Here is a 57,671-nt window from a genome sequence, read left to right on the forward strand (position 1 = left end):
CGATGCATCCACCGGGCCGCTCCTCGCTGATTCGGATACGCGCGTCGCGACGCTCCTCGGCGGTGACTCGTGCGGGACCGCCGGGACGCTGCCTGGCGGTGCGTCACGGCCCGCCGACGAAAGCGTTCGTGATCCGCTCGCCGGGCGGGACGGGCCCCTGATCGCCATGGCCGGTGGCCCGGCCTTCACGTTCGGTTATGCCGAACATCGTGAGCTGCTGGTGGCGGCGGGAGCGCACGTGGCGGTGTTCGATCCGCTGCACGACGAATTGCCCACCGGCGCCGCCGGACTGGTGCTTCCGGGCGGTTTTCCCGAGGAGCACGCCGCGGAGCTGGCCGCGAACTCCGGTCTGCTGCGGGGGGTGGCCGACGCCGTCCGGCACGGCATGCCGGTGCACGCCGAATGCGCCGGACTGTTGTATCTGACCCGGTCGCTGGACGGGCACCCGATGGCCGGGGTGGTGGACGCCGACGCCGCGTTCGGGCCGCGCCTGACACTCGGTTACCGGGACGCCGTCGCGTTGGCCGACTCGCCGTTGTGGCGGGCAGGGGAACGCGTTCGTGGACATGAATTCCACCGCACGCGACTGGTCTCCGAGCCGCCACGGGATCCGGCGTGGGGCTGGCGCGGCGCGACGGGAGAGCCTGCGCGGGAAGGGGCGCTGGTCCGGAATGTGCACGCGTCATATCTGCATACGCACCCGGCCGGATATCCCGAAGCGGTAGCTCGATTCGTCACCGCCGCCGCGGAATTCGCGAGTTCTCGTGCTCTCGGCTGAGTTCGTCGTCGGCATCGGGTTGCGGCCGCGCACACCGGCCGGCACGATCCGTGCCGCATTGCGCGAGGCGGCGGGCGATCACCGGATCGCGTGTCTGGCCACGCTCGCTCAGCGCGGCGCCGAGCCCGGCTTGCGCGCGGTCGCCGCCGAGCTGGGGGTACCGCTGCGGTCTTATTCCGCCGCTGAACTGTCCGCGGTCGTCGTGCCCAATCCAGGAAGCCGGACGCGCTCGGCCGTGGGGACGGCGAGTGTCGCCGAAGCCGCTGCCCTGCTGGCTTCTGACGGTGGGCCGCTGGTGCTGCCCAAACGCGTTGTGCGGGGCGTGGTGCTGGCGGCGGCGCTGCACCACGGATAGATCTTACGATCGACCGGGAACAACCACCGAAGTCACAGCGCGGCGGACGCCGGTGGTTCAGGGTGCGACCGAGCCCCAGTCGGCGAAGCCGGTGGGGTCGTGGCGGCCGATGCTGGCGTGTTCGAACAGGCCCCAGCCCTCCGCGTCGCCGCAGCGGGCGTGGGCGACGTGGTCGATCACGCCGAAGGGGGTGCGGGCGGCCACCGCCGGGTCGGTGAGGTCGTAGCGGCTGGAGGAGGACCAGTCCCGGCCTTTCCACTGGCCGTGCTGCCAGTCGGGATCGCCGCCGTAGCCGCAGCCCACGTGCAGCGGGACGCCGGTGCCGGTGGTGATCTCGATCTCGATGGGCTTGCCGTCGGGCGTGGTCAGCTCCAATCGCGCACCGACGGGAATTCTTGTGCCCGGACGATAGTCGATCGAGATGCGGGGCCAGCCGAGCTGCTCGGTGCGTCCGTCGGGCCAGACCCGGGTCGCGTCGTTGAGTGTGCGCGTGCCGTCCGGCTCCTCCTGCACGATGACCACGACGGCGAAGTCCTCGAACCGCAGCGGCGCGTACAGCCACCAGAAGCCGCCCGCGGGTTCGGCGGCCGCGCGTCCGGGCGGCTCGGTCTCGCCGACCGGGCGGATGCCCCACGAACGGTCTCTCGTTCCGGTCCACACCGCCCGGTCGACCGGTATGTCGTCGCCGTCCACGTGCAGTGTGCCCGCCCAGGAGCCGACCTGCGCGAACCGGGACGCGTCGATGATCGGGCGGTTGCCGGAGAGGATCAGATGCGGTTGTTCCTGAACCGCGGGAAATGCGCCGGTCCAGGTGAGATCGAAGCCGAGATCGTCGTGGTCGCAGACCACGCGGATGCGCCGCAGCGGCTCGAGCACCTCGACGCGGTAGCCGCCGACGCGCTGGTCGAGGCTCCGGTCGCCGAGCGCGTCGGAGAACCGCACCGCCCGCAGCGCGTCACCGCGGCGGACGGCGGCGTAGGCGTCGGTCACGCCGAGGTTGGGATACACGCCGAAACCGGTGATCAGCAGGGTGCCGCCGGCACGGTCGTGGGCGTTGAAGTAGCTGCGGTCGTAGAAATTCCGATCGCTGGAGGCCACCCGCGCCAGCGAGAGCGGGGTCTGGTGGATGGGGTACTCGTCCAAAGGCACAGGCATGGTCAGTCCCATTCGTAGGTTCCGTCGAGCAACGCTTCCAGAGCGGCCCGGTGCATGACGTAGTCGTCGCGGTCGGGAGTGTCGCTGTCCTCGCCGAAGTGGATCATCCTGCGCTTCACCCGCGCCATCACGATCGCGTGCCGCAACGCGGCGTAGACGAGGTAGAAATCGAGATCACGCACCGTGTGCCCGGTCAACCCCTCGTATCTCGACACCACGTCGTCGCGGCGGAGGAAGTCGGGGAGCCCGGGCTGTCCGAAGCGGGTGGCCAGATCCTGGAAGAACCGGTGGATGAAGATCACCCAGCCCAGGTCCAGTTCGCGCGGCGCCAGCGCGGCCATCTCCCAGTCCAGCACCGCCACGGGCTCGAATTCGCGGTAGATGATGTTGCCCGGCCGGGCGTCGCCCCAGCTGAGCACGTCCGGGCCGGGGTCCGCGGGCCAGTGCTCGTCGAGCCAGGCGAAACTCCGCTCGATCAGCGGGATCGCGAATCCGTCGTCCGCGAGCCCCCACCGGTACCACGAGCGCTGCGCGGCGACATGCCTGCGCAGCGCGTCGCCCGGCCCGCTCAGCGCGGGGAACAGCGCCGCGGGATCGGGGATGGCGTGGATCTTGGCGATCACCTCGACCGTGTTGTGCGTGAGCCGGAGACGTTCGGCGGGAGTGGCGTCGAACAGCCAGCCGACGAAGACGTACGGCGGGTTGTCCGAGGGCACGCGTCCGTCGACCCGGCGCATCACGAAGAACGGAGCGCCGAGCGGTTCGTCGTCGTTCTCCAGCCAGCAGAGGCCGGGCACCGGCACGTCGGTCGCCGCGGCCACGCCCGCCATCACCTGGTACTGCGTGGGCAGGTCGTAGGTCTGGAACACCGGAAACGATCCCGCGTCGGGCGCCATACGCGCGACGAACGACCCACGCTCCGGCCGCGCCGCGGCGCTCCATTCGGCGTCGAACAGGATGGTCGTGCTGGACATGCCGCCGGACTGCGGACGTGACAACCCGGAGATGCGCGGCAGGTCGTCCGCGGAGACCTTCGTGTCCAGCCAGCGCGCCAAGTCGCCGGCCAGCGTGTCCAGGTCGCGTTCGCTGACGGTCAGTTGCTGTCGCTGCGCCGGGTCCGGATCGTCGGTCATGGTGTCCTCCTGACACGTGCGGCCCGGGTGCACCGTCCCGCGATGCGCCGGGATACGCGACTGTAACGCGTTCTAGTTATCGGCGGGGCGGAACCGGTGACGAATTCCGGTGCGGCATGGGCGCCGGGCGGTGGGGCAGGCACGTAGACCGAAAGACGTACCCGGAAATCCGGGGTTTTCCCTGAGGTCATCCCATGATCGGGTCGGATACGTTCGGCTCGCGGAAAGTGTTGTCGGCGAGGGGAGCGGTGTGAGTACGGTCGGAACGGATGTCGTCGAGGGCGGCAGTGGCGAGGCTCCGGCCGGCGACCAGCGGCGGCCCTGGAGCCTGCCGGCCCGGATCGCGTTCCGCTTCGTCTTCGCCTACTTCGGGCTGTTCTGTGTGGTGTTCGCGCAGATCTTGTTCGTGTTCACCGGAATCGTGAGCAAGTGGCTGCCGGATACCGCGATCATGTGGCAGATGCGCGCGACGGGCCCGCTGGTCGGTTGGGTCGGCGAGCACGTCTTCGGTGTCGAAGCCGTCCTGCGCGAGGACTCGGGCAGCGGCGACCAGGCCGGTATCTGGGTGCTGATCTTCTGCGAACTCGTCGCGGCGGTGGTGATCACTCTCGTCTGGTCGATCCTCGATCGACGCCGCCGGGACTACACGACGCTGCGCAACTGGTTCGTCCTGTTCGTCCGGCTGTGTCTGGGCGGCCAGATGCTCTTCTACGGTATGGCCAAAGCGGTTCCGTCGCAGATGCCCGCGCCGTCGCTGACCGCGCTGCTGCAACCGTACGGGACGATGAGCCCGGCCTCGGTGCTCTGGAACCAGGTCGGCGCCGCGCCCGCGTACGAAATCCTGCTCGGCACAGCCGAAGTGCTCGGCGGCCTGCTGCTGTTCGTGCCACGCACCGCGACGGTCGGCGCGCTGCTCAGCCTGGTGAGCATGGCGCAGGTCTTCGTGCTGAACATGACCTACGACGTGCCGGTGAAGATCCTGTCGTTCCACTTGCTGCTGCTGTCGGTGCTCGTGCTGGCGCCACAAGCCGGGCGACTGGCCGACGTGCTCGTGCTGTCCCGCCCGGCCGGGCCGGCCACGCAGCCGGCGTTGTTCGCTTCCCGCCGCGCGAATCGGATCGCGGCGGTGATGCAAGTGGCCCTCGGACTGTGGGTGCTGCTGGGCACCGTGTTCATCACCTGGGAGGCATGGCGCGAAGCGGGAGACGGCGCGCCGAAGCCCGCGCTGTACGGCATCTGGACCGTCGGCGAGTTCACCAGGGACGGGCATCCGGCGCCACCGCTGCTCACCGACGACAGCCGCTGGCGCCGGGTGATCTTCGACCGCCCGGGCACGACGGTGCAGAAGATGGACGACTCGTTCGTGCCCGTCGTCGCCGAGATCGACGAGGCCGCGCACACTCTCGTGCTGTCGGCGCCGCCACAGTCGCCGGACTCGCCGCCGTCCCGCTTGGGCGCCTTCACCTTCGCCCGGCCCACGGCGGACACGCTGGAGCTGACCGGAGACCTGAACGGAACGCCGGTGACGCTGTCGCTCGACCGGATGGACCTGAATTCCTTCCCGCTGCGCAGCCGCGGCTTCCACTTCGTCCAGGAATACCCGTACTTCCGCTGATCTCGGAGGTCCGCGGCCGTGAGTCCGGTACGGCGATCCCGCCGAAACCCCGTGCGCGCGCCGCACTTTTCGATACCTTCGGTCTGCATCAATTCGGACTGGAGGGACCGCCGTGACCGAAGCGATCCTCGAGCGGACCGACACCGGCACCGACGCGGAGGAGTCCGGTGCCCGGCCCTGGCGCGGCGCGACCCGAGTGGCGTTCCGCTTCGGTGTCCTGTACTTCGGGCTGTTCTGCCTGGTGTATCCAACGATCGTCCCCGAGTTCCTCGGACTGGCGCGCGAATGGCTGCCGGAGTGGGTGAACTACGGCGTCGCCCGTGCTCTGCGCCCGGTGGTCGAGTGGACCGGGGCCCAGGTGTTCGGCGCGTCCGTCACGGCGAACACGGCGTCCATCAGCGGCGACCAGGCCTACTTCTGGGTGCTGATATTCGTCGTCCTGGTGGTCGCGGTGCTCGCAACGGCGATCTGGAGCGTGCTGGACCGCGACCGCCCGCACTACCGGGCCGCGCAACCGTGGTTCCTGCTGTTCGTGCGCTTGTGCCTGGCCGGGCAGATGGTGGCCTACGGCATGGCGAAGGTCATCCCGACCCAGATGCCGCCCACACCATTGAGCCGGCTGCTCGAGCCGTACGGGAATTTCAGTCCGATGGCGGTGCTCTGGAACCAGATCGGTGTGTCGCCGCAGTACGAGATCCTGCTCGGCTGCGCGGAATTGCTCGGCGGCGTTCTGCTGTTCGTGCCGCGCACCGCCTTGCTGGGAGCGATGCTGAGCCTGGTGTGCACGACGCAGGTGTTCGTGCTCGACATGACCTACGACGTGCCCGCGAAGATCTTGGCGTTCCACCTGATGCTTTTGTGCCTGGTACTGCTGGCGCCGGAGGCCGGGCGCCTGGCGAACGTGCTGGTGCTGAACCGGCCCGCCGGACCGTCGGTCATCCCGCCGCTGCTGGGCACGCGACGAGCCAACCGGATCGCGGTCGCCGCGCAGATCGCGCTCGGGGTGTGGCTGCTGTTCTCGAACGCGTACAGCGGCTGGGAGAAGTGGACCGAACAGGGTGCTGGACGGCCGGAACCTCCGTTGTACGGCATCTGGGCGGTCACCGAATTCAGTGTGGACGGCAAGCCGCTTCCGCCGCTGACCACCGACGCACTGCGCTGGCAGCGCCTGGTGTTCGACCGGGACGTCGCCACGGTGCAGCGCATGGACGGCCAACTGATCCCGGTGCTCGCCATGGTCGATCCCGAGGCGCGCACCCTGGTCATGGTCGCACCGCCGACAGCCGCGGGCGCACCACCGGAACCCCTGGGCAGCTTCGGTTTCGATCGGCCGCAACCCGAGCGGCTGACCTTGACGGGCACGCTCGCCGGGCAGCCGGTCTCGGTCGCGCTGAGCTCGGTCGCGCTCGACGACTTCCCCTTGCGCAGCCGCGGATTCCATTGGGTGCAGGAATACCCGTACTTCCGCTGACTCGCCTGGCTCGGCCGACGGCCCCCGTCACGCCTCGAGATCGTCGGCCACGCCGATGTCCTCGTACCACAGCGCGGGATGCTCGGCGATGAATCGGGTCATCAGATCGATGCAGCGCCGGTCTTCCAGAACGGTGACGGCGACGCCGTGCCCGGCCAGCCACTCGTGCCCGCCCGAGAAGGTCCGCGACTCCCCGACCACCACCGACCCGATGCCGAACTGGCGGATCAGACCGCTGCAATACCAGCACGGCGAGAGCGTGGTGACCATGACGGTGGCGCGGTAGTCACGCCGCCGTCCCGCCGCGCGGAAGGCGTCGGTCTCGGCGTGCAGGCTGGGATCGCCGGACTGCACCCGGCGGTTGCGGCCGCGCCCGAGCAGCGTTCCGCCCGCGTCGAACAGGGCGGCGCCCACCGGGATCCCGCCTTCGGCGAGTCCACGCAGTGCCTCCTCGTAGGCGACGTCGAGCAGTCGTGCCGGTGTCACCTGTGTCATCGGTTCGCCTTTCCGATCGAGACGGCTCCACCGCAACCTACCGCCGACGGCTGCCGAATCGTTGGTTACCGCTGGTCACAGCGGTGTTCCGGGGCAGTGAGCACCGCCCGGCCAGCGGCACCACAGCGGGCACGAGCGTGCCCGCCCGCCCGTCTCGGATCCGCCGCCCACTGCCGGCCGCCCTCGTTCCGGATCGTGCGTCGATGGTGTTCCGACGGTCCGTTCCGGTGGCCGTTCGGCCGAGGGCGTCCGACGCCGCGACGCTGATCCTCGACGTCTCGCCCGCTCGCGCGTGGAGCTCGTCGACCAGGGAAGTTGTCCACTGATCGCTCGCAGTTCGCCGAAGGGGCGCCCATCGCCGGTCGCACCAGGACCGCCGTGATCGTGGCTTGCGCTCCAGGGAACCCGCGAAGGCGGGGTGCCGGTCGATTGCCGGTGCCGAACCGCCACGCCGTAGGCTCGAAACTTGTGCCGAACACGTCAGACGCAACGCAAGACCAGCCAACCGGCGACCCGAACTACCTGGTCGGGCTCGATCTGCACGGACGGCGCGTCGTCGTGGTCGGTGGCGGCACAGTGGCGCAGCGCCGACTGGGGTTGCTGATCGCCTCCGGCGCGGACGTCCACGTGGTGAGCCGTGCGGTCACGCCCGCTGTCGAGGGGATGGCGACCTCCGGGCAGATCACCGTCACCCTGCGCGAGTACGCCGACGGCGATCTCGACGGCGCCTGGTACGCGATCGCCTGCACCGACGAGCCCGAGACCAACGCGGCCGTGGTGGCCGAGGCTACCCGGCGGCGGATCTTCTGCGTGCGCGCCGACAACGCGCGGCTGGGCACCGCGGTCACCCCGGCCACCGCGCGCTACGACGGACTGACCCTCGGTGTGCTGGCCAGCGGGGAGCACCGGCGCTCGGCGGCCGTGCGCAACGCCTTGCTGGAGGCCCTGCAATCGGGTGTGGTGAGCGATGACTCGACACCGATCGCGCCCGGCGTCGCCCTGGTGGGCGGCGGCCCCGGCGATCCCGATCTGATCACCGTGCGCGGGCGGCGGCTGCTGGCCAGGGCGGACCTGGTGGTCGCCGACCGGCTCGCGCCGCCGGAACTGCTCGCTGAACTCGGGCCCGAGGTCGAGGTGGTCGACGCCGCGAAGATCCCGTACGGACGGGCGATGGCGCAGGAGGCGATCAACAACGCGCTGGTCGAAGGCGCGAAGGCGGGCAAATTCGTGGTGCGGCTCAAGGGCGGCGACCCGTATGTGTTCGGGCGCGGCTACGAGGAAGTGGAGGCCTGCGTCGCCGCCGGGGTGCCGGTCACGGTGGTGCCGGGCGTCACCAGTCCCATTTCGGTACCCGCCGCGGCGGGCATCCCGGTGACGCACCGGGGCGTCACCCACGAGTTCGTCGTGGTGAGCGGGCACGTCGGGCCCGACCATCCGGATTCGCTGGTGGACTGGCCCGCGCTCGGTCGTCTGCGCGGCACCCTGGTGCTGATGATGGCGGTCGAACGGATCGAACAGTTCGCCACGGCACTACTGGACGGCGGACGCCCCGCGGGCACACCCGCCACGGTCATCCAGGAAGGAACGCTGCGCACCCAGCGCGTGCTGCGCGCCGATCTCGGCACGGTGGCCGCCCGGGTACGTGAGGAAGGCATCCGTCCGCCCGCGATCGTGGTCATCGGCCCGACCGCCGGATTCTCCGCCGACACCATCGCCCCGCAAGTCGATTCCGCGGCGGGATAAGGCTCACCCCCCGTTCACGGTGTGAGCCCGATCTCCCGACGCTCTCATGCCTGGGCGCGACCGGTGGCCGCGAGCGCCCCGCCCAGGCCGGTCAGCGCGATCCCGGCAGTGGTATCGAGCGCCATACGTGGCCCGCGGCGACGCAACACTCGACGGAAACGAGCGGCGGTCAGGACGAACAGCAGCCACCAGAGGCACCCGATCGCGATGTCGACAGCGCCCAGCAGCAGGATCTGGGGTGCCGCCGCGGACGCGGGGGACACGAACTGCGGCAAGACCGCGACGAAGAACAGCGCGGCTTTCGCATTCAACACGTTGGCGGTGAATGCCTGCGCCCATATCCGCGTCGGCGCGGAATCCGCCGACGGCGATGAGGTCGTCGAAGAACTGTCGCCGAGGTCGTGGCAGCGCCACCCGTGATAGGCGTCGCGCAACGCCTGAAAACCCAGGAAGACCAGGTATGCGGCGCCGGCGAGTTTGACGATGGTGAACACCTCGGCGCTGGTCGACAAGATCGCTGACACACCGAGCGCGGCAGCGGTCATGTGCACGATCAACCCGGTCTGCACACCGACCGCCGCGCTGATGCCCGCGGTGGGTGACCGGGTGGCATGACGCAGCACCACAAACCAGTCCGGGCCTGGAATCACATAAGCCAGTAGCGCTGCGACCACGAAGCCCCACAGCAAGTGAGTAGCCACGTGCACCCTCCATTCTGTGTCCGGTCTCGCTTCGCCGAGTCTCGTAACCCGTTGACGGAAGCGAGCATTGGACGAACCTGTTTCCGATAGGGTTCGATTGTGGCGAAAAAACGAATCAACGCACCCATTCTGCTGGCAGCGTCCGCCGCGCTTGTGGCGTTCGGCCCGGTCCTCGCGCCGGCGAGCGCGCAAACACAGCTGCAGGCTCCCGAGGTCGGCTTCGCCGGCACCGCGCCGGGAGTCGTGACCGCGACCGTGCACAACCCCAACGGCACCGGCCGGTGCTGGGCCGAAGCCGGTGTCGGCCCCGAGAACAATCACCGCTTCTTCGGCAACGGCGGCCCGGAGTCGATGGCAGGTCCCGGCCAGACCGTGACCGCGACCCTGGAAGGCCTCGAATCGGGCACGACCATCACCGCCCGGGGCGGCTGTTTCGATGACACCCCCACCGGCGGGATGCCGTTCAGCGAGCTGGTGACGGTCACCGTCCCCTGATATGCACGCCGAGGCGACCGACACTGTCGCGGCACGGTTCGCCGGGCCGATACCGCGCGCGATGCGCGTCGACGGCGGCTCGCCGGATCGGCGAGAGCGCCGCTGGTCGCGGCTCCGGCCGGATCAGTGGGTGGGCGAAGGTGGTCGCGGCATCAATTACAGTGACTCACTGTGCTTCGGAACCCCGCTGCGACGATGCAGTATCCAGTGACGCAGCGGGCCTTCGGGCTCGCCATCCTAGTGCTGAGCGGATTGCAGCTCATGGTCGTGCTGGACGGCACGGTGGTGATCTTCGCGTTGCCGCGGCTGCAAGAGGAGATGGGGCTGTCCAGCGCGGGTAGCGCCTGGACGGTGACGTCCTACGGGCTCACCTTCGCGGGTTTGATGCTGCTCGGCGGCAGGCTCGGCGATGCTTTCGGCCGCAAGCGCATGCTGGTCGTGGGCGTGGCGCTATTCACCCTGGCCTCGCTGCTGTGCGGGCTCGCGCAGAACCAGGCCATGCTGCTCGCGGCGCGGGCCTTGCAGGGCGCGGGCGCGGCGATCGCGGCGCCGACCGCGTTCGCGCTCGTGGCGACGACCTTCGCGCCGGGCAAGGCGCGCAACCAGGCGATCGCGATCGTCGGCTCCATGGTCGGCATCGGTTCGGTCGGCGGGCTCGTGGTCGGCGGCGCGCTGACCCAGTTGTCCTGGCGGTGGATCTTCCTGATCAACGTCCCGATCGGCGCGCTGATCATCCTGGGCGCGGCCTACAAACTCGCCGACACCGAACACCACCGCTCGGCTCTCGACATCCCCGGCGCGTTCCTCGGCACCATCGCCTGCGCGTCCATCGTGTTCGGCGCCACCGAGGGACCGGAGATCGGGTGGGGACACCCGGCGATCATCGGTTCGCTGATCGCGGGTGTCGTGCTGCTGATCGTTTTCGTGGCGCTGGAACGGCGGGTGGACGACCCGCTGTTGCCTTGGTCGCTGTTCGACAGCCGCGACCGCATCGCCACCTTCCTGCTGATCTTCCTGGCCGGCGGCGTGCTCGGCGCGATGACCTTCTTCGTCGCCCAGTTCATGCAGAACGTCATCGGATACGGCCCGCTCAAGGCGGGCGTCGCGGCGATCCCGTTCACCGTCGGCATCGGCGTCGGCGGCGCGGTCGCCTCCAAGGCGGCGCTGTACATCGCGCCGCGCTGGCTGCTCGCGGGCGCGGCCGTGGTGCTCGGCGTCGGATTGCTGTTCGGCTCGACCCTCGACGGCGAGGTGCTGTACTTCGCGACGCTGCTGCCCCTGCTGGTGGTCATCGGCTTCGGCGTCGGCGTCGCCATGGTGCTCTCCCCGCTGTGCGTGCTGGTCGGCGTGCCCCCGGCCAATATCGGTCCGCTGGCCGCGGTCGGGCAGATGTTCATGAACCTGGCCACGCCGGTGGCCATCGGCCTGCTCACCCCGATCGCCGCCTCCCGCACGCTGTCGCTGGGCGGCCGCACCGAAAAGGTGACCGGGATGACGCCCGCCGAGATCTCCGCGCTGGGCGACGGTTACACGCTGGTGCTGTTCGTCTGCGCCCTCATCGCGTTCGCGACCGGATTGGTCGCTCTGACGCTGCGGTTCACCCCGCAGCAGCTGGCGATGGCCCAGCACGCTCAGGAGGAAGCGCAGCAAGTCTGAGTCAGAACCTGCCCGCCACTCGCCTCGGCGTCACGCGCACGATGACGCGCGGTCCGTCGGCGGAGGAGGCCGGATTGAAGTCGGCGTACTTGCGTCCGGTGTACTTCACCGACAGTTCGTCGGGCAGCGTCTTGTCCGGGTCGGGGGTGATCGTCGCGGTGCCCCGGATCTCCGCGTAGACGTACGGGTTGTCCGGCGGGTTGATCAGCACGGTGATCCGTGGGTCGCGGGCGAGGTTCTTGCCCTGCTGTCGATCGGTGGTGGTGGAGAAGAGCAGATCGTCGCCGTCGCGCTTCAGCCAGATCACGGTCAGGTGCGGCTGGCCGTTCGGGCCGTTCGTGGCCGCGGTGGCGAACACTCGCTCTTCGTCCAGGTACTTCTTCAGGTCATCGGAAAGCACTGCGGTACTGGTCACGTTCGGGGCGAACAATACAGTGCCGCATTGCATTCCCCGCCGCGGAAACGTCGAGTCACCGTCTGCTCGTTTCCGCGGGAACCCGAGGTAGCGGCGAGCCGGTCAAGTGATGATCACCATTTCGGTGGGCGAGGCGATCTCGGCGCGCAAACCGGCCTTGGCGGCCACCCGCGCGACGCCGCGGATGTCGGCCGGTTCGGCCCTGGTGAGCACCAGGGCGCGCGCGAGCAGGCCCTTGTGGTGCTTGTTGAAATGACTCACCACCGTGCGTGACCCGTCCGGATGCTCGGTGAGCACGTTCGCGGTGATCGCGCCGGGCACCCGGCCCAGTTGCTGATAGGTCCCCGAGCGCAGGTCGACGACGAGTTCGCCCGCGGCTTCGGCGAGCAGCGCGGCGGCCAGCTCGTCGCGCCAGACGGCCGAAAGGGACGGCAGCCCGGGCAGCTTGGAGCCGCCGGACAGCCGGTAGGCGGGGATCGGGTCACCCGCGCGGACCGCGCCGAACAGGGCGGAGCCGATGCCGAGCCGGGCATAGGCCTTCGCTCGTTGACTTTTGGTGAACGAGCGTGCGTCGAGCGCGTCGTAGAGGACGCCGGTATAGCGCTCCAACGCCGGCCGGGTCGGTGCGGTGCGCAGTGCGGCGTTGCGAGCGATCTCGCCGTCGGCGGCCTTGCCGAGCCCCAGGGCGGTCCGTGAGCCTTCCGGATCGGCCGCCAACCGCACCACTTCATCGATCAGTCTGGCGCGCACCGCCGTGAGCTGCGGCATCGCCAGCGAGTCCAGTGCGAGCGGCGCCCCGGCTCCGCCGTCGGACTTGGTTTCGGAAGGAGGCAGCAGCACCAGCACGAACGAATACGGTAATGCGCTGCGACCAGCGTCCGGCCAGCGACTACCCTGTGCTTCCGTGATCACCCGCCTCTCCCGCCTGTTCCTGCGAACCCTCCGTGACGATCCCGCCGACGCGGAGGTGGCCAGCCACAAACTCTTGGTCCGTGCCGGCTACGTGCGCCGCGTCGCCCCGGGTGTCTACTCGTGGCTGCCGCTGGGGTTGCGCGTGCTGCGCAAGGTCGAGGACGTGGTACGCGAGGAGATGGACGCGATCGGCGCTCAGGAGATCTCACTACCGGCGCTGCTGCCGCGCGAACCCTACGAGACGACCAACCGGTGGACCGAGTACGGCGACGGCCTGTTCCGGCTGCGCGACCGCAAGGGCGCGGACTACCTGCTCGGCCCGACCCACGAGGAACTCTTCGCGCTCACCGTGAAGGGCGAGTACAGCTCCTACAAAGACCTTCCGGTCACGCTGTACCAGATCCAGACCAAATACCGCGACGAGGAGCGTCCGCGCGCGGGCATCCTGCGCGGGCGGGAGTTCGTGATGAAGGACTCCTACTCCTTCGACCTGGACGAGGACGGGCTGAAGGCCAGCTACGCCGCGCACCGGCAGGCCTACCAGCGCATCTTCGACCGGCTGCGGGTCGAGTACGTCATCGTGGCGGCCACCTCGGGCGCGATGGGCGGCAGCGCGTCGGAGGAATTCCTCGCCGACAGCCCCGTCGGCGAGGACACCTACGTGCGCTGCCCGGAATCGGGCTACGCGGCCAATGTGGAGGCGGTGGTCACGCCCGCTCCCGAGCCGTTGCCGATCGAAGGGCAGCCCGAGGCCGTCGTGCACGACACCCCTGACACCCCGACCATCGCGACGCTGGTCGACTGGGCCAACGCCGCCGGGATCGCCGAGCGCTACGGTCGGCCCGTCACCGCGGCCGACACCCTGAAGAACGTCATGGTCAAGTTGCGCCATCCCGACGGCAAGACCGAGATCATCGGCATCGGCGTCCCCGGTGACCGCGAGGTGGACGACAAGCGCCTCGGCGCCTCGGTCGAACCGGCCGAAGTGGAGCTGCTCACCGAAGCGGACTTCGCCGAGAATCCGTTCCTCGTCAAGGGTTACATCGGCCCGAAGGCATTGCAGGCCAACGGTGTTCGCTACTTGGTCGATCCTCGCGTCGGCACCGGCACCAGCTGGATCACCGGCGCCGACGAACCGGGCAAGCACGTCGTCGGCTTGGTCGCGGGCCGCGACTTCACCCCCGACGGCACCATCGAGGCGGCCGAGGTCCGCGACGGTGATCCCTCGCCCGACGGGCGCGGCACGCTGGTGGCGGCCCGAGGCATCGAGATCGGCCACATCTTCCAGCTCGGCAACAAGTACACCGACGCGTTCGAGGTGGACGTGCTCGGTGAGAACGGCAAGCCGGTCCGGCTGACCATGGGTTCCTACGGCATCGGCGTCTCGCGGATGGTCGCGGTGATCGCCGAGCAGCAGCACGACGACAAGGGGCTGCGCTGGCCCGCGTCGGTAGCGCCCTACGACGTGCACGTCGTCATCGCGAACAAGGACGAGGCGGCCCGCGCGGGCGCCGAAGAGGTGGTCTCGGGGCTGCACGCCCAGGGCCTGGACGTGCTCTTCGACGATCGCACCGCTTCGCCCGGCGTGAAGTTCAAGGACGCCGAGCTGCTGGGCATGCCGTTGGTGCTGGTGATCGGCCGCGGCTGGGCCGAGGGCAAGGTGGAACTGCGTGACCGCTTCACCGGCGAGACCGAGGAAGTCCCTGCCGCGTCGGCGGTGGACGCGGTGGTGGCCGCAGTCCGGGGCTGAGGTGTCTGCGAACGGCTCTCGGCCGATCCCGCTGGGAGCCGTTCCGTAGGGCGGCCATCGGGTCTGCGCAAACCCGTGGAGCCGGATGCGCCACCTACGCCACCGTAACTGGAATTTGCTGGTCACGGATCCACAGACGCTGTCCACGCTGCCGTTACCCGCTGGTAAGTTAACCGGCATGACAAACACCGACGCGCGGCTGTTCAATCCCGCCACCTATGACCCGCAGCAGTTCGACGCCGAGACGCGGCGCCTGTTGCGCGCCACCATCGAGTGGTTCGAGGGCCGGGGCAAACAGCGTCTGCTCGCCGACGACGCGAACGCGGTGTGGACGGCGGACTTCCTCGACTTCGTGAAGAAGGAGAAGCTGTTCGCCACCTTCCTGACTCCCGCGGCCTACGCCGACGGCGACCCGAACCGCCGCTGGGACGCCGCGCGCAACGCGGCGCTGTCGGAGATCTTCGGCTTCTACGGCCTGGCGTACTGGTACGCCGAGCAGGTGACCATCCTCGGCCTCGGCCCGATCTGGCAGAGCGACAACGAGGCGGCCAAGAAGCGCGCGGCAGCCGATCTGTCCGACGGCGAGGTGATGGCATTCGGCCTGTCCGAGCAAACCCACGGCGCCGACATCTACAACACCGACCTGGTGCTCACTCCGACCGAACCAGGCAGCGCGGACGCCCAGGCCGGAATCCTGTTCCGCGCCAACGGCGAGAAGTACTACATCGGCAACGGCAACGTCGCCAGCATGGTGTCGGTGTTCTCCCGCCGCGCCGACCTCGAGGGCGCCGACGCGTACGTCTGGTTCGCCGCCGACTCCCGGCACGAGAACTATCGCCTGCTCGGCAACGTGGTGCACCAGCAGATGTACGTCAGCACCTTCCGCCTGGAGAACTACCCGGTGCGCGCCGAAGACATCCTGCACACCGGGCCCGAGGCCTTCTCCGCGGCGCTGAACACCGTGAACGTGGGCAAGTTCAATCTCTGCCACGGCGGCATCGGCATGGTCGAGCACTCGTTCTACGAGGCGATCACGCACGCGAACAACCGGATTCTCTACGGCAACCCGGTCACCGACTTCCCGCACGTGCGTGGCAACTTCGTCGACGCCTACGCGCGCATCGTCGCGATGAAGCTGTTCAGCGACCGCGCGATCGACTACTTCCGCAGCGCGAGCCTCGAGGACCGCCGGTACCTGCTGTTCAACCCGATGACCAAGTCCAAGGTGACCTCCGAAGCCGAGACGGTCATGACGTTGCTGCTGGATGTGCTGGCCGCCAAGGGCTTCGAGAAGAACACCTACTTCGCCGAGGTGCAGCGGCTGATCAACACCCTGCCCCGGCTCGAGGGCACGGTGCACGTGAACGTCGGGCAGATCCTGAAGTTCATGCCGAACTACCTGTTCGACCCGCAGGACTACCCCGAGATCGGGACCCGGCAGGACGCGGCCGACGACGCGTTCTTCTGGCGCCAGGGCCCGGCCCGCGGCGCGGGCAAGGTCCGGTTCGCCGACTGGACGCCGATCTACGACAAGCACGCCGACATCCCGAACGTGGGCCGGTTCTACGAGCAGGCGCGAGCGCTGCGCGCCCTGCTGACCACGGCGGCGCCGGACGCGAGCCAGCAGAAGGACCTGGACTTCATGCTGACCATCGGCCACCTGTTCTCCCTGGTGGTCTACGGCCAGCTGATCCTGGAGCAGGCCGCGATCACGGGCCTGGATCGTGACCTGATCGACCAGATCTTCGATTTCCAGATCCGCGATTTCAACGCCTACGCGACCGCGCTGTACGGCAAGCCGTCGGCAACTCCCGACCAGCAGGGCTGGGCGGCGTCCGCGCTGCGTCCGCCGGTCGCCGATCGTCCGCGCTTCGACCGTGTGTGGGCCGAGGTGGCCTCCTACGACGGCGCCTACGAGATGCGGCCGTAGATCGCGTACGTCCAGCCGACGGCGGTCACGGGCTGTCCCTGGGCCGCCGGCGGCTCGACAACACCCACGGCGCGTCGGATCCAGGGTGACCGCGCCGATGCCGGCGATCGGGTCCCGGTCAGGCTTTGCCGGGGAACGCGACGGTGGGCGGGTTGGCGCCGAGGATCGACTGCCACGTGGCCAGCCGGAGGGCGGCCTCGGTGAGCGCGTCGACACCGGTGCGCCGGATGGTCATGGACGCACCGCGTTCGACCACCGACCGCCAGGCGACGGCGACATCGGACTCGACCGTGACGGCCAGCCGCGCGGCCGAGATCGGATCGGTGACCGGAAACGGCACCGTGTAGGCGGCGTCGGGCGGCGGCACCGTCGCGCCGCCCAGGGCGAGGACGTCGGCGGTGGTGTCGCGCCGGGCTCGATGCGCCGCGGTGTGTTCGGCGATCAGCCTGGTGCGCTCGGGCGAGGCGTAGGCGGCGATCACCCCGTAGGCGTACACCGCGCCGTACTCGGCGTTCAGCGCGTCGATCAGCGCTCGGCGCTCGGTCTCCGTCATGCCAGCAGCACCCCCGCCTGCACCGCGCAGGCCGCGCTGATCGAGGCGAGCAATCCGGCCCGGTACCCGGACAGGGCGCGGGCCAGATCGGCGGCCGCTCTCCGGGACTCGGCCAGCTGCGCGCGCAGCGCCTCGACGGTCGGCGGCGCGGTGGGCGGCACGGCGCTGCCCGAAGCCACCGCCGACGGGCCGGATCCGCCTGCTCGGGTGCGATGCGCCGGTTTCGTGCCGTCGGCGTAGACGCCGATCACGCGGTCGATCTCGGTGCGCAAGGCATCGGCGTGCGCGGTGCGCTCGGCCGCGATCGCGGTCAACGCGGCGTGCCGATCGGGCGCGATCGCGATGGCCGCGGTCGCCGCAGCGGCGTCGGCGCGGGCCGCGATCTCCTGTGCGGCAAGCGGATCCGGTTCGTGGACCACGTCGTCGCCGGTGCATCCGGCCAGGGCGCCGAGGGCGAGGACGCCGACTGTTCCGCCCCCCGCGAGGCGTAGTGCGCTGCGACGATCCAGGGCGGCGAGACGGGACTCGTGCCGGTCGGACGGCATGCCGGAGATGCGCCCGGCACGCGGCGGGGCGGGAAGGCGGATGGGCACGGCACCATCGTGCCAGATTCGCGGTGCGCCACCGGACCAGCGTCGGCCGTGGCGCACGGACTCCTCGACCGCTGGTCCTTTACACTCTCGTGGCGCGTTACGCTAGACCTTCGGTAGAGAATTCTCCCGCCGCGTCACAACTGAACCAGGAGCCGCCCCACATGCCGATGCCGACCGAGGAAAGGGTGAGCCAGCTCGTAGCTGGTCTCGTAGAACGCCGGGGATTCGACCTCGAGGGCGTCGAGATCTCGACGGCCGGCAAGCGCGAGGACACGCAGGCTCGGATTCAGGTGACCGTGGACGCCGACACTTCCGATCTGGACTCCCTGGCGAGCCTCAGCACGGAGTTGTCGGCGCTGCTGGACGACGCGGGGGATTTCGGCGAGACGCCGTACTTGCTGGAAGTCACGACTCCGGGCATCGATCGCCCCCTGACCGCCGACCGGCACTGGCGCCGGGCGCGTGGGCGGAAGGTGCGTGTCACGCTGCGCGAAGGCGCGCAGCCGCCGGAACGGTCGGCCGACTTCGAGGCTCGGGTCGGCGCGCTCACCGGTGATTCGGTGGCGCTGGTGCTCGGCGGCAAACGTGACCCACACCGGGTGACGGTCCCGCTCGCCGACATCGCCAGGGCCGTCGTACAAGTCGAGTTCTCCCCGCCCGGCGCGCGGGAACTGGAACTCGCGGGCGGCGTCGTTCCGGGGCGGCCTGTTCCGGGTCAGGAAGATGCGGTGGCGGCCGATGACGCCGCGGAACTCCGGGGAATACCGAATGCACTATCCGAATCAGTGACAGCATCCGATTCGCCGACCGAAGGGATCGTGGAATGAACATCGAAATCGAAGCCCTGCGCGCGATCGTCGCCGACAAGGGGATCTCGATCGAGACCGTGATCTCCGCGATCGAGTCGGCGCTATTGACCGCGTACCGCCACACCGAGGGCCACCAGCCCAACGCGCGCATCGACATCAACCAGAAGACCGGCGTGGTCCGGGTGATGGCGCGCGAGCTGGACGCCGACGGCAACGTGATCTCCGAGTGGGACGACACCCCGGAGGGGTTCGGCCGGATCGCGGCGACCACCGCCAGGCAGGTCGTGCTCCAGCGACTGCGCGACGCGGAGAACGAGAAGTCCTTCGGCGAGTTCTCCACCCACGAGGGCGACATCGTCGGCGGCGTGGTGCAGCGCGACGCGCGCGCCAACGCCCGCGGCACCGTGGTGGTGCGCATCGGCAGCGAGCTGCACGGCGCGGAGGGACTGATCCCGCCCGCCGAGCAGGTGCCGGGCGAGACCTACGAGCACGGCGACCGGATCAAGTGCTACGTCGTCGGGGTGTCCCGCGGGTCGCGCGGACCGCAGATCACGCTGTCGCGCACCCATCCCAATCTGGTGCGGCGCCTGTTCGCGCTGGAGGTGCCGGAGATCGCCGACGGCTCGGTGGAGATCGTCGCCGTGGCGCGTGAGGCGGGGCACCGATCCAAGATCGCGGTGCGCACCACGGTGCCGGGCGTCAACGCCAAGGGCGCGTGTATCGGCCCCATGGGGCAACGCGTACGCAATGTGATGAGCGAACTGGCCGGCGAGAAGATCGACATCATCGACTACGCCGACGATCCGGCGACCTTCGTCGGTAATGCGCTCTCGCCATCGAAAGTGGTTTCGGTCACTATCGTCGACCCGGACGCCAGGGCGGCTCGCGTCGTGGTTCCCGATTTCCAGCTCTCGCTGGCGATCGGCAAGGAAGGCCAGAATGCCCGCCTGGCCGCGCGCTTGACCGGCTGGCGCATCGATATCCGCAGCGACGCCGCACCCGATATGGGCGGCGGATCCGTTCGGACGGAGGCGCATCGCAGTTGACCGGAACCCGCCCGCGGAGTGCCCGGGATGACATGTTCGTAACTTCCGCGGGGGAGGGGTTCGGCGATCCGAGTGTGGCAGCGGTAGAGTGGTCCAAGGTTCAGTCCGAGCCTTCGGCTTCAATGCCCGATCGCACCACCGAGCAGCACCCGGCGCCCCGGCGCCCAGCCGCTCCCGTGCGAACGTGTATCGGATGCCGGAAGCGCGAACTAGCCGTCGATCTGTTGCGGATCGTGGCTCGGGACCGTGAGACCGGAGACGGCTCCCACGTCATCGAGATCGTTCCCGATTCGCGGCGCAGACTGCACGGACGGGGTGCCTGGCTGCACCCCCTTTCGGCTTGTCTGCGCGCGGCAGAACGGCGCCGAGCGATCGGCAGAGCACTACGAGTGTCCGGATATCTGGATATCTCAGCCCTGGAGCATTACCTCGAGAACAGGCACGAGCACTCATGAGCACACCGTGAAGTACCAACGATGAACGTCCATCGGAGATAACCCGAGGTCGTGCGGGCCGCCGTCCCCAGAACGGTGGAGCTGCTCGACCTCTCAGTGAGGAGAGCAGTGGCAGGCAAGGCCCGCGTGCACGAGTTGGCCAAAGAACTCGGTGTCACGAGCAAGGAACTACTCGCAACGCTCAAGGAGCAGGGCGAGTTCGTGAAGTCGGCGTCCTCGACGGTGGAAGCTCCCGTCGCGCGTCGGCTGCGTGAGTCGTTCGCGGCGAAATCCGCCCCGTCGAACGGCAACAAGTCGGGTGCACGCCCCGGACCGTCCGGCCGTCCGGCCGCCAAGCCCGCGGGCGGTGGCCCGCGTCCCGGTCCTCGTCCGCCGGCGCCCGCACCGGCGCCCACCGCGCAGGAGACCGCCGTTCCCGCCGCGCGCACCGGCGAATCCCCGGCCGTGAAGCCGGGCCCCGCCGCGCGTCCGGGACCGGCCCCGTCGGCCAAGCCCGCCGCGCGGGATTCGGTGACCCCGCAGGCCGCTGCGGCTTCGGGCGCGCCCGCGAGTTCCGCGCCCGCCCCGGCCGGACCGCGTCCCACGCCGGGTGGCCCGCGTCCCGGTCAGCAGCAGCGACCCAGCTCACCCGCCCAGGGTGGCCAGCGTCCGGGTGGCGCCGCTCCCGGCCCGCGTCCGGGGCCGAAGACCCCGCGTGTCGGTAACAACCCCTATTCGTCTGCGCCCGAGCGGCCCGCACCGCGTCCGGCCCCGTCCCAGGGTGGTCCGCGTCCGGCCCCGGCTCAGGGTGGTCCGCGTCCTGGCCCGGCTCAGGGTGGTCCGCGTCCCGGTCCGGCTCAGGGTGGTCCGCGTCCCGGTCCGGCTCAAGGTGGTCCGCGTCCCGGCGGCCCGTCCCAGGGTGGCCCGCGTCCCGGCGGCCCGCGTCCGAGCCCCGGCTCGATGCCGCCGCGTCCGAACCCCGGCGCCATGCCGTCGCGTGCGGCCCGTCCGGGCGGCGCCGGAGGCCCCGGCGCAGGTCGCCCGGGTCGTCCCGGTGGCGCAGGCGCCGGTCGTCCCGGCGGTGGCGGCGGCGGTGGCGGTGGTTACCGCGGTGGCGGTGGCGCCCCCGGTGCGGGTACCGGCGCTCCCGGTGCCGGTGGCGCGGCTGGTGGTTTCCGCGGTCGTCCCGGTGGCGGTGGTGGCGGCGGCGGTCGTCCGGGTGGTCCCGGTGGCCGTGGCGGCGCGGCAGGCGCGTTCGGCCGTCCCGGTGGCGCGCCCCGTCGTGGCCGCAAGTCGAAGCGGCAGAAACGGCAAGAGTACGACTCGATGCAGGCGCCCGCCGTCGGCGGCGTGCGGCTGCCGCGCGGCAACGGCGAGATCATCCGGCTCGCCCGCGGCGCGTCGCTGTCGGACTTCGCGGAGAAGATCGACGCGAACCCGGCCGCGCTGGTGCAGGCCCTGTTCAACCTCGGTGAGATGGTCACCGCGACCCAGTCGGTGAACGACGAGACCCTCGAGCTGCTCGGCAGCGAGATGAACTACGTCGTCCACGTGGTCAGCCCCGAGGACGAGGACCGCGAGCTGCTGGAGTCGTTCGACCTCACCTACGGCGAGGACGAGGGCGGCGAGGAGGACCTCGAACAGCGTCCGCCGGTCGTGACCGTCATGGGTCACGTCGACCACGGTAAGACCCGACTGCTGGACACCATCCGCAAGGCGAACGTCCGCGAGGGCGAGGCCGGCGGCATCACCCAGCACATCGGTGCCTACCAGGTGCTCACCCACCTCGGCGACGAGGACCGGCTCATCACCTTCATCGACACCCCGGGTCACGAGGCGTTCACCGCCATGCGTGCCCGCGGCGCGAAGGCCACCGACATCGCGATCCTGGTGGTCGCCGCCGACGACGGCGTCATGCCGCAGACGGTGGAGGCGATCAACCACGCGCAGGCGGCCGACGTGCCGATCGTGGTGGCGGTCAACAAGATCGACAAGGAAGGCGCCAACCCGCAGAAGGTTCGCCAGCAGCTCACCGAGTACGGCCTGGTCGCCGAGGAATACGGCGGCGAGACCATGTTCGTGGACATCTCCGCCAGGCAGAACATCAACATCGATGCGCTGCTCGAGGCGGTCCTGCTGACCGCGGACGCGGCGCTGGACCTGCGGGCCAACCCGGACATGGACGCTCAGGGCGTGGCCATCGAGGCGCACCTCGACCGCGGCCGAGGCCCGGTGGCGACCGTGCTCATCCAGCGCGGCACCCTGCGCGTGGGCGACTCGATCGTGGCGGGAGACGCCTACGGCCGAGTGCGCCGGATGGTCGACGAGCACGGCGAGGACGTCGAGGCGGCGTTGCCGTCGCGGCCGGTCCAAGTCGTCGGCTTCACGTCGGTGCCGGGCGCGGGTGACAACCTGCTCGTCGTCGACGAGGACCGGATCGCCCGGCAGATCGCCGATCGGCGCAATGCTCGCAAGCGCAACGCGCTGGCCGCACGCAGCCGCAAGCGGATCAGCCTGGAAGATCTGGATGCCGCGCTGAAGGAAACCAGCGAGCTGAACCTGATCTTGAAGGGCGACAACTCGGGTACCGTCGAGGCCCTCGAAGAGGCGCTGCTCGGGATCCAGGTCGGCGACGAGGTGCGGCTGCGGGTCATCGACCGCGGTGTCGGTGGCGTCACCGAGACCAACGTCAACCTGGCTTCGGCGTCGAACGCGATCATCATCGGGTTCAACGTCCGCGCGGAGGGCAAGGCGACCGAGCTGGCCAACCGCGAGGGTGTCGACATCCGGTACTACTCGGTGATCTACCAGGCCATCGACGAGATCGAGAAGGCCCTCAAGGGCATGCTCAAGCCGATCTACGAAGAGGTCGAGCTGGGCCGGGCCGAGATCAGGGCGATCTTCCGTTCGTCGAAGATCGGCAATATCGCCGGTTGCATGGTCACCTCGGGGTCGGTCAAACGCAACGCCAAGGCGCGCTTGCTCCGGGACAACGTGGTGATCGCCGAGACGATGACGATCTCGTCGCTGCGCCGGGAGAAGGACGACGTCATCGAGGTCCGCGAAGGCTTCGAATGCGGTATGACGGTCACCTACTCCGACATCAAGGAAGGCGACATCATCGAGGCCTACGAGTTGCGCGAGAAGCCGCGCGACTGAGCGACCGAGACGAACCCGGACGCCGCGCGACGCGCGGCGTCCGGGCTGCTCGTCCCGACAGTGGAGGGTGTGGGTGTACCTGGGTGCACTGGAATTCGACCTGCTGCTCGGCGATGTGCACTCACTGAAACAGAAGCGCTCGGTGATCCGGCCGATTCTGGCCGAATTGCAGCGTTTCGGTGTGAGTGCCGCCGAAGGCGGGGAACACGATCTATACCGTCGCTCGCTGCTGGGCGTGGCCATGGTCAGTGCCGGGATGGAGCACCTCACCGAGGTGCTGGACAGATGTGAACGGCATGTCGCGGCTCGTCCGGAGTTACAGTTGCTGGCGGTGCGCCGCCGAATCTTCGGTCCCGAAGACTGACCGCGGCCCAGCGACGGCGCGGAGGACGGAGCTGTGGTGGCCACGCCGGCCCATGCTCCGACCGCTATCGAACAGAGTTAGTAGTGAGGAGGAAACGGCCATGGTGGACCAAGCCAGGGCGCGCCGACTCGCCAAGCGGATCTCCTCGATCGTCGCGACCGCGATCGAATACGAGATCAAGGATCCGCGGCTGCGTTTCGTGACCGTCACCGACGCCAAGATCACCGGCGATCTCCGGGACGCGACGGTGTACTACACCGTGATGGGCGAAACCATCGACGCCGAACCGGATTACGAGGGTGCGGCCGCCGGTCTGGAGAAGGCCAAGGGTGTCCTGCGCTCCAAGGTGGGCGCGGGAACCGGGGTGAAGTTCACCCCGACGCTGGCGTTCGTGCTGGACCGGGTGCCCGACGCGGCGCGAGAGATGGAGGAACTGCTCGCCAGGGCGCGGGCCGCGGACGACGAGGTCGCCAAAGCGGCCGCCACGGCGCGGCACGCGGGCGATGCGGACCCCTACAAGGTCGAACGCGACGTCGACGAGTGACATGCGGTAGTCGATGACGACGATGCGGGAAACGGCCGACCTGGACACGGCCGTGGCGGCGCTGGACGCGGCGCGCTCGGTGACCATCGTCTGCCATGTGCAACCCGATGCGGACACCATAGGAAGCGGACTGGCGCTGGCGCTGGTCCTGCATCGGCGCGGGATTCCGGTACAGGTGTCGTTCGCCGAACCGGCGGAGCTGCCCGCATCCATGCGGTCGCTGCCGGGCGTGCGGCATCTGGTGGCGCCCGCCGAGGTGCGTGCCGAGGTCGACCTGCTGGTGGCGGTCGACTGCGGCAGCGCGGGCCGCCTGGGCGCGCTCGCCGACCGATTGCCCGGCGCGGCAACGACAATGGTGATCGACCACCATCGGTCCAACACGCGTTTCGCGGTGATCAACGTGGTCGATCCGGGCGCCGAGTCCACCACCAGCCTGATCGCACGGCTGCTCGACGCATGGGGCGTGCCGATCGACGCGGAGGTGGCGTATTGCCTCTATGCCGGTCTGGTCACCGACACGGGCTCGTTCCGTTGGGTGCGGCCAGGTACCCACGAACTGGCGGAACGGCTGCTGGCCACCGGGATCGACGGCGCGGAGATCGCCCGCACCTTGATGGACACGCACCCGTTCGGCTGGCTGCCGATGCTGTCGCGGGTGCTGGGGACGGCGCAGCTGGTCCCGGACGTGCGCGGCGGTGTCGGGCTGGTGTACGCGTTCGTGCGTCGCGACGACATCGACGACGTGCGGTCGGAGGAAGTCGAGAGCGTGATCGATATCGTGCGCACGACCGCCGAAGCGGGAATCGCCGCGGTATTCAAGCAATCCCGCGTGGCACCGGATCGGTGGACGGTGTCGCTGCGCTCGCGGGACAGTGGGGCGTGCGCGGGCGACGGGGTGGACGTCGCCGAGGTGGCCACCGCGCTGGGGGGCGGCGGGCACCGCTTCGCCGCCGGGTACACCGCCCACGGCGCGCCCGACGACCTGATCGGCGCATTGCTGACCGCGCTCGGGTGACCGTGGTTTTCGGAAACGTCCCGGCCCGAACCACTTACCGGTTCTGCCTCCGGATGCGTTCATGTCCGAGGCAGCGGACGGATCGATCGACGTCAGCGGCATTCGCGCGCGTGCGTGCTGACGCGCGGTCGTTCCCAGGGCCTGGTTGTCGCATTCACCTCGCTTCCACCGTTCGCTCGATTTCCGGGCGACTCATGCCCGTCCCGACTGCTCTGGTCGGCCATCCGCCATACATGATCGAGCTGGTCCGCAGACTCTCCCATACGGGATCGCACGTGCGATGCGTCCCGCGTCGGCCGGTGGTGCGCTCCCCGGTGTTCGTCGATGGGCCGCGCGAGGGGCACGCCCCGACCGGGATGACGGCGGTACCGGAGAAGGGAAGGTGTTCGTGAACGCGAAAGGTTCCGGTGCGGAGATCACCGGCCCGGCGTCACGATCGGGCGGGAAGCCGTCGGCCGATGTCGACCGAGCCGCCGCGGCCGGACCCAAGCGCATCTTCGGGCTCGCGTTGCCCACCCTCGGCGTGCTGGTCGCCGAACCGATCTACCTGCTGTTCGATCTGGCCGTGGTCGGCAGGCTCGGGGCGCTCGCGCTGGCCGGTCTCGCCGTCGGCGGATTGATTCTGGCGCAGACGAGCTCGCAGCTGACTTTCCTGTCCTACGGCACCACCGCGCGTTCGGCCCGTCGCCACGGCGCGGGTGACCACCGGGGCGCCGTCGCCGAAGGCGTGCAGGCCACCTGGCTCGCGGTCGCCGTCGGCGCGGCGATACTGCTACTGGTCCAGGCGTTCGCCGTGCCGGTGACGAACGCCATCGCCGGAGGCGGCGACATCGCGCGGGAAGCGCTGGCCTGGGTGCGGATCGCGCTGTTCGGCGTGCCGCTGATCCTGATCTCCATGGCGGGCAACGGATGGATGCGCGGCGTCCAGGAGACACGCAGGCCGTTGGCCTACGTGGTCGCCGGACTCGCGGTGTCGGGCATACTCTGCCCGGTGCTGGTGCACGGACTGCTCGGCGTGCCGTACCTGGGACTGCCCGGATCCGCCGTCGCGAACGTCGCGGGCCAGGTCGTCACCGCCATCCTGTTCATCCACGCGTTGACTCGCGAGCGGGTCCCGCTCGCCCCGCAGTGGCCGGTGATGCGAGCCCAGCTCGTGCTCGGCCGCGATCTCATCGCCCGCAGCTTCGCGTTCCAGGCATGTTTCGTCTCGGCGGCGGCGGTCGCCGCGCGTTTCGGCGCCGCGTCGGTGGCGGCCCACCAGCTGGTCCTGCAACTGTGGAACTTCCTCGCACTCGCCTTGGACGCACTGGCCATCGCCGCGCAAACCCTCACCGGCGCGGCTCTGGGCGCGGGTGACGCCCCGGGCGCGCGCGGCATCGCACGGCGGGTCACCCAGTGGTCGGAGATCTTCAGCCTCGCGCTCGCCGCCTGTTTCGCGGCAGGCGCGGTGGTCGTCCCGGCGCTGTTCACCGACGACCCGGGCGTGCTCGAGCGCACGCACGTGGTGTGGTGGTTCTTCGTGGCGCTCATTCCGGTGGCGGGTGTCGTCTTCGCTCTCGACGGCGTCCTGCTCGGTGCGGGTGACGCCGCCTATCTGCGCACCACCACGCTCGGGGCGGCGCTGCTGGGTTTCCTGCCCGCCATCTGGTTGTCCCTGGCCTTCGATTGGGGCGTTGCCGGAATCTGGTCCGGCCTCGCCGCGTTCATGATGTTGCGGCTGATCGCCGTCGCGTGGCGGGCGTTGTCGGGCCGGTGGGCCCTGGTCGGCGCCGAGGTGCCGAGGTGAGGTGACACCCGGCTCGGCCGGTGCGCGGGAATTCCGACGGATGTGCCAAGGTAGGTGTGGTGATACCCAAGTTGATGGCGGTGAGCGACATCCATGTCGGGCACCAGGGGAATCGGCCGGTCGTCGAGCAGATCACGGCGGATTCGCCGGAGGACTGGCTCATCGTGGCCGGCGACGTGGGGGAGAAGACCGAGGACATCCGGTGGGCGCTGGAGCTGCTGCGCGGCCGGTTCGCCAAGGTGATCTGGGTGCCGGGCAACCACGAGCTGTGGACGACGGCGAAGGATCCCGTGCAGATGTCCGGGGTGGCGCGTTACGACTATCTGGTGTCGATGTGCCGCGACCTGGACGTGCTGACGCCGGAGGACCCCTTTCCGGTATGGCAGGGCGCGGGCGCCGAGGAGCACGGTGGATCGATCACGCTGGCGCCGATGTTCCTGCTGTACGACTACTCGTTCCTGCCGGAAGGAGCCACCACCAAGGCGGAGGGTCTCGCGATCGCTCGCGAGCGCAACGTGGTGGCGACCGACGAATTCCTGCTCTCGCCGGAGCCGTATCTGACCAGGGACGCCTGGTGCCACGCCCGCGTGCAGGTGACCAAGCGCAAGCTCGACGCGCTCGCCCCTGGCACGCCGGTCGTCCTGATCAACCACTTCCCGCTGGTACGGCAGCCGACCGACGTGCTGTTCTACCCGGAGTTCGCGCTGTGGTGCGGCACCGAACTGACCGCGGACTGGCACACCCGCTACAACGTGGTCTGCTCGGTCTACGGTCACCTGCACATCCCGCGGACCTCGCACTACGACGGCGTCCGGTTCGAGGAGGTCTCGCTCGGCTACCCGCGCGAGTGGCAGCGTCGTGGCCTGCCCGAGCGACTGCTGCGCCAGATCTTGCCGACGCCGCAATACCCGCCGGGGACGCTGAACAAGTGGGGCGGCCACTTCCAGGTGACTCCGGAGATGGAAGCCGCCGCCGCGGAAATGCGCAGCAAAGCACAGCAGCGGCGCGGGCTGGCGTAGTCCTCGCCGACCCATCGTCGGGTGGTAGGCCGGACCCGGCGTACGGGCACCACTGCGGCCGTCGACGCAAGTGCGGTCGAGGCGACCTCGATGATGGGCTGCCTGCGGGTGGTGAGGCGGCCGGATGGGCAGGCACACGGCGCTGTGATACCAGGTATCGCGGCTCGGCTAGGCTCTGCGGTGATGATCGAGAACATTCTGCCCGCCGGTGTGGCCACGGCCGAGTTGCTGGCGTACCCGGAGGATCTGAAGCCGCATCCGGCGGAAGAGCATCTCATCGCCAAGTCGGTGGAGAAGCGTCGCCGGGATTTCATCGGCGCGCGTCACTGCGCCCGGCTGGCGCTGGCGCAGCTCGGTGAGCAGCCGGTCGCGATCGGCAAGGGAGAGCGCGGCGCTCCGGTGTGGCCGCGCGGGATCGTCGGCAGCTTGACTCACTGCGACGGTTACCAGGCTGCCGCGCTGGGCCACAAGTTGCGGTTCCGTTCCATCGGCATCGACGCCGAGCCGCATGCCACGCTGCCCGACGGCGTACTGGACTCGGTCAGCTTGCCGCAGGAGCGGGAGTGGCTGAAGACCACCGATTCCGAGCTGCACCTGGACCGGTTGCTGTTCTGCGCCAAAGAGGCCACGTACAAGGCGTGGTTCCCGCTGACCGTGCGCTGGCTGGGGTTCGAAGAGGCGCACATCATGTTCGAGATCGAGGACAGCACCGCCGATTCCGGGCACGGCAGCTTCCACACCGAGTTGCTCGTGCCGGGACAGACCACCGACGGCGGCGCGCCACTGGTCTCGTTCGACGGCCGTTGGCTGATCACCGACGGGTACATCCTCACCGCGATCGCGCACGTCTGATGGACGGACTCGGCGGACTGCTCGTCATCGACAAGGACGGTGGCTGGACCAGCCACGACGTCGTCGCGAAATGCCGGAAACTGCTGCGTACGAAGAAGATCGGCCATGCGGGCACGCTCGATCCGATGGCCACCGGTGTGCTGGTGCTCGGCGTGGAGCGCGCGACCAAACTACTCGGCTTGCTCACCCTGACGACCAAGGCGTACACCGCGACCATCCGGCTCGGTCAGGCGACCACCACCGACGACGCCGAGGGCGAAGTGCTGGCCACGACTTCTGCCCGTCACCTCACCGACGCCGACATCGCCGCCCGTACAGTCGAACTGACCGGGGACATAGACCAGGTCCCGGCCACTGTGAGCGCTATCAAGGTGGACGGTGAGCGCGCCTACGCCCGCCACCGCGCGGGTGAAGACGTGCGGTTGGCCGCCCGGCCGGTCACGGTGTCGCGCTTCGACGTGCTCGCCCGCCGCGACATCGGCGATTTCGTCGATCTCGACGCGGTGGTCGAGTGCTCCTCGGGCACCTACGTGCGGGCGCTGGCCAGAGACCTGGGCGCCGCGCTCGGCGTCGGCGGCCACTTGACCGCGTTGCGGCGCACCAGGGTCGGTCCGTTCACCCTCGAACACGCCCGCACCCTGGACGACTTGGCCGCCGCCGCGGAGTCGGGCGCGCCTCCGCTGAGCCTCGACATGGATCAAGCGGTGCGCACCGCCTTCCCGCACCGTGACATCGATGCCACCCAAGCCGACGACCTGCGCAACGGTCGCTGGCTCGAACCCGCCGGGATATCCGGCGTCTACGCCGCCATCGACCCGGAGGGCCGCGCGATCGCGCTGCTGCAAGAAAGCGGCAAGCGAGCCGCGTCGGTCATGGTCGTGCGCCCGGCCAACTTGTAGGGGTCGACCTGCAAGTTCGCGAGCAGCGATATTTTGCCGCGTTCAAGGTCTTCGACGTCAACGGTGACGGCCGCATCTGCGTCGATGAACTCGAATCGCTCATCCGCCACTGCGGTGCGGGCCGGATCGATGAACCGGCGGATGCTTTGCTTGCCGCCGCCGACCGGGACGGCGACGGCTATCTCTCGTTGCCGGAATTCCGCGCGGCGTTGGGCTTTTTGTCCCGGTGGCGCCCCGCGGTCAGGAGTCGATCTGGTGGCGGAGGCGATCGACGGCGTCGTCCATGTGCTCGACGAGCAGGGCGCGGACCCGAGCGGGTTCGGCCGTGGCGATCGCTTCGCGCAGGTCGACGTGCTCGCGGGCCTGCTCCCGCAGGTCGGGGTAGGTGGTCTGCAGGGCGCCCAGGCACATCCGCGTCTCGATCAGCAGGGTGCGGGCCGCGCGCACCAGGCGCGGGCTGGCCGCGCTCTCCACCAGTGCCTCGTGAAATGCCTGGTCGGCGTCCGAGACCCCCACCGCGTCACCGCGTTCGGCGGCCGCGACCATGTCCTCCACACTGGGCCCGAGCGCCTCGAAGGCGATCGGGCGGCGACCGTCCAGGATCAACTCCAGCGCGCCGCCCTCCAGCGCCGCCCTGGCGCGGTAGATGTCGACGACGTCGTCGAGGCTCAGTTCGATGACGAAAATGCCGCGGTGACGGATGCTGTGCAGCAGGCCCTCGGACACCAGGCGTTGCATCGCCTCGCGCACCGGCCCGCGCGAGACCGCGAACCGCGCGGCGAGATCGGCTTCGCCGAGCTGGGACCCGGGCGCGAGACTGCCGCGCATGATCGCCTCGCGGAGCCGGTCGGCGATCATCTCCGCGGTCGACTGCCGGTTCACCGGCTCGAAATCAACGACGGACATCGGTCTGCCGTTCCGCGAACAGGGTGCCGAGTCCGGGAACGACCGGCTCGGCGCCGGCCAGCCGCAGACCCGCCCAGACCGTCACCTGATTGGCCGTCAGCACCGGTTTGCCCAGCGTAGCCTCCAGCTCCGGCAGCACCGCCAGGGTGTGCATCGCGGTGTCGGGGATGAGCAGCGCCTCCGCGTCGGGATGGTCGTTGTCCACAGCCAGCCGCAGCACTCGAGCCGGGGTGAGGGTGCCCACCTCGGCGGCGGTGTCGATTCCCGCACTGGACATCGAGACGACGTCGATGCCCGCGTCGGCGAGGAAATCCACGAACAGCCGAGCGACCTCGTCAGGATAGCTCGCGGCGACCGCGACGGTACGCAGTCCGAGCGCGTGCGCGGCGTCGGCGAACGCGATGCTGGTGCTGGTCGCAGGCACGCCTGCGACCTCCCCCAAAGCGCGCGCTTGGTCGCGTGCGCCGACGGGGCCGTAGACGAAACTGCCCGAGGTGCAGGCCCAGACGATCGCGTCGGGGCGGTGGGGGGCCAGCAGGGACGCGCCGAGTCGCAATTTCTCCGGACTGCCGAGCTCCAGCAGTTCGGGGACGGCGTGCAGATCGGTGCCGTAGATGTGAGCTACCGGAAGGTGCGCGCCGAGCGCCGCCGCCGCGAGCGGATAATCGTCCTCCGCCGCGTGATCGGGATAGATGAAGCCGACGGTTGGTGCGTGCATGCGATGTTCTTTCCTTCAGAAGACGTTGAGCAGCCACTTGCCGGGGCCCATCATCGGCAGCTTCATCCGGCCGAGACATGCCCACATGGTGAGCTGGTTGGCGGTGAGCACCGGCTTGCCGAGAGCCTTTTCCAGCGGTTCGATCACGTCGTAGGTCGGCAAGTTGGTACAGCTGACGAAGACGGCCTGGGCCTCGGGATCGTCGGCGCCGACGATGCGTTCGGCGATCGTGCGGTAGCTGACCTTCCATATGCCGCCGCCGAGCCCGAGGTGGTCGGAGCGCACCACCGAACACCCGGCTTCGCCGAGGAACTCGTGCAGCCGGTGGGTGAGGATCTCGTCATAAGGGGTGAGCACGGAGATGCGGTTGAGGTCCAGGTGGCGGATCGCTTCGAGCAACGCTCCCGAGGTGGTGACCGCGTCCTGCGCCCCCGCCTGGCAGATGGTCTCGCGCAACGACTTCTCGTAGGCGAGGCCTTTGATGAAGCTGCCCGACGTGCACAGATACGCCACCACCTCGGGCTCCACGTGCAGCACGTTGCGGGTGGCCGCGGTGAGGTGCGCGGCGTCGGACACCAGTTCGGCCATCTCCAGCGACACCGGGACCGGCTCGTAGGGGGTGCGGGCGAGGTGCAGGCTCACCTCCAAGGGCGCCCAGCGCCAGAGCTCTCGTTCGAGGGCGAGATCGAACGGTGCGATGATCCCGATACCCCGTTGGGCAACGGGCCCCTCGAGGTCGGGAAAGCTCAAATCCACTACGGCCCCTCTCGCGCTCAGCCGGGACGACCTCCGAACACGATCGGATTGTTGACAATCATACGATGCCATCTTAGTGTGTCAATGTGGAACAGGGCCCGATTGTCGCCGTCCTGCACAGTGACAGTGTGCCCGACGCCGAAGGAATGGACCGGGTAGCCGATCGCGCCACCATTCGTTACACCGAGGCGTCCGGGTTGGCAGGCGCCCTGCGCGGAGCGGAGATCCTGTTCGTCTACGACTTTCGCACGCGAGCGCTGCCCGGCGCGTGGCACGCCGCCGACCGATTGCGGTGGGCGCACATGGGATCGACGGGCGTCGACCCGGCGATGTTCCCCGAGCTGCGCGCGAGTGACGTGGTGGTGACCAATACCCGGGGCGTCTTCGACGCCGCGATCGCCGAATACGTGCTCGGACAGATTCTCGGTTTCGCCAAGGACCTGTCCGGCTCGCTGCTGCTGCAGCAGCGGCACGAGTGGCGTCATCGGGAATCCGAGCGTGTCGCGGGGGCGACCGCGCTGATCGTCGGCACCGGCTCGATCGGACGCCATATCGCCCGGTTGCTGCGCGCGGTCGGGATGACGGTGCGCGCGGTGGGCAGACGGGAACGCGCGTCTGATCCCGATTTCGGCGATGTCACCACCGACCTGCACGCCGGACTGGCCTGCGCCGATTACGTCGTCGCAATCGCACCGCTCACCGAGCAGACCAGGAACATGTTCGACGCCGCCGCGTTCGCCGCGATGAAACCGCACGCCAGGTTTGTCAACGTCGGCCGTGGGGAACTCGTTGTGACCGACGACCTCGTCGCCGCGCTGCGCACCGGATCGATCGCCGCCGCGGCGCTCGATGTGGTGGACCCCGAGCCGCTCCCCGCCGATCACCCGCTGTGGGAACTGCCGAATGTCCGGATCACCCCGCACAACTCTGGTGACTTCATCGGATGGCGCACCGAGATCGTCAACGCGTTCACCGAGAACTTCGACAACTGGATCGCCGGACGTCCGCTGGACAACGTGGTCGACAAAAGGCTGGGGTACGTGCCCGGCTGAAGGAGCCCATCCATGAGCTACCCCGACAAGAACCAACCCACCGACCCGACCGCTATGACGGCGGTCGAGCTGGTCTCGGCCTACGCGGCGGGCAGTCTGTCGCCCGTCGAGGCGACCGAGGCGATCCTGCGCGCGATCGCCGACCGCGACGGCGCGCTCAACGCCTTCTGTCTCGTGGATCCCGATCGCGCTCTGGTGCAGGCGAAGGATTCCGAGGCGCGGTGGCAGTCCGGCCACGCCCGCGGCCTGCTCGACGGCGTGCCGGTCTCGATCAAGGACGTCTTCCTGACCGAGGGCTGGCCCACCCGCCGGGGGTCGACCTCGATCGACCCGGCCGGGCCGTGGCCGGTGGACAGCCCGGTAGCGGCGCGGCTGCGCGAGGACGGCATGGTGTTCCTCGGCAAGACCACCACCCCGGAGATCGCGTGGAAAGCGGTCACCGACAGTCCGCTGGCCGGCGTCACCCGGAATCCGGCCGACCCGTCCACCACCGCGGGCGGGTCCTCCGGCGGGAGCGCCGCCGCCGTCGCGGCGGGCATGGGCCCGGTCTCGGTGGGCACGGACGGCGGCGGCAGTGTGCGCATTCCGGCCGCCTTCTGCGGCATCGTCGGGTTCAAGCCCACCTACGGACGGATTCCGCTGTTCCCGGCCAGCCCGTTCGGTCCACTGGCGCACGCGGGGCCGATGACCCGCACCGTCGAGGACGCGGCGCTGCTGCTGGACATCCTGTCGCTCCCGGATCCGCGCGACCCGACCGCACTGGCCCCCACGCTCACTGTATTCCGCGCCGAAATGCAGCGCGACGTGCGCGGATTGCGCGTGGCGTACTCGCCGACGCTAGGCTACGCCGCCGTCGACTCCGAAGTCGCCGCGATCGTGGACGCCGCGGTGGCTCGGCTGGCCGAAGCCGAACTCCGGGTCGGCGCCGCGGATCCGGGATTCGAGGATCCCCGCGAAGCCTTCGAACTGCTCTGGGCGGCCGGTGCGGCCACCATGCTTTCCGGCTTCCCGGAAGGCACGCGCGACCGGGTCGATCCCGGGCTGCTGGCGGTATGGGAGCGCGGTGAAACCGTCACCGCGGTCGACTATCTCGCCGCGCGCGACGTGGCGGCTCGGATCGGCATCAAGATGGGGACTTTCCACACCGATTACGACGTCCTGATCACCCCGACGGTGCCGATCCCCGCGTTCGAAGCGGGACACGATGTGCCACCGGGCAGCGGCCTGCACAGCTGGCCGGAGTGGACCCCGTTCACCTACCCGTTCAACCTCACCCAGCAGCCCGCGATCAGCATCCCGGCGGGGGTCACTCGCGCCGGCCTACCGGTCGGGCTGCAGATCGTGGGTCCGCGCCACTCCGACGATCTGGTGCTCGCGGTGGCCCGCTACGCCGAGTTCGTGCTGGCTTCCTGAACGCCGGTGGCCCCGCGGATACCGCGGGGCCACCGTACGGGGCATTCAGGCACGGGCGAACGCGAGTGTCTCACCCTGCACGCCGTGCAACCACAGCGCGTTGCACGCCGCGGCCATCTCGGCGAGCCCCTCTTCGATCGTGGCGAAGACATTGCCCGGCACCCACCCGAGGTCGCCGTTGATCAGCAAATTGTTGCGGCCGTAGAACAGCGCGAGATCGGTGGCGCCGCGCTCGTGCTCGGCCGCGGAGCCGGGCTCGTAACCGTAAGCCGGATTGCCGATCTCCCACGGCTCGAAATCGAACAGGCAGACGTCGCCGGGGATCGGCGTGACGGTCGGATTCTCCCGATGCGGTGCCGCGCCGATTCGTGGGAGCAGGGTGTACACCTCGTTGCGTGCGTACTTGGCGTGGAAGGCGTCGCCTTCTTGCGGCAGCGCGTTCCATACCGCCGCGCAGGTGCGCGGCGCCTCCTCGTCCAGCAGACGGGCGCGGCAGGTCACCGCGGCTTTGGTGAGCGTGATGGTGATGTAGCGGGCCATACGGTTCTGCTTCCTGATCGGTGCCCGCCGGGCGGGCACGGGGGCGGCGACGGTCGCGGCGCTACAACTCGGCGAGCACCTCGGACCAGATCGCCAGAGCGTCCTCGACCTGAGTATCGGTCACGATCAGCGGCGGAATCATCCGCACCACGTTCATGTGCGCGCCGCAGGTCAGCAGCAGCAGTCCCTTGTCCACCGCGGCGCGCTGGGCGGCCGCGGCGGTGACCGGGTCGGGTTCGCCTGTGGCCGTGGTGAATTCGGCGCCCGCGAGCAGTCCGAGGCCGCGTACGTCACCGATCGCCTTGGTGGCGCTGTCGCGCAGGCCGCGCAACAGCTGTGCGCCCCGTGCGGCCGCGTTGTCCACCAGCCCTTCGGATTCGATGACGTCGAGCGTGGCGATCGCCGCCGCGCACGCCACCGCGTTGCCGCCGTAGGTGCCGCCCTGCGAGCCCGGCCACGCACGCGACATCAGCTCGCGCGAGGCCGCGATGCCCGACAGCGGGAAACCGCTGGCCAGGCCCTTGGCGATGGTGATCACATCGGGCCGCACGTCGAAGTGCTGATGCCCGAAGAACTTCCCGGTGCGCCCGAAGCCGGTCTGGATCTCGTCGAACACCAGCAGGATGCCGTGCCGGTCCGCCCGTTCGCGCAGCCCGCGGAAGAACTCGGTGTTGCCCGGGATGTAACCCCCTTCGCCGAGCACCGGCTCCACGATGAACGCCGCGGTCTCGGCGGGCGAGGTGAGAGTGGCGAACAGGTAGTCGAGTTCGCGCAGCGCGAAGGTCGTGGCCTCCTGCTCGCTCCAGCCGTAGCGGTACGCGGTGGGGAACGGCGCGACGTGCACGCCCGACATGAGCGGGCTGAACCCGGCCGAGAAACGGGTCCCTGAGGTCGTCATGGTCGCGGCGGCCACGGTGCGGCCGTGGAAGCCGCCGTGGAAGACGACGACGTTCGGCCGTCCGGTGGCCTGGCGCGCCAGCCGCAGCGCGGCCTCGATCGCCTCGCTGCCGGAGTTGGCGAAGAACAGCGCGTCCAATCCGTCCGGAAGTACCGCGCCGAGCCGTTCGGTCAGCTCGAGCAGCGGCCGGTGCAGCACGGTCGTGTACTGGCCGTGAATCAGCGAGGCGACCTGCGCCTGCGCGGCCGCGACCACGTGCGGGTGGCAGTGGCCTGTGCTGGTCACCCCGATACCCGCGGTGAAGTCGAGGTATCGGCGGCCGTCGGTGCCGTAGAGATAACACCCCGCGCCATGGTCGACCGTTACCGGAGTGGCTTGTTTCAGGATGGGAGAGAGCTCGGTCATGGTGATTCGCCTCCCGCAGCGGTGCAACCACTTGCCGGACAAATGATTGTCTATTGTCGGATTGTCTACAATATGCATAACATGGCGGCACGGGTCGCAGCAATGGCCGAACGCTGCGCGGCGACGGAAGGAGCCACCGACGATGCTCACCGAAAGCGCGCTCAGCGCCGCCGAACGAGCCGCGATCGACACGGTGCCGCGAGGCCTGTTCATCCAGGGGCGGTGGCGTTCGACCGCCCGGACGCTGCCGGTGCTCGATCCGGCGACGGGTGAGCCGCTGTGCGCGGTGGCCGACGCGGACCCGGCGGACGGCTTGGCGGCGCTCGACGCGGCATGCGCGGCGCAACCGGCCTGGGCGGCCACGCCGCCGCGCGAGCGCAGCGATCTGCTGATGCGTGTGCATCGCGCTTTGCTGGCCCAGACCGACCGGCTCGGGCTGATCGCCACGTTGGAGATGGGCAAGCCGCTGGCCGAGGCGCGCGGCGAGATCGCTTACGCCGCGGAGTTCTTCCGCTGGTTCGCCGAGGAAGCCGTGCGCCTGGACGGCGGGTACATGCCCGCGCCGACCGGCGGTTCGCGATTTCTGCTCGCCCGGCAGCCGGTCGGTCCGAGTTTGCTCATCACGCCGTGGAACTTTCCCATGGCCATGGGAGCGCGCAAGATCGCGCCTGCCTTGGCCGCGGGCTGCACCTGCGTGGTGAAACCCGCCGAGCAGACGCCGCTTTCGATGCTCGCGCTCGCCGAGGTGCTGGCGGAGGCCGGGCTGCCCGCCGGGGTGGTCAACGTGGTCACGACGGCCGATCCCGCCGCCGTGATGACGCCGCTGATCCTCGACAGCCGCTCGCGCAAGCTTTCGTTCACGGGTTCGACCGCGGTCGGCAAGCAGTTGCTCGCGCAGTGTGCGCAGACGGTGATGCGCACCTCCATGGAACTCGGCGGCAACGCGCCGCTGCTGGTGTTCGACGACGCCGACCTGGACGAGGCGGTCGAAGGCGCCTTGGCGGCGAAGATGCGCAACATCGGCCAGGCGTGCACCGCCGCCAACCGCATCCTCGTCCAGCGCGGTGTCGCCGAGGTCTTCGCACGCAGGCTCGCCGATCGGATGGCGGCCCTGCCGATGGGCCGGGGCACCGAGCCGGACGTCGTGGTCGGCCCGCTGATCGACGCCGAAGCCGTCGCCAAGGTGCAGCGGTTGGTGGACGACGCCCGCGCCCGCGGCGCCACGGTGCTCACCGGCGGCACCGAGCTCGACGGACCGGGCACCTTCTATCCCGCCACCGTCCTGGTCGACGTCCCCGACGACGCCGAAATGTGCCATACCGAGATCTTCGGGCCGGTCGCCGCGATCGGCGTCTTCGACACCGAGGACGAGGCGGTGGGCCGGGCCAACGACACCCCCTACGGACTGGTGAGCTACGTGTTCACCGAGAACCTCCGGCGCGGATTGCGGGTGTGTGAAGCACTGGAAACCGGCATGGTGGGACTCAACCAGGGCGTGGTGTCGAACCCGGCCGCGCCGTTCGGCGGCGTCAAGGAATCCGGGCTCGGGCGCGAGGGCGGATCGACCGGGATCGATGAATTCCTGGAGACCAAGTACATCGGAGTGCGACTGTGAAGGAGTGCCAGTGAGCGAGTACCGCATCGCCACCATCCCGGGTGACGGGATCGGCGTGGACGTCACCGCGGCGGCGGTGCGCGTGCTCGACGCCGTGCTGCCCGGCCTGGAATGGACCGAATTCGACTGGTCCTGCGAGAACTACCTGCGCACCGGGGCCATGATGCCGCACGACGGCGCGCACCGGCTCGCGGACTTCGACGCGATCCTCCTCGGCGCCGTCGGCTTTCCCGGTGTGCCCGACCATGTCTCGCTGTGGGGGCTGCTGATCCCGCTGCGCCGCGCTTTCGATCAGTACGTCAACCTGCGCCCGGTGCGCCTGCTGCCCGGCACCGAGTCGGCGCTGCGCGGCCGGACCGCCGACGACTTGGACATCCTCATCGTGCGGGAGAACTCCGAGGGCGAGTACTCCCGGATCGGCGGCATCCACAACGAAGGCCGCCCCGACGAATTCGTGCTCCAGGAGTCGGTGTTCACCCGTACCGGGTGCGAGCGGATCATCCGCTACGGGTTCGAGCGGGCCGCCGAACGATCCGGTCGGCTGTGCTCGGCGACCAAGTCGAACGGACTCATCCACTCGATGCCGTACTGGGACAGCGTCTTCGATCGCGTCGCGTCCGAGTACCCGGAGGTGACGACGCGGCAGATGCACGTCGACGCGCTGGCCGCCGAACTCGTGCTGCACCCGGACCGGCTCGACGTGATCGTGGGCTCGAATCTGTTCGGCGACATCCTCTCCGACCTCGCCGCCGCCGTGACGGGAGGACTCGGTCTCGCGCCATCGGGCAACATCAATCCCGAGCGCACCGGCCCTTCGATGTTCGAAGCGGTGCACGGCAGTGCCCCCGACATCGCCGGGCAGGGCATCGCGAACCCGGTCGCGCAGATCCTCGCGGGTGCCATGCTGCTCGATCATCTCGGCGAGTCCGCCGCGGCCGTCGCGGTGGATCGAGCGGTCTGCGACGTGCTCGCCACCGGAGAGATCCGCACCCCGGACCTCGGCGGCACCGCAACCACCGCCGAACTCGGTGACGCCATTGCCACCCGTGCGGCCGAACTGACCCGCCGCGCCGCGCCGGCCGAACTCGGCTGACCGGGTCGCGGAGGCGGTCGGGGAGCGTTCCGCCCGAGCAGGCGCAGCTGCGACAGTCGGTGTGCAGCTCTACCCGGACGTAACGGGGCAATCAGGTGATCACGCGCGGCGGTGGGAGCCGACACCGCCGTGGGAGGCGGTGACAGCGCAGACCGCGTCAGGCGGTGAGCCAGATGGCCTCGGCGGCGGGGCGCCCGAGGTCGGTCGGCGACTCGGTGGCGCCGATCCGGATGGCGATGGTGCCCGCGAAGTCGCGGCGTTCGACGACCGTGATGACGGTGTCCAGCGCGATGCCGACGGAGTCGAAGTAACGCAGCATGTCGGGATCGGCGTCGGAGATGCGCGCGACCCGGCCGGATTCGCCCGCCTGGAAATCGCTGAGCTGGCGCGCGGGCGGAGTGGGGACCGCGCCGTCCACCGACGGGATCGGATCTCCGTGCGGATCGCGGTCGGGGTAGCCGAGTTTGGCGTCGATCCGGGCCATCAGCAGCTCGGAGACCGCGTGCTCGAGCACCTCGGCCTCGTCGTGCACCTCGTCCCAGCCGTAACCGAGCTCGTTCACCAGGAACGTCTCGATGAGCCGGTGCCTACGCACCATCGCTACGGCGGCGCGACGCCCCGCGAGGGTGAGGGCGATCGCGCCGTAGCGGGCGTGTTCGACCAGTCCCTGATCGGCGAGTTTGCGGACCGCTTCGGACACGGTGGAGGCCGACACCCCGATCCGCTCGGCGAGCAACTTGGTGGTCACTTTCTCCTGCGACCACTCCTGCGCGGTCCAGATGACCTTCAGGTAGTCCTGGGCGACCGACGAGAGCACAGGCGCGATCGTCGCGGTACCGCCCGGCGCCGGGGCGTCGGCCAACTCGCGTCGAGTGGCGAGATCTCGTTTACCTGGCACACCCCGAGCTTAGGCACTGGCGTGCCGATGCACACATCGTCGGCCCCGTCGTCGCCCGATCGCGAACGGAACGCGATTCTCCGTTCACTCCCGGTGGGGCGCGACGACGGCCGCTCGAGCGTGTCGTCCGCGGCGGGTGGGTCACACGGTTCCCGGAACCTCCAGCGCACTGTGGAACGCGGCCACGCGGTCGAATCGCGCACCGGCCAGCCGTGCCGTGGCCGGCGCGCCGATCGGCGCACCGGACAGTTCGTAGAACGTCGCCGTGGCGAGTCCGGAGAATCGGTCCCCGGTCACCTCGAGTTCGAAGGCGACGATTCCCTTGCGCACTACGGAGGGGTCAGCTCGATCCACGGTGAACTCCAGGAACGCGCCAGTGACCCGGGAGCCGTCGGCTCGCCAACTACCCATGCCGTTGCTGTCGCTGGTGGCGCGATTGCCGTGATCGGGGTTCGACTGCAGCATCGTGCCACCCGGGTGGAACTGCATCACGTGGTAACCGAACGGAGCGCCCTCGGCGACCACCTCCCACGTGCCCAGCACCGGATGCCGATCGTTCATGCTGTGCCTGTCGAGGCCGGGGCTCCGCAGACGGCTCCCAGCAGCGCGATGCCACGGTCGATGTCGTCGCGGGGCACGTTCGCGAAGCTCAGCCGCATCGTGTTGCGGTGGCCGGTGACGTCGTCGGCGTAGAAGGCGCTTCCGGGCAGGAACGCGACCCCCCGTCGCAGCGCTTCCGGCAGCGCCGCGTCGGCATCGAAACCCGCCGGTCCCTCGACCCACAGGAACATCCCGCCTTCGGGTGTGGTCCACCGGAACCCGGCCGGGAGGTGCCCCCCGACCGCAGCGGTCAAGGCGTCCAACTTGGCCGAGTAGGCCTCGACGACGTGGGCGAGGTGCGCCGCACCGGCCGAACTGCCGAGGAATTCGGCGGCAATCGCCTGGCAGTACGTCGACGTTTGCATATCGATGCCCTGCTTCAACGCGAGCACTGTTTTCAGCAGATCCTCGGGCATGACGGTGATTCCGACACGAATCGCCGGAGCGAGAGTTTTCGACAGTGACGTGATGTAGACCGAGTTGTCCGGCGCGAAAGACCACAGCGCGGGCGGTGCGACGCCGCGATAGCGCAGGTCTGTATAGACGTCGTCCTCGACAATCAGCGTGCCGTGGCGGACGGCGATCTCCGCTATTCGTTCACGCCGCCCGGCGGGCATCGTCCGCCCGGTCGGATTCTGGAACGTGGGCAGCAGGTAGACGAATGCCGCGCCGTATCGGGCCAAAGCCTCCTCGAGCGCTTCCGGCACGATGCCGGATTCGTCGGACGGCACCGCGACGACGGTCGCTGCGTGGCTACGGAATTCTTTGACGGCCGGGCCATAGGTCGGTGTTTCGACGAGCACCACGTCATGCGGGTCGAGCACCGCCAAACACAGGTTGTGCAGAGCGCCGGATCCGCCGGTCGAGATATGCAAGCGCTCGGGCGTGCATCGAATATCGCGGTTGCGCAGCAGGTTTCGCGCTTCGACCAGCAGCGGGGCGAATCCTTGGGTCATGCCGTACTGCAGGACCGCGCTGCCGTATCTTTCGATGACGCTCTGCGAGAGCGTCGCGACGAGCTCGCCCGGGAGCAGGGCGGGGTCGGGTGCTCCGACGGCGAACGAGACGACCTCGGGGCGTCGTGCCAGCGTCGCGAAGATGTCATCGATGGGTCCGCTGCTCACCTCGGCCGCGCGGCGGCTGCGCTGCAGGCGTGTCACGTCAGGAACCGACCGGGCCGCGCCGCAAGCGGGCAACGACTTCGGGGACCCGGGCGTCGTATTCCGGGGTCAGTACCACGTCGTCGTTGAACAGGGGATCGGTCCGCATTTCCACCGCGACCAGGTCCTCGGTCTCGTCGAGGTTCACCGCCACGTGCACGACTCCGTCCGGGATGTAGATGAACTCGCCCGGACCGTGGAAATACGGGATCAGCTCCGGGCCGATCAGGGTGACCGCCTGCCCGCGCAGGCAGACGACGACGATCTCGCTGTGCGCGTGATAATGCGCTTTGGACATGGCACCGGGGGTCATGTTGACCATGCCCGCCGAGATGCCGGTAGCGCCACAGGTTTCGGTGGTGACGCAGGGGATGAGGCGTTGTCGTTGCCGCCCCATTGTTTCGGCCGCATCGGACGGGTTGATCACACGCACGTGCTTGACTGCACTTTTCATGGCTACTCCGGGGGCACTACTGTCGCCGACGAATTGGACGCTAGACCATTCCCCCTGATGGCGAGACGAGCTTGTGAGCCCGCAGAAAACCGGGGATGAATGGGCTCTTTCGCGAATACGTTCGATTCGTTTCCAGCGGGCGAAGTTTTCCCGGAGATGTCGGTGAACCCGACGTCACGGCACGGTGGCACGCAAGATCACGGCAGTCCGGGCCATCTCCCAGCTATGCCGAGGTGGGCGCCACCGCCACCGCCACCGGCGGCGTGCGGCTGGGGCTCGATCCCGCTCCGCCTCTCCGGTCGGCTCGAGCAGGCCGGCATCCGCGTCGTATCCGTACCGGTGACGTAGGACCTACCGGCACTCGCATGGCTGGGGGCGGCTCGAACCCGGTCGTCGGCTCACGGCGCCGCAACCGTTGTGTGAGATCAGCACGCCCGAATACTGTTCGCTACCTGCTTTGCGTAGGCTGCGCACTGTGCAGAGATGGCGAAGTCTCGACGAAGTGCCCGCGGACTGGGGGCGCTGTGTTCTCACGATCGGTGTGTTCGACGGTGTGCACCGCGGCCACGCGCAGCTGATCAGCAGAGCCGTGAAATCCGCCGCCGCGCGCGGCGTGCCTGCGGTGCTGATGACCTTCGACCCGCACCCGATGGAAGTGGTCCGCCCCGGCTCGCACCCCGCGCAGCTGACCACACTGACCCGTCGTGCCGAACTGGCCGAGGAACTGGGCGTGGACGTCTTCTGCGTCATGCCCTTCACCCACGAATTCATGAAGCTGGCACCCGCCCGTTATGTGCACGATCTGCTGGTGGAGCGGTTGCACGTGGTCGAAGTGGTCGTCGGCGACAACTTCACCTTCGGCAAGAAGGCCGCGGGCACGGTGGAGACCATGCGCGAACTCGGCAAGCGCTTCGGCTTCGAGGTCGACGGTGTGACGCTGCTCGGCGAACACGCCGTGACCTTCTCCTCGACCTACATCCGCGCGTGCGTGGACGCGGGGGACATGGCGGCCGCTGCCGAGGCGCTGGGCCGCCCGCACCGGGTCGAGGGCGTCGTCGTGCACGGTGACGGCCGCGGCAAGCAACTCGGTTTCCCGACCGCGAACGTCGCGCCGCCCATGCACGCCGCGATTCCGGCGGACGGCGTGTACGCCGGGTGGTTCACCGTGCTCGGCCCCGGCCCGACCATAGGCACGGTCACCCCGGGCGAGCGGGCCATGGCCGCCGTCTCGGTGGGCACCAACCCGACCTTCTCCGGACGCGCCCGCACCGTCGAGGCGTACGTGCTCGACGGCGAAGCCGATCTCTACGGTCAGCACGTCGCGGTCGACTTCGTCGAGCACCTCCGCGGCCAACGCAAGTTCGAGTCGGTGGACGAGCTCGTCGAGTGCATGGGCCGCGACGTGGAGACCACGCGAAAGATCCTCACCGCCGTCGACGCCCGGTGATCGTCAGGACGTCATGAAGTCGAGCAGGTCCCGGTTGAGCTGGTCGGCATGGGTGATGTACAGCCCGTGCCCCGCGGTCGGGTACTCCTTGTAGACGCAGTCCGGCACGAGTTTCGCGATGCGCCTGCTGCTGGCGTCGATCGGAATGGACTGATCCGGCTCCCCGTGCACGACCAGGGCGGGAATCGGCAGATTCCGCAGCGTCTCGCGATGGTCCGACACGAAGGTCGACTCCCAGACCGCGATGGTTGCCCACGCAGCGGTGGACAGGCAGCGGCGCATCTCGTGTTCGATCAGCGCGGGGGAGACATCGTTGCCGAGGTGGGTGGCGAAGTATCCCTGTGCGCGATCGGCGAACCACTTGGGCCGATCGGTGCGCCACTGCGCGATCGAGGCCAGGCTCATCTCGTCCGGAAGCCCTTCGGGATTGTCCTCGGTCCGGCGCAGGAACGGCAGCGTGGTGGCCAGCAGCGCGATGCGCGCGACCCGTGCGGTGCCGTGCCTGGCCAGGTAACGGGCCACTTCCGCGCCGCCCGCGGAGTGGGCGACCAGGGTCAGGTCGCGCAGATCCAGCCGTTCGATCAGTTCGGCCACGTCGTCGGCGCGAGTGTCCAAGTCGTACCCCGTGGACGGCCGGTCGGAGCGGCCGTGCCCGCGCCGGTCCAGCAGCACGCAGCGGTGACTCCGCTCGGCGAAGAACGGGACTTGGTACTCCCACATCTCCGTGTTGAGCGCCCACCCGGCCAAGAACACGATCGGTGCTCCGGTTCCGTAGTCCTCGTAGGCCAGGCGGGTGCCGTCGGTCGTCTCCAGGTAGGGCATCGTCGTCTCCTCGTATTCGGCGGTACGAGAGGAAGATTCGCAGCCGAAGTGCGGTGAGTCGATTACCCGGCAGGTAATGCCCACGCTTCCGTGCGACGCGCGAGCGGAGCCGTCGGCCACGCCTGCCGGTCCGCGATTTCAGGGGAAGGATCCGGTCCGGTAGGGTGGTCCCTCGGGTTTGCTGCGGTCCGCGGTGGCGCCCGCCCCGGGTAACCGGACATTCGAGCGCGGAACTGAGAAACAGGAGTGGATGCCCCATGGCGCTGACCACCGAGCAGAAGTCGGCGATCCTCGCCGAGTACGGCCTGCACGAGAAGGACACCGGTTCGCCGGAGGCGCAGATCGCGCTGCTGTCCAAGCGTATCGCCGACATCACCGAGCACCTGAAGAAGCACAAGCACGATCACCACACCCGCCACGGTCTGATGGCGCTGATCGGTCGTCGTAAGCGGCTGTCGAAGTACCTGCAGGACAACGACATCAACCGCTACCGTTCGCTCATCGAGCGGCTGGGGCTCAGGCGCTGATTCGCCGGCGCCGCGGCGCTGGGTGCTAGTGGCCCCCTGTGGCTGACGTCCGAGCGACCGCCGTCGGCGACTTCGTCGTCTATGCGGCGGCACTCGGACGGGAGCCGGGCCGCGAAGGCACCATGCTCGGTTTGCTTCGCTCGGACAACGGGTGGGGCCGGTGTGGTTCTGATTGTGGGATAGCTTGCGCGCCGATATCGCGCAGTGCTGACGTGCGGCGATTTCGATCAGCCCTGGCCGGTGCGTGTCGGGCAACTGCTCGCGCAGTTCGAGACTGCAGTTCCAGGCTGCAGTTCCAGGCTGCAGTTCCAGGCTTCGGCGCGGCAGATCATCGGTGCCGTTCATGTGGTGCCCGGGTTTCGAGCTTCGCGCGATTTCCTGGTCTTGCGTGTCGCACCCGGAGAGTTCTCGGCTGAGTCCGGGGTTCGGGGACGGCTGGCGCGGCACCAGGTGCCGGCCGCTACCCGATCGCCGGGCTCATTGCGTGGTTCTATCGGGCCGACGGTGCCCGAATCTGTGGCATTCGGGCCTCGTTTCTTCGTCGATTCACGTAGGGCCCACTTCGTCCGCTGCCTGTGGGGGCGCGGCCGGGGTTCGGAGAGCGTTCGGCTGTGGCGGGGCCTGAGTGGTAAGTGTGACTCCCGACACGTGATGTCCGAGGCGGTCGCTGGTTCAGCCGAGGGGGAGACGTACAATCGCTCCGTTGGCTATTTGTGTAGAGGGGTGGATCGGCCCCGTCGCACGACAACATTGCACAGCCGTATGCACCCGCCCGCGTGGCGTCGGTCTTCGGTAGTGGCCTATCGGCAGCGAGTTGGCGCCGTCGGGCTTCGATCGATGACCGCCTCCGCGTCGCCGTTTCCAAGGGGAGACGGCCGGGTGTGCGCGTCGCAGCCACGAGGGTTGCCGCGCGTCCGTACCCGGTACGGCTGACGACAGCCGGATCGCGCCCACCGGGCGCTCGAGCCGGCGAAGACGAGAGGTTGAGAGAGAAGAATGACCGAAACAACTGAACGCAAGAGCTCCGCCGTCGAGGTCGAGCCCGGTGTTTTCGAATCCGTCGCGCTGATCGACAACGGCGCCTATGGCACCCGCACCATCCGGTTCGAGACCGGACGTCTTGCCCGGCAGGCCGCCGGTTCCGTCGTCGCCTACCTGGACGACGAGACCATGCTGCTGTCGGCCACCACCGCGGGCAAGCAGCCCAAGGACCAGTTCGACTTCTTCCCGCTGACGGTCGACGTCGAAGAGCGGATGTACGCCGCGGGCCGCATCCCCGGATCGTTCTTCCGCCGCGAGGGCCGCCCCTCCACCGACGCGATCCTGACCTGCCGCCTGATCGACCGGCCGCTGCGCCCTTCGTTCGTCGACGGCTTGCGCAACGAGATCCAGGTCGTGGTCACCGTGCTGAGCTTGGACCCGAAGGACTTCTACGACGTGGTGGCGATCAATGCCGCGTCCGCGTCCACCCAGTTCGCCGGTCTGCCGTTCTCCGGCCCGGTCGGTGGCGTTCGCGTCGCGCTGATCGATGGCCAGTGGGTCGCCTTCCCGACCACCGAGCAGCTCGAGGACGCCGTGTTCGACATGGTCGTCGCCGGCCGTGTGGTCGACTCCGGTGACGTCGCCATCATGATGGTCGAGGCTGAGGCGACCGAGAACGTCATCACGCTGATCGAGGGCGGTGCGCAGGCGCCGACCGAGGCCGTCGTCGCCGAAGGCCTCGAGGCCGCCAAGCCGTTCATCGCCCGCCTGTGCCGCGCGCAGCAGGACCTGGCCGAGCTGGCCGCCAAGCCCACCGAGGAGTTCCCGCTCTTCCCGCCGTACGGCGCGGACGTGTACACGGCCGTCGAGGGCACCGCCAAGCGCGAGCTGAGCGAGGCGCTGAGCATCTCCGGCAAGCAGGAGCGCGAGGAGAAGATCGACGAGATCAAGCTCGCTGTCCTCGAGCGTCTCGTCGAGGACTTCGCCGGACGGGAGAAGGAGCTGGGGGCGGCGTTCCGCTCGGTCACCAAGAAGCTGGTGCGCCAGCGCATCCTGTCCGACGGTTTCCGCATCGACGGCCGCGGCCTGGCCGACATCCGCGCGCTGTCCGCCGAGGTCGCGGTGGTGCCCCGGGCGCACGGCTCCGCGCTGTTCGAGCGTGGCGAGACCCAGATCCTGGGCGTCACCACCCTGGACATGGTGAAGATGGCCCAGCAGGTCGACTCGCTCGGCCCGGAGACCAGCAAGCGCTACATGCACCACTACAACTTCCCGCCGTTCTCCACCGGCGAGACCGGCCGCGTCGGTTCGCCCAAGCGCCGCGAGATCGGCCACGGCGCACTGGCCGAGCGGGCGCTGATCCCGGTGCTGCCCAGCCAGGAGGAGTTCCCCTACGCCATCCGCCAGGTCTCGGAGGCGCTGAGCTCCAACGGTTCCACCTCGATGGGTTCGGTGTGCGCCTCCACCCTGTCGCTGCTGAACGCTGGCGTGCCGCTGAAGGCGCCGGTCGCCGGTATCGCGATGGGTCTGGTGTCGGACACCATCACCAACGACCAAGGCGAGGAAGAGGTCCGCTACGTCGCGCTGACCGACATCCTCGGCGCCGAGGACGCCTTCGGTGACATGGACTTCAAGGTCGCGGGCACCCGGGAGTTCGTCACCGCGCTGCAGCTGGACACCAAGCTGGACGGTATCCCCTCGCAGGTGCTGGCCGGCGCGCTGAGCCAGGCCCACGACGCGCGCACCACGATCCTGGACGTGATGGCCGAGGCCATCGCCACCCCGGACGAGATGAGCCCGTACGCGCCGCGCGTCACCGCGATCAAGATCCCGGTCGACAAGATCGGCGAGGTGATCGGCCCCAAGGGCAAGGTGATCAACCAGATCACCGAGGACACCGGCGCCAACATCTCCATCGAGGACGACGGCACCGTGTTCGTCGGCGCGACCGACGGCCTTTCGGCGCAGGCCGCGATCGACGCGATCAACGCCATCGCCAACCCGCAGCTGCCGAAGGTCGGCGAGCGCTTCCTGGGTACGGTCGTCAAGACCACCGCCTTCGGCGCGTTCGTCTCGCTGCTGCCGGGCCGCGACGGCCTGGTGCACATCTCCAAGCTGGGTAACGGCAAGCGCGTGGCCAAGGTCGAGGACGTGGTGAACGTCGGCGACAAGCTGCGGGTGGAGATCGCCGACATCGACAACCGCGGCAAGATCTCGCTCGTGCCGGTCGAGGAGAACGCCGAGGAGCCCGGCGACGACACGGCCGATGCGGGCTCGGCCGGGACCGAGTAGTACTTGTCCCTGTGACGAAGAAGAAGACGACAACCCCTCTGCTCAGCACCGGGCAGGGGGGTTCGTCACTCGAGCTGCGGGCGGACACGGACGGGGGAGTGCGGCGCACCGTGCTGCCCGGCGGGTTGCGCGTGGTCACCGAGCATCTGCCCGGGGTCCGCTCGGCCTCTATCGGCGTCTGGGTGGGGGTCGGTTCGCGCGATGAAGGCCCGACTGTCGCGGGTGCCGCACACTTCCTGGAGCACCTGCTGTTCAAGGCGACGCCGACGCGCTCGGCCCTGGACATCGCGGAGGCGATGGACGCCGTCGGCGGCGAGTTGAACGCGTTCACCGCGAAGGAACAGACCTGCTACTACGCGCACGTCCTGGACGAGGATCTGCCGCTGGCCGTCGACCTGGTCTCCGACGTGGTGCTCAACGGCCTGTGCCGGTCCGCGGACGTGGACGTCGAGCGGCAGGTGGTGCTCGAGGAGATCGCGATGCGCGACGACGACCCCGAGGACCTGGTCGGTGACTCCTTCCTGTCCGCGCTGTTCGGCGATCACCCGATCGGGCGCCCGGTGATCGGCTCCATCGAGTCCATCGAGGGGATGCGGGCCGCGCAGTTGCGCTCGTTCCATCTTCGGCGTTACCGGCCGGAGCGTATGGTGGTCGCGGTCGCGGGCAACGTGGAGCACGACCACACCGTGGAATTGGTGCACCGCGCTTTCGAGAACCGGCTCGACCCGGCGGCGGCGCCCGCGCCGCGGCGCGAGGGCCGATTCCGGCCGCACGGCGCTCCGCAGCTGCACTGGAGTCATCGCGACAGCGAGCAGGCTCATCTGGCTTTCGGCGTGCGCGCCTTCGGGCGCCACGAGGGAGACCTACGGTGGCCGCTGTCGGTGCTCAACACGGTGGTCGGCGGCGGGCTGAGTTCCCGTCTGTTCCAACGCATCCGGGAAGAACGCGGGCTGGCCTACTCGGTGTATTCCAGCGTCGACACCTTCGCCGACACCGGCGCGTTCTCGGTCTACATCGGCTGCCAGCCGGAGAATCTCGGCGAGGTGGCGGCACTGGCCCGCGGCGTACTGGAGGAAGTCGCCGCCGACGGCATCAGCGACGCCGAGTGCGCGCGGGCCAAGGGCTCGCTGCGCGGCGGGCTGGTGCTCGGCTTGGAGGACTCCGCCTCGCGCATGAATCGTTTGGGGCGCAGCGAACTGAGTTACGGCAACCATCGCAGCGTGTCCGAGACCTTGTCCCGCATCGACGCCGTCACCACCGACGAAGTGTCCGCCGTCGCGCGCACGCTGCTGGCGCGGCCTTTCGCCGCGTCGGTCGCCGGACCGTACAAGCGCACCCGCGATCTCCCCGCTGCCGTCCGGCGGCTGGTGCCGAGCTGATCCTGGCCCGAGCCGTGAGGGAGGGGTTCGCGGCTTGGCGTGAATTCCCTCGCCGCGATACTGTTTCGGCCGCCCGGCCGGCGATCCTCGCCGGAGGGCGTTGAACTCGATTGTCCGGGTGTCGGATCCGGCGATCTCTGGCAAGGAGTCGAGATGAACCGAACGAATCGTGCCCTTCGCGCGCTGGGCGCGGTTTCGATGCCGATCCTCGTGCTGTCCGGGTGCGGTGGAACGGACGCGGACGCAGGCAAGGCGGGCGAGCCGACCGCGTCCGCGCTGCGCGAGGAAGCCACCGAGATGAACGACGCACTGGCGAGCCACGACTACGCCGCCGCGTATCGATTCCGGTCCGCGCGTTGCAGGCTCACGCTGAACGAGGACGACTATGTGGCGGCCATGGCGCAGCTCTACGATGGACGGGATCTGAAGTCCAAGCCGTCGGAGGTCACCGTCACGACGTCGGGGTCGACGGGGACGGTCACGGTCGTGAACTTCGACGCCCGCGCGGCCGAGGACGATCCGAAGCCGAAGACGTGGACGTTCATCGACGGGAAGTGGCGGTTCGACGCCTGCTGAGCGCGCGCCCCTTCCGGATCACTCGCGGCGAGCGCGGTTGGCGGCCGCGACGATCGTCGGAACCAGTCCGGGCAGGGCGGACTCGAGGTCGTCGAGGCGCAGGCGCTGGCAGGTGTGTCCGTCGATGATCAAGCGCTCGATGACGCCCGCGTCGCGCAGGATCTTGAAATGGTGGGTGGCCGTCGACTTGTTGATCGCCTCGTAGAGCGCGCCGCAGCGCACCGCCGTGCCCGCGTTGCCGAGCCTGCGCACCATCTCGAGGCGCACCGGATCTTGCAGCGCGCTGAGCACGGTGGGCAGCGCCGCCACCGGTGGCGCCTGCTCCACGTCGCGGACATCGGACATGATCTGGCTCACTCCTAGGTTTGATGATCGTCGTACCGGATGTATCGTCGACTGCGGTTCGATCATCATCAAACTTACCTGATCGGAGGGTCGATGGCAGCGACGATGGCGGTGGCCGTCGATGAGCAGGCCTCGCAGCGCTGGGCCTACGCTCTGGTCCTGGCCGCCAGCGGTGTGGCGCTGGGGGTTTCGGGCGTGCCCGCGCCGCTCTACGGCATCTACGAGCAGCAGTGGCATCTCTCGCCGCTCACCACGACCCTGGTGTTCGCCGTCTATGCGGTGGCCGCGCTGGTTGCGGTGCTGGTGTCCGGGCGCATTTCCGACGTGGTCGGCCGGAAGCCCGTGCTGCTCGGAGCTTTCGCCACGATGGTCGCCGGACTGGGGGTGTTCGTGCTCGCCGACAGCGTGTCCATGCTGCTGCTGGCGCGTGCGCTGCACGGCCTCGCGGTGGGCTCCACGGTGGTGGCGGGCGCCGCCGCGCTGCTTGATCTGCGCCCGCACCGCGGCGCGCGATCCGGGCAGCTCAGCGGCGTCGCGTTCAATGTGGGGATGGCCGTGGCCATCCTGGGCTCGGCACTGCTGGCGCAGTACGCGCCGCATCCGCTGCGCACGCCCTACGTCGTGATCACCGTCGTCTGCCTGGCGATCGGCGTCGGCGTGCTCGCGCTGCGTGAACCGCACTCGGCCCGGGTGGCCGGGCGTATCCGGATCGCCAGACCCGCGGTGCCGCAGGAGATTCGCGCCGACTTCTGGTTCTCCGCGATCGGGGTGATGGCGGCCTGGTCGGTGCTGGGCGTGCTGCTGTCGCTGTATCCCTCGCTGGCCGCGCAGCAGACCGGCATCCACAATCTGGTCTTCGGCGGCGCCGTCGTCGCCTCGACGGCGTTGTCCGGCGCCACCGCGCAACTGTTCGCGACCGGCGTGCCCGCCCGATGGGCCGCGATCCTCGGCGACACCGGCATGGCGCTGTCGCTGCTGCTGACCGTGCCCGCGCTGGCCACGCACAACTGGGTCGCGGTGCTGGCCGCGGGTGTCGCGCTCGGCGCCACCTTCGGCCTCGGCTTCGGCGGTTCGCTGCGCCACCTGTCGGAGGTCGTGCCGCAACACAAACGCGGCGAGACGATGTCGGCGTACTACTTGCTCGCTTACTCCGCCATGGCCTTGCCCACCATCCTGGCCGGTTGGGCCGCCACCACCTGGGGGCTGAGCACCGTATTCCCCTGGTTCGTCGGTGTCGTCGCTCTGGCGTGCCTGATCGCGGCCGGGCTCGGCCTGCGCCGCAACCGGGCGGCGGTCCCGCGGGCATGAACGGCGATTGGCTTTTTGTCAGGACTGTCCGCTAATGTTCTGTGTCGCATCGTGGACACGCGATGCGAGTGCGGATGTAGCGCAGCTGGTAGCGCATCACCTTGCCAAGGTGAGGGTCGCGGGTTCGAATCCCGTCATCCGCTCCACGATTTTCCCTCTCATCGCCGTCGGCTCGGACGCGTATCTCGGTTGCGGATTCGCATGTCGCTCGGCGATCCCGATCTGTTATGCATCGGTTGATACCTCCGCCCGAGACCGCTGGATCGGGGCGGTACCGGAGCCCTGATGTCGGTTGGTGTCGATCGCCCGAAGGTCCGAGTCTCCGTGCCGCATCCGAGCGGCCGAGTCGATTCAGTGCTCCGCGCGCCGACTGCTCGCGTGGCATGGCGGCTGCGGATTTGTCGCGTGTCGTGGACACATGCGCAGCCCTCCGAAGCCTTCCTCTATCAGCACTTGCATCAACTTTTCGACAGTGCTATAAGGAATCTATCTGCAAAGGCATAGGTTATGTGGACTCGACAAGGTAGATGAGGTGAGTCGGGTCATCCACAGTGAAGACAAACGATGAGAAAGGCAGGTGAGCCGCGGACCAACCGAACCGTCACGTCACTCTCTTCCGACGCGGGCCCGGCACCGGCGTCCGGGCCCGCGGCTCCCGTAGTCACGACCGCCCGCGCCCGGAGAAATGACCAACGTGCCGAACTCGACGATTCCCACCGATAGCGTCGCCGACCACCGATAGCGGCACGCCTGCCGACGACTATCTCTTGGCCTTCCGACCCGAATCTCGGTGCACGCTTGTCATGACCAGCACGACGCATTCCCGGATCCACACTCGACTTCCGCATCCGCTCCGCACCCACCGGGACACCCTCGTTCCGGCCACAACCACCGAATGGCGCCACGGTACCGTCGCCTGGTTCAACACCGAAAAGGGCTTCGGCTACCTCGAACCCGACGACCGCACGAGCCCGGTATTCGTCGACTTCCGCGCCATCGACACGCGCGGATACAAAACCCTCGCCCCCGGCCAGACCGTCGTGTTCACCACCACCGTCACCGACCGCGGCCCCGAAGCGGCGACCGTACGCCCGTACACAGCCCGCCCCTATCCACTCGGTAGGTGAAGGCCGCGGACCGAGCCGGGGCCGAGCTACGCTTCGGCGGCCGTCCGCCGCGACCGATCGGTTCGGTCACATCGGAAGCGACTGATCGAGCAGTTCATCGATGTCGCGGCAGACGTCCCCGGTCGGCACGCCTGCCACGAACGACACGTCGTGCGGGCCATCGGGGGAGTCTCTCGTCTGTGCAGTCGCGATCGCAGACCGGGCAAGCAGTGGTCCACGGCCCGCGCAGGTCACGCAGAATCGGCTCGGCAGCGGACCGATCGGCCGGCGTCGATTCGAGACGGGGTTCGAACAGTACGGGCGCCGTGCCCGCCAGGTCAACGACCTCGAGCGCTCGCAAGGTCTCGTGCTGGTGGTAGTGGAACGGCAGCGTGCAGGTCCGGGCCGCAAACTCGTCCCAGCGGGCCCGGTACCGGACGAGGGGCAGCTGGTTCGGCGCAGGTGATCGCGTGGTTCGGCTGTCGCATGCGACCTCCTGCGGGGACTACGACGCGCCGGAAGCAATGTCGTCGCTCTACCCGAGGCCGCGGGACGCAAACCGCGCGGTGGTCGTGACTTCATGTTTCGGTGCGGTCGGTACGGGCATGTCAGCACCTATCGGGCTGTCGACGCGAGGCCCGGATCCGCTACTGCGCTAGTCGTCCAGTCGCCCTCGACGAACGGAGCCAGCAGTGAAGATCGCGATGGTGTCCGACCACGCCAGCCCGCTGGCGCAACTCGGTGGTGTCGACGCCGGTGGCCAGAACGTCCACGTCGCCGAGCTATCGGCGGCAATCGCGCGACGCGGGCACGACGTCACGGTCTACACCAGGCACGACGGCTCCCAATCCGAGCAAGAGGTCATGACCGGCGCGGGCTACCGAGTCGTCCACGTCCCGGCCGGTCCCGCCGAGTACGTGCCCAAGGACCGGATCATGCCTTACCTCGGCGAGTTCTGCGCGTTCTTGCGGGCGCACTGGGCCGCGTGCCCGCCCGACCTGGTGCACGGCCACTTCTGGATGTCGGGTGTGGCGTCCGAGCCGGCGGCGCGGCAGTTGCGGATCCCGCTCGTGATGACCTTCCATGCCCTCGGCTGCGTCAAGCGGCGGTACCAGGGGACGGCGGACACCAGCCCACCCGCGCGGGTCCATATCGAGCGGATCATCGCCCATCGCGCCGCGCATGTGGTGGCGACCTGCTCGGACGAGGTGGACGAACTGTCCGGGATGGGGGTGCCGAGGCCGCGGATCTCGGTGGTGCCCTGCGGGGTCGACCTCGACTGGTTCGCCCCGGACGGGCCCGCTGACCGGCGCGGCCGAACACACCGGCTGGTCTCCGTAGGACGGATGGTGCCGCGCAAGGGTTTCGACCTCGCGATCGCGGCTCTCTCGCGCTTGCCCGACACCGAGCTGGTCATCGCGGGAGGCGAATCCGGCGATGATCCGGAGATCCGCCGCCTTCGCGGTGTGGCCGCCGAATACGGCGTGGCGCAGCGGGTGCGCCTGCTCGGGCACATCCACCGCGCGGCGATGCCCGAGCTGCTGCGCTCCGCCGATGTGGTGCTGTGCACGCCCTGGTACGAGCCGTTCGGCATCGTGCCGCTCGAGGCCATGGCGTGCGGCAAGCCCGTGGTCGCCACCGCCGTCGGTGGCCTGCTCGATACCGTCCGCGACGGGATCACCGGACGATTGGTCGCCCCCGCCACGTCGGCGGCGGTGGCCGAGGCCGTCCGCCCACTGCTGGAGGACCCAGGCCTGCGCCAGACGTGGGGTGCGGCGGGACTGCGGCGTGTCCGCAGTGGCTACTCCTGGGACCGGATCGGCGCCCGGACGCTCGACGCCTACCGGTTCGTCACTACCGATCGCTTCGCCCACGGCGAGCCGCCCATCATCGCGCCGGGAGCGACGCCGGAGGGAGCGACGTGAACCGGCGACCGGCACGGGGACTCGGCCGGAGCGGATCGCGCGCGGCGTCGGAAGCCGTGCTGGAGCGGAAGTGACGGCAACGGGCGATCCGCTGGTCGTGATCGGCGACGCGCTGCTCGACATCGACCTCGACGGTCGGGCCGACCGGCGCTGCTCGGAGTCGGCGGCTCCTGTCGTCGATGTCGCGCACCGGACGTTCCGTCCGGGTGGCGCCGGATTGGCGGCCCGGCTCGCCGCGGCGGGCGACCGGGAAGTCGTCCTCATCGCGGGCTTCGCCGCCGACGAGGCGGCTGCGCGGCTGCGCGCGCTGCTGGACCGGCACGTGCGGGTCATCGGGCTCCCCATGTGTGGTTCGACGGTCTGCAAGCAACGAGTGCGAGCGGTCGGCCCGTGGGCGAGTCCGAACGGGCGCACCCGGTCCAGGCAGGCTCGGCCACCCGTCCTGATCACCAGAATGGATTCCGGCACCGGACGAGTCGGCACGGATCCGCTGCCCGAGGAGGCGCACGCCGCGGTCGCGGCGGCGCACGTTGTACTGGTCTCGGACTACGGTCGCGGTACCGCGGCCCACCCGCGAATTCGCGCGCTGCTGCGCGACCACGCGAAACGAGTGCCGGTCGTCTGGAATCCCCACCCGCGCGGACCCGTACCGATTCCGGGGGCGGCCCTGGTCACCCCGAATCGCGCGGAAGCGCTCGATATGCTGTCCGGCCGACTCGACGAGGGGCCGGATCTGTGGAGGCTCGCCAAAGGATGGGCCGTTGCGGCGATCGCGGTCACGCTCGGGTCGGAGGGCGCCCTGGTCTGCCTGCGTGCTTCCGGTAAACGCCTGCGCATCCCGCTTCCCGCCGCCGCCAAAGCACCCGACGGCAGCGACACGTGCGGTGCGGGTGACAGTTTCTCCGTCGCTGCCGCAACCCTTCTGGGCGAGGGCAGCGAGCCGGAAAGCGCGGTGCGGCGTGCGGTGGTCGCGGCGGCCGAGTTCGTCGGCTCCGGCGCCGCCGCCGCGTTCTCGGAATCCGAATCGGCCGTGCTCTCCGGTGTGTACGCAGACAGCCGGTGGATCTGACCCGCGCGCTGCGGCTCGGGGAATTCGCCGATCGGCGTACCCGCCCAGCATGCCGGGGGATCCCGCGGAATGGGTGATGCCTGTGCCGTCTCCCGAGCATCGGGGTCGAGGTGCCCTCGCGGCGGCGTCCTCGTCTGCGTACGCGCCGAATCGGGAGCCGAGGGCAACGGGTAGCGGATTCGCGGCATCGGCGACTCGAATGCCTTGCGTAGCAGGCGGTCGACTCATGGGAGTCCGGCAGCTCGATTCGCGTCGCCCTCCGGGCCGAAGGAGTACCGCCGTGCCGGAGCCGGCGACGGATGACATACTGGTTGGGCAGGTCACCGGCTGCCGACACGATGGGTCGCGCGCCGGCCGTTGAGTCAACAGCGGATTCTCGGCCGAAGCGCGCCCATGTCCGCGTGTCCCCTCGGGGGACGTCGGCGGTCAGGGTGCCTCGTTGCGGCCGCAAGCCCCTTGTTCGTCGGAGAGGCATTGCATTCATGATCCAACGCATCGGGCCCCGCGCGTCCGCTGTGACCACCCCGTCACCGTCGGACCAGCCCGCGATCGGAAGTTTCCGGTTCTGGTTCGGCACTCGCCGCTGGGAGTGGTCTCCCGAGGTCTATCGCATGCACGGGTATCGGCCCGGTGAGATCGAACCCACCACACAGCTGCTCTTGGCGCACAAACATCCCGACGACCGCACGCACGTCGCCGAGACCATCACTCGCGCAATCGACCACGGCGAGCCCTTCTCGAGCCGGCATCGGTTCATCGACCTGTCCGGCCAGGAACACACCGTGCTCGTCGTCGCCGATCGGATACTGGACGACACGGGCGCCGCGGTCGGCACCTCCGGTTTCTACGTCGACTTGTCCCATACTCTCGCCGAGGCTCATCAAGCCATGCTCGCCGCGACTCTGCCCGGGCTTTACGAGAATCGCGCGGTGATCGAGCAAGCCAAGGGCGTGCTCATGCGCATCTACCAGATCAACGCCGATCAAGCGTTCCAGGTCTTGCGGTGGCGTTCCCAGGAAACCAACACCAAGCTGCGCGCGCTCGCCCAGCAGTTGATCGCCGAACTTCCGCTGGTGCCGCCGCCCCCACCGGATCTGGTCGCCGCGTTCGACCACATCCTGCTCACCGTCCACCACCGCATACCGCGCGACTGATCGTGGTGGAGGCGGTCCGCGCGAGTCCCGGTCGTCCGGCGCCGTGCGGGCGGATGACGCGACGGTACGGACCGAAGGCGGTCCAGGGAGACATCGCGGGAACTTCGTGGACGCGGCCCACCGGCAGCACTCCTCCGGTGGCGCGCCGCAGCCGCTGCGGCATCTCCTCGACGACGGGGGTGCCGAGAACGAACAACTATCCCGCCACCTGTCCGAAATACGAACAAGACCGCCCACGAACGCTTGACGTAGCCGCAGGACGGTACTCGGCGATCGTCGCCTCGTTCACGAACTCGCGAGCGCGTCGATCGCTGGAAGAGAAAATCGAGGAAGCTCATGGCATTGGCGACCGCGCACAGGACCGCGACGCCGCGCCGGACGCGGCGCGGAACCGACAGCTACGACGGCATCGAACCGTGGCTCGAGAAATTGTCCGCGATGGACGACAGCGACCCCGGACGTCCGCAGTTGCGGGAAGCGATCGTGCGCCGGTGCCTGCCGCTGGCCGAGCACATCGCCCGCCGCTTCGTCGGTCGCGGGGAGAACTATGAGGAT

Annotated in this window: 53 protein-coding genes, 1 tRNA gene and 2 pseudogenes (2 of these 56 running past the window's edge); 37 read left to right on the plus strand and 19 right to left on the minus strand. The window is 69.2% G+C overall.

What is annotated here, in order from left to right; translation table 11 throughout:
- Both K8O92_18180 and K8O92_18185 read left to right on the plus strand, forming a co-directional pair.
- On the plus strand, positions 1–778 hold the 3' portion of the coding sequence (locus K8O92_18180; protein ID UAK29918.1) for a cobyrinate a,c-diamide synthase. It extends 755 nt beyond the left edge of the window; 778 of the gene's 1,533 nt are visible here — the last part of the coding sequence; its start codon lies beyond the left edge, outside the window; the stop codon is at positions 776–778.
- Positions 765–1,133 carry a cobalamin biosynthesis protein gene (locus K8O92_18185; protein UAK29919.1) on the plus strand — a complete coding sequence of 123 codons (369 nt, stop codon included), beginning with the start codon at positions 765–767 and terminating at the stop codon, positions 1,131–1,133. Before K8O92_18180 ends, K8O92_18185 begins: the two co-directional genes overlap by 14 nt.
- A gap of 57 nt (positions 1,134–1,190) precedes the next feature.
- Here K8O92_18185 and K8O92_18190 read toward each other — a convergent pair whose 3' ends face one another.
- Both K8O92_18190 and K8O92_18195 read right to left on the minus strand, forming a co-directional pair.
- Entirely contained in the window at positions 1,191–2,288 is a 1,098-nt protein-coding gene (locus K8O92_18190) for a hypothetical protein (GenBank protein UAK29920.1), read from the minus strand.
- A 2-nt stretch (positions 2,289–2,290) separates the two neighbouring features.
- Positions 2,291–3,421 (minus strand): phosphotransferase family protein, encoded by a 1,131-nt coding sequence (locus K8O92_18195; GenBank protein ID UAK29921.1) that lies wholly within the window; start codon positions 3,419–3,421, stop codon positions 2,291–2,293.
- A gap of 328 nt (positions 3,422–3,749) precedes the next feature.
- Between K8O92_18195 and K8O92_18200 the strand changes: the two genes are divergently transcribed.
- Both K8O92_18200 and K8O92_18205 read left to right on the plus strand, forming a co-directional pair.
- Positions 3,750–5,036, plus strand: coding sequence for a DoxX family protein (locus tag K8O92_18200; protein UAK35780.1), 1,287 nt, complete (start codon positions 3,750–3,752; stop codon positions 5,034–5,036).
- Positions 5,037–5,232: 196 nt separating this feature from the next.
- Entirely contained in the window at positions 5,233–6,507 is a 1,275-nt protein-coding gene (locus tag K8O92_18205; protein UAK35781.1) for a DoxX family protein, read from the plus strand.
- Between the two features lie 27 nt (positions 6,508–6,534).
- Here the strand turns inward: K8O92_18205 and K8O92_18210 are convergent, their stop codons facing one another.
- Positions 6,535–6,978, minus strand: a complete 444-nt coding sequence (locus K8O92_18210) for a nucleoside deaminase (GenBank protein UAK35782.1) — start codon at positions 6,976–6,978, stop codon at positions 6,535–6,537.
- A gap of 492 nt (positions 6,979–7,470) precedes the next feature.
- On the opposite strand from K8O92_18210, the gene cobA reads away from it, so the two are divergent.
- Positions 7,471–8,745 (plus strand): uroporphyrinogen-III C-methyltransferase, encoded by a 1,275-nt coding sequence (cobA, locus tag K8O92_18215; GenBank protein UAK29922.1) that lies wholly within the window; start codon positions 7,471–7,473, stop codon positions 8,743–8,745.
- A gap of 44 nt (positions 8,746–8,789) precedes the next feature.
- Here the strand turns inward: cobA and K8O92_18220 are convergent, their stop codons facing one another.
- Positions 8,790–9,446: a LysE family translocator gene (locus K8O92_18220; GenBank protein ID UAK29923.1), complete on the minus strand. Its 657-nt coding sequence runs from the start codon at positions 9,444–9,446 to the stop codon at positions 8,790–8,792.
- A gap of 99 nt (positions 9,447–9,545) precedes the next feature.
- Between K8O92_18220 and K8O92_18225 the strand changes: the two genes are divergently transcribed.
- The gene (locus K8O92_18225) at positions 9,546–9,941 is read left to right on the plus strand and encodes a hypothetical protein (protein UAK29924.1); all 396 of its coding nucleotides are present in this window, start codon (positions 9,546–9,548) and stop codon (positions 9,939–9,941) included.
- 195 nt (positions 9,942–10,136) lie between these two features.
- A complete protein-coding gene (locus tag K8O92_18230; protein UAK29925.1) occupies positions 10,137–11,597 on the plus strand; it encodes an MFS transporter in 1,461 nt (486 codons plus the stop codon).
- Between the two features lies 1 nt (position 11,598).
- Here K8O92_18230 and K8O92_18235 read toward each other — a convergent pair whose 3' ends face one another.
- Together K8O92_18235 and yaaA are read right to left on the minus strand one after the other, a co-directional pair.
- Complete coding sequence (locus K8O92_18235) at positions 11,599–12,012, minus strand: PPOX class F420-dependent oxidoreductase (protein UAK29926.1); 414 nt, start codon at positions 12,010–12,012, stop codon at positions 11,599–11,601.
- Between the two features lie 102 nt (positions 12,013–12,114).
- The gene (gene yaaA / locus K8O92_18240) at positions 12,115–12,858 is read right to left on the minus strand and encodes a peroxide stress protein YaaA (protein UAK29927.1); all 744 of its coding nucleotides are present in this window, start codon (positions 12,856–12,858) and stop codon (positions 12,115–12,117) included.
- Between the two features lie 58 nt (positions 12,859–12,916).
- On the opposite strand from yaaA, the gene K8O92_18245 reads away from it, so the two are divergent.
- Positions 12,917–14,674 (plus strand): proline--tRNA ligase, encoded by a 1,758-nt coding sequence (locus K8O92_18245; protein UAK29928.1) that lies wholly within the window; start codon positions 12,917–12,919, stop codon positions 14,672–14,674.
- Positions 14,675–14,852: 178 nt separating this feature from the next.
- On the plus strand, positions 14,853–16,604 hold the full coding sequence (locus K8O92_18250; GenBank protein ID UAK29929.1) for an acyl-CoA/acyl-ACP dehydrogenase: 1,752 nt from the start codon (positions 14,853–14,855) through the stop codon (positions 16,602–16,604).
- Between the two features lie 118 nt (positions 16,605–16,722).
- Here the strand turns inward: K8O92_18250 and K8O92_18255 are convergent, their stop codons facing one another.
- Both K8O92_18255 and K8O92_18260 read right to left on the minus strand, forming a co-directional pair.
- Positions 16,723–17,157 (minus strand): ferritin-like domain-containing protein, encoded by a 435-nt coding sequence (locus K8O92_18255; GenBank protein ID UAK29930.1) that lies wholly within the window; start codon positions 17,155–17,157, stop codon positions 16,723–16,725.
- A complete protein-coding gene (locus K8O92_18260; protein UAK35783.1) occupies positions 17,154–17,702 on the minus strand; it encodes a hypothetical protein in 549 nt (182 codons plus the stop codon). The genes K8O92_18255 and K8O92_18260 overlap by 4 nt, the downstream gene beginning before the upstream one ends.
- Positions 17,703–17,911: 209 nt before the next feature.
- On the opposite strand from K8O92_18260, the gene rimP reads away from it, so the two are divergent.
- The 12 genes and pseudogenes from rimP (at position 17,912) to K8O92_18320 (ending at position 29,904) form a co-directional block, all read left to right on the plus strand.
- Positions 17,912–18,577, plus strand: a complete 666-nt coding sequence (gene rimP / locus K8O92_18265; GenBank protein UAK29931.1) for a ribosome maturation factor RimP — start codon at positions 17,912–17,914, stop codon at positions 18,575–18,577.
- Positions 18,574–19,605, plus strand: coding sequence for a transcription termination factor NusA (gene nusA, locus K8O92_18270; protein ID UAK29932.1), 1,032 nt, complete (start codon positions 18,574–18,576; stop codon positions 19,603–19,605). Before rimP ends, nusA begins: the two co-directional genes overlap by 4 nt.
- A 32-nt stretch (positions 19,606–19,637) precedes the next feature.
- Complete coding sequence (locus K8O92_18275; GenBank protein UAK29933.1) at positions 19,638–20,060, plus strand: YlxR family protein; 423 nt, start codon at positions 19,638–19,640, stop codon at positions 20,058–20,060.
- Between the two features lie 108 nt (positions 20,061–20,168).
- Positions 20,169–23,198, plus strand: a complete 3,030-nt coding sequence (gene infB, locus K8O92_18280; GenBank protein UAK29934.1) for a translation initiation factor IF-2 — start codon at positions 20,169–20,171, stop codon at positions 23,196–23,198.
- A 73-nt stretch (positions 23,199–23,271) separates the two neighbouring features.
- Positions 23,272–23,562, plus strand: coding sequence for a DUF503 domain-containing protein (locus K8O92_18285; GenBank protein UAK29935.1), 291 nt, complete (start codon positions 23,272–23,274; stop codon positions 23,560–23,562).
- Between the two features lie 100 nt (positions 23,563–23,662).
- On the plus strand, positions 23,663–24,106 hold the full coding sequence (gene rbfA / locus K8O92_18290) for a 30S ribosome-binding factor RbfA (GenBank protein UAK29936.1): 444 nt from the start codon (positions 23,663–23,665) through the stop codon (positions 24,104–24,106).
- A gap of 13 nt (positions 24,107–24,119) precedes the next feature.
- The gene (locus K8O92_18295; protein UAK29937.1) at positions 24,120–25,121 is read left to right on the plus strand and encodes a bifunctional oligoribonuclease/PAP phosphatase NrnA; all 1,002 of its coding nucleotides are present in this window, start codon (positions 24,120–24,122) and stop codon (positions 25,119–25,121) included.
- A gap of 415 nt (positions 25,122–25,536) precedes the next feature.
- The gene (locus K8O92_18300; GenBank protein ID UAK35784.1) at positions 25,537–26,907 is read left to right on the plus strand and encodes an MATE family efflux transporter; all 1,371 of its coding nucleotides are present in this window, start codon (positions 25,537–25,539) and stop codon (positions 26,905–26,907) included.
- Between the two features lie 59 nt (positions 26,908–26,966).
- Complete coding sequence (locus K8O92_18305) at positions 26,967–27,926, plus strand: metallophosphoesterase (protein UAK29938.1); 960 nt, start codon at positions 26,967–26,969, stop codon at positions 27,924–27,926.
- 183 nt (positions 27,927–28,109) lie between these two features.
- Entirely contained in the window at positions 28,110–28,778 is a 669-nt protein-coding gene (locus tag K8O92_18310; GenBank protein UAK29939.1) for a 4'-phosphopantetheinyl transferase superfamily protein, read from the plus strand.
- The gene (gene truB / locus K8O92_18315; protein UAK29940.1) at positions 28,778–29,677 is read left to right on the plus strand and encodes a tRNA pseudouridine(55) synthase TruB; all 900 of its coding nucleotides are present in this window, start codon (positions 28,778–28,780) and stop codon (positions 29,675–29,677) included. The genes K8O92_18310 and truB overlap by 1 nt, the downstream gene beginning before the upstream one ends.
- Positions 29,569–29,904 (plus strand): annotated as a pseudogene (locus K8O92_18320) (EF-hand domain-containing protein). The gene truB and the pseudogene K8O92_18320 overlap by 109 nt, the downstream one beginning before the upstream one ends.
- Before the next feature lie 13 nt (positions 29,905–29,917).
- Here K8O92_18320 and K8O92_18325 read toward each other — a convergent pair.
- Genes K8O92_18325 through K8O92_18335 form a run of 3 tightly spaced genes read right to left on the minus strand, consistent with a single transcriptional unit; the run spans position 29,918 to position 32,057 of the window.
- On the minus strand, positions 29,918–30,583 hold the full coding sequence (locus K8O92_18325) for a GntR family transcriptional regulator (protein UAK29941.1): 666 nt from the start codon (positions 30,581–30,583) through the stop codon (positions 29,918–29,920).
- Positions 30,570–31,301 (minus strand): maleate cis-trans isomerase, encoded by a 732-nt coding sequence (locus tag K8O92_18330; protein UAK29942.1) that lies wholly within the window; start codon positions 31,299–31,301, stop codon positions 30,570–30,572. Before K8O92_18330 ends, K8O92_18325 begins: the two co-directional genes overlap by 14 nt.
- Positions 31,302–31,316: 15 nt before the next feature.
- Positions 31,317–32,057 carry an Asp/Glu/hydantoin racemase gene (locus tag K8O92_18335; GenBank protein ID UAK29943.1) on the minus strand — a complete coding sequence of 247 codons (741 nt, stop codon included), beginning with the start codon at positions 32,055–32,057 and terminating at the stop codon, positions 31,317–31,319.
- Between the two features lie 86 nt (positions 32,058–32,143).
- Between K8O92_18335 and K8O92_18340 the strand changes: the two genes are divergently transcribed.
- Both K8O92_18340 and K8O92_18345 read left to right on the plus strand, forming a co-directional pair.
- Positions 32,144–33,109 (plus strand): D-2-hydroxyacid dehydrogenase, encoded by a 966-nt coding sequence (locus K8O92_18340; protein ID UAK29944.1) that lies wholly within the window; start codon positions 32,144–32,146, stop codon positions 33,107–33,109.
- Positions 33,110–33,121: 12 nt separating this feature from the next.
- The gene (locus tag K8O92_18345) at positions 33,122–34,522 is read left to right on the plus strand and encodes an amidase (protein ID UAK29945.1); all 1,401 of its coding nucleotides are present in this window, start codon (positions 33,122–33,124) and stop codon (positions 34,520–34,522) included.
- A gap of 45 nt (positions 34,523–34,567) precedes the next feature.
- Here K8O92_18345 and K8O92_18350 read toward each other — a convergent pair whose 3' ends face one another.
- Together K8O92_18350 and K8O92_18355 are read right to left on the minus strand one after the other, a co-directional pair.
- On the minus strand, positions 34,568–35,062 hold the full coding sequence (locus tag K8O92_18350; GenBank protein UAK29946.1) for a DUF3830 family protein: 495 nt from the start codon (positions 35,060–35,062) through the stop codon (positions 34,568–34,570).
- 61 nt (positions 35,063–35,123) lie between these two features.
- The gene (locus K8O92_18355) at positions 35,124–36,365 is read right to left on the minus strand and encodes an aminotransferase class III-fold pyridoxal phosphate-dependent enzyme (protein UAK29947.1); all 1,242 of its coding nucleotides are present in this window, start codon (positions 36,363–36,365) and stop codon (positions 35,124–35,126) included.
- 142 nt (positions 36,366–36,507) lie between these two features.
- Between K8O92_18355 and K8O92_18360 the strand changes: the two genes are divergently transcribed.
- A complete protein-coding gene (locus K8O92_18360) occupies positions 36,508–37,980 on the plus strand; it encodes an NAD-dependent succinate-semialdehyde dehydrogenase (GenBank protein UAK29948.1) in 1,473 nt (490 codons plus the stop codon).
- Positions 37,940–39,073, plus strand: a complete 1,134-nt coding sequence (locus K8O92_18365) for a tartrate dehydrogenase (protein UAK29949.1) — start codon at positions 37,940–37,942, stop codon at positions 39,071–39,073. The genes K8O92_18360 and K8O92_18365 overlap by 41 nt, the downstream gene beginning before the upstream one ends.
- A gap of 157 nt (positions 39,074–39,230) precedes the next feature.
- Here the strand turns inward: K8O92_18365 and K8O92_18370 are convergent, their stop codons facing one another.
- From K8O92_18370 to K8O92_18385, 4 genes are all read right to left on the minus strand, one after another.
- Positions 39,231–39,935, minus strand: a complete 705-nt coding sequence (locus K8O92_18370) for a metal-dependent transcriptional regulator (protein ID UAK35785.1) — start codon at positions 39,933–39,935, stop codon at positions 39,231–39,233.
- A 177-nt stretch (positions 39,936–40,112) separates the two neighbouring features.
- Complete coding sequence (locus K8O92_18375) at positions 40,113–40,532, minus strand: hypothetical protein (protein ID UAK29950.1); 420 nt, start codon at positions 40,530–40,532, stop codon at positions 40,113–40,115.
- A complete protein-coding gene (locus K8O92_18380) occupies positions 40,529–41,722 on the minus strand; it encodes a PLP-dependent aminotransferase family protein (GenBank protein ID UAK35786.1) in 1,194 nt (397 codons plus the stop codon). The genes K8O92_18375 and K8O92_18380 overlap by 4 nt, the downstream gene beginning before the upstream one ends.
- 10 nt (positions 41,723–41,732) lie before the next feature.
- Positions 41,733–42,185, minus strand: a complete 453-nt coding sequence (locus K8O92_18385; protein ID UAK29951.1) for a cupin domain-containing protein — start codon at positions 42,183–42,185, stop codon at positions 41,733–41,735.
- Positions 42,186–42,660: 475 nt separating this feature from the next.
- Here K8O92_18385 and K8O92_18390 point away from each other — a divergent pair, with 475 nt between their 5' ends.
- Positions 42,661–43,632: a bifunctional riboflavin kinase/FAD synthetase gene (locus K8O92_18390; GenBank protein ID UAK29952.1), complete on the plus strand. Its 972-nt coding sequence runs from the start codon at positions 42,661–42,663 to the stop codon at positions 43,630–43,632.
- 3 nt (positions 43,633–43,635) lie between these two features.
- On the opposite strand, the gene K8O92_18395 is transcribed toward K8O92_18390, so the two are convergent.
- A complete protein-coding gene (locus K8O92_18395; GenBank protein UAK29953.1) occupies positions 43,636–44,454 on the minus strand; it encodes an alpha/beta hydrolase in 819 nt (272 codons plus the stop codon).
- A 257-nt stretch (positions 44,455–44,711) separates the two neighbouring features.
- On the opposite strand from K8O92_18395, the gene rpsO reads away from it, so the two are divergent.
- The 4 genes from rpsO (at position 44,712) to K8O92_18415 (ending at position 50,209) form a co-directional block, all read left to right on the plus strand.
- Positions 44,712–44,981: a 30S ribosomal protein S15 gene (gene rpsO, locus K8O92_18400; GenBank protein ID UAK29954.1), complete on the plus strand. Its 270-nt coding sequence runs from the start codon at positions 44,712–44,714 to the stop codon at positions 44,979–44,981.
- Positions 44,982–45,977: 996 nt separating this feature from the next.
- A complete protein-coding gene (locus K8O92_18405; GenBank protein ID UAK29955.1) occupies positions 45,978–48,254 on the plus strand; it encodes a polyribonucleotide nucleotidyltransferase in 2,277 nt (758 codons plus the stop codon).
- Positions 48,255–48,292: 38 nt separating this feature from the next.
- On the plus strand, positions 48,293–49,633 hold the full coding sequence (locus K8O92_18410) for an insulinase family protein (protein ID UAK35787.1): 1,341 nt from the start codon (positions 48,293–48,295) through the stop codon (positions 49,631–49,633).
- A 153-nt stretch (positions 49,634–49,786) separates the two neighbouring features.
- The gene (locus K8O92_18415; protein ID UAK29956.1) at positions 49,787–50,209 is read left to right on the plus strand and encodes a hypothetical protein; all 423 of its coding nucleotides are present in this window, start codon (positions 49,787–49,789) and stop codon (positions 50,207–50,209) included.
- A gap of 18 nt (positions 50,210–50,227) precedes the next feature.
- Here the strand turns inward: K8O92_18415 and K8O92_18420 are convergent, their stop codons facing one another.
- Entirely contained in the window at positions 50,228–50,554 is a 327-nt protein-coding gene (locus K8O92_18420; GenBank protein UAK29957.1) for an ArsR family transcriptional regulator, read from the minus strand.
- 105 nt (positions 50,555–50,659) lie between these two features.
- On the opposite strand from K8O92_18420, the gene K8O92_18425 reads away from it, so the two are divergent.
- The 7 genes and pseudogenes from K8O92_18425 to K8O92_18455 form a co-directional block, all read left to right on the plus strand.
- Positions 50,660–51,862 (plus strand): MFS transporter, encoded by a 1,203-nt coding sequence (locus tag K8O92_18425; protein ID UAK35788.1) that lies wholly within the window; start codon positions 50,660–50,662, stop codon positions 51,860–51,862.
- Between the two features lie 70 nt (positions 51,863–51,932).
- Positions 51,933–52,008 (plus strand) — tRNA-Gly (locus tag K8O92_18430).
- A gap of 657 nt (positions 52,009–52,665) precedes the next feature.
- Entirely contained in the window at positions 52,666–52,989 is a 324-nt protein-coding gene (locus K8O92_18435; GenBank protein ID UAK29958.1) for a cold shock domain-containing protein, read from the plus strand.
- A gap of 671 nt (positions 52,990–53,660) precedes the next feature.
- Positions 53,661–54,893 carry a glycosyltransferase gene (locus K8O92_18440; GenBank protein ID UAK29959.1) on the plus strand — a complete coding sequence of 411 codons (1,233 nt, stop codon included), beginning with the start codon at positions 53,661–53,663 and terminating at the stop codon, positions 54,891–54,893.
- 70 nt (positions 54,894–54,963) lie between these two features.
- Positions 54,964–55,962, plus strand: a complete 999-nt coding sequence (locus K8O92_18445) for a hypothetical protein (protein ID UAK29960.1) — start codon at positions 54,964–54,966, stop codon at positions 55,960–55,962.
- A gap of 482 nt (positions 55,963–56,444) precedes the next feature.
- Positions 56,445–57,116 (plus strand): PAS and ANTAR domain-containing protein, encoded by a 672-nt coding sequence (locus tag K8O92_18450; protein UAK29961.1) that lies wholly within the window; start codon positions 56,445–56,447, stop codon positions 57,114–57,116.
- Positions 57,117–57,452: 336 nt separating this feature from the next.
- A pseudogene (locus K8O92_18455) lies at positions 57,453–57,671 on the plus strand (RNA polymerase sigma factor SigF); it runs 593 nt beyond the window's last position.

Origin of the sequence: Nocardia asteroides, from assembly GCA_019930625.1 — a bacterium.
Taxonomy (GTDB): domain Bacteria; phylum Actinomycetota; class Actinomycetes; order Mycobacteriales; family Mycobacteriaceae; genus Nocardia; species Nocardia sputi.

What these genes read in the sequence shown, in the direction of transcription:
- K8O92_18190 (UAK29920.1), bottom strand. Translation starts at nt 2,288, where the DNA reads ATGCCTGTGCCTTTGGACGAGTACCCCATCCACCAGACCCCGCTCTCG.
- K8O92_18195 (UAK29921.1), bottom strand. Translation starts at nt 3,421, where the DNA reads ATGACCGACGATCCGGACCCGGCGCAGCGACAGCAACTGACCGTCAGC.
- K8O92_18230 (UAK29925.1), top strand. Translation starts at nt 10,137, where the DNA reads ATGCAGTATCCAGTGACGCAGCGGGCCTTCGGGCTCGCCATCCTAGTG.
- K8O92_18250 (UAK29929.1), top strand. Translation starts at nt 14,853, where the DNA reads ATGACAAACACCGACGCGCGGCTGTTCAATCCCGCCACCTATGACCCG.
- K8O92_18255 (UAK29930.1), bottom strand. Translation starts at nt 17,157, where the DNA reads ATGACGGAGACCGAGCGCCGAGCGCTGATCGACGCGCTGAACGCCGAG.
- K8O92_18260 (UAK35783.1), bottom strand. Translation starts at nt 17,702, where the DNA reads ATGCCGTCCGACCGGCACGAGTCCCGTCTCGCCGCCCTGGATCGTCGC.
- rimP (UAK29931.1), top strand. Translation starts at nt 17,912, where the DNA reads ATGCCGATGCCGACCGAGGAAAGGGTGAGCCAGCTCGTAGCTGGTCTC.
- nusA (UAK29932.1), top strand. Translation starts at nt 18,574, where the DNA reads ATGAACATCGAAATCGAAGCCCTGCGCGCGATCGTCGCCGACAAGGGG.
- K8O92_18275 (UAK29933.1), top strand. Translation starts at nt 19,638, where the DNA reads ATGTTCGTAACTTCCGCGGGGGAGGGGTTCGGCGATCCGAGTGTGGCA.
- rbfA (UAK29936.1), top strand. Translation starts at nt 23,663, where the DNA reads ATGGTGGACCAAGCCAGGGCGCGCCGACTCGCCAAGCGGATCTCCTCG.
- K8O92_18295 (UAK29937.1), top strand. Translation starts at nt 24,120, where the DNA reads ATGACGACGATGCGGGAAACGGCCGACCTGGACACGGCCGTGGCGGCG.
- K8O92_18310 (UAK29939.1), top strand. Translation starts at nt 28,110, where the DNA reads ATGATCGAGAACATTCTGCCCGCCGGTGTGGCCACGGCCGAGTTGCTG.
- truB (UAK29940.1), top strand. Translation starts at nt 28,778, where the DNA reads ATGGACGGACTCGGCGGACTGCTCGTCATCGACAAGGACGGTGGCTGG.
- K8O92_18325 (UAK29941.1), bottom strand. Translation starts at nt 30,583, where the DNA reads ATGTCCGTCGTTGATTTCGAGCCGGTGAACCGGCAGTCGACCGCGGAG.
- K8O92_18330 (UAK29942.1), bottom strand. Translation starts at nt 31,301, where the DNA reads ATGCACGCACCAACCGTCGGCTTCATCTATCCCGATCACGCGGCGGAG.
- K8O92_18345 (UAK29945.1), top strand. Translation starts at nt 33,122, where the DNA reads ATGAGCTACCCCGACAAGAACCAACCCACCGACCCGACCGCTATGACG.
- K8O92_18350 (UAK29946.1), bottom strand. Translation starts at nt 35,062, where the DNA reads ATGGCCCGCTACATCACCATCACGCTCACCAAAGCCGCGGTGACCTGC.
- K8O92_18355 (UAK29947.1), bottom strand. Translation starts at nt 36,365, where the DNA reads ATGACCGAGCTCTCTCCCATCCTGAAACAAGCCACTCCGGTAACGGTC.
- K8O92_18360 (UAK29948.1), top strand. Translation starts at nt 36,508, where the DNA reads ATGCTCACCGAAAGCGCGCTCAGCGCCGCCGAACGAGCCGCGATCGAC.
- K8O92_18365 (UAK29949.1), top strand. Translation starts at nt 37,940, where the DNA reads ATGAATTCCTGGAGACCAAGTACATCGGAGTGCGACTGTGAAGGAGTG.
- K8O92_18375 (UAK29950.1), bottom strand. Translation starts at nt 40,532, where the DNA reads ATGAACGATCGGCATCCGGTGCTGGGCACGTGGGAGGTGGTCGCCGAG.
- K8O92_18385 (UAK29951.1), bottom strand. Translation starts at nt 42,185, where the DNA reads ATGAAAAGTGCAGTCAAGCACGTGCGTGTGATCAACCCGTCCGATGCG.
- K8O92_18395 (UAK29953.1), bottom strand. Translation starts at nt 44,454, where the DNA reads ATGCCCTACCTGGAGACGACCGACGGCACCCGCCTGGCCTACGAGGAC.
- rpsO (UAK29954.1), top strand. Translation starts at nt 44,712, where the DNA reads ATGGCGCTGACCACCGAGCAGAAGTCGGCGATCCTCGCCGAGTACGGC.
- K8O92_18405 (UAK29955.1), top strand. Translation starts at nt 45,978, where the DNA reads ATGACCGAAACAACTGAACGCAAGAGCTCCGCCGTCGAGGTCGAGCCC.
- K8O92_18415 (UAK29956.1), top strand. Translation starts at nt 49,787, where the DNA reads ATGAACCGAACGAATCGTGCCCTTCGCGCGCTGGGCGCGGTTTCGATG.
- K8O92_18420 (UAK29957.1), bottom strand. Translation starts at nt 50,554, where the DNA reads ATGTCCGATGTCCGCGACGTGGAGCAGGCGCCACCGGTGGCGGCGCTG.
- K8O92_18425 (UAK35788.1), top strand. Translation starts at nt 50,660, where the DNA reads ATGGCGGTGGCCGTCGATGAGCAGGCCTCGCAGCGCTGGGCCTACGCT.
- K8O92_18435 (UAK29958.1), top strand. Translation starts at nt 52,666, where the DNA reads ATGACCAGCACGACGCATTCCCGGATCCACACTCGACTTCCGCATCCG.
- K8O92_18450 (UAK29961.1), top strand. Translation starts at nt 56,445, where the DNA reads ATGATCCAACGCATCGGGCCCCGCGCGTCCGCTGTGACCACCCCGTCA.